The organism is Streptantibioticus parmotrematis, from assembly GCF_019890615.1.
Taxonomy (GTDB): Bacteria; Actinomycetota; Actinomycetes; order Streptomycetales; family Streptomycetaceae; genus Streptantibioticus_D; species Streptantibioticus_D parmotrematis.
Window position 1 is genome coordinate 1 of sequence record NZ_JAINVZ010000009.1, and the last position, 57,671, is coordinate 57,671.

Annotated in this window: 52 protein-coding genes; 13 read left to right on the forward strand and 39 right to left on the reverse strand. The window is 73.0% G+C overall.

The window, feature by feature from the left end:
* Both K7472_RS14865 and K7472_RS14870 read left to right on the forward strand, forming a co-directional pair.
* The coding region (locus tag K7472_RS14865) for a hypothetical protein (RefSeq protein WP_222978062.1) at positions 1-680 on the forward strand (680 nt) is incomplete at its 5' end.
* A 50-nt stretch (positions 681-730) separates the two neighbouring features.
* Complete coding sequence (locus K7472_RS14870) at positions 731-1,366, forward strand: TIGR03085 family metal-binding protein (RefSeq protein WP_222978064.1); 636 nt, start codon at positions 731-733, stop codon at positions 1,364-1,366.
* Between the two features lie 71 nt (positions 1,367-1,437).
* Here K7472_RS14870 and hisF read toward each other — a convergent pair whose 3' ends face one another.
* The 8 genes from hisF to hisD all read right to left on the reverse strand — a co-directional run bounded on the left by hisF (position 1,438) and on the right by hisD (position 7,256).
* Complete coding sequence (gene hisF / locus K7472_RS14875) at positions 1,438-2,202, reverse strand: imidazole glycerol phosphate synthase subunit HisF (RefSeq protein ID WP_222978066.1); 765 nt, start codon at positions 2,200-2,202, stop codon at positions 1,438-1,440.
* On the reverse strand, positions 2,199-2,603 hold the full coding sequence (locus K7472_RS14880; protein ID WP_222978068.1) for a RidA family protein: 405 nt from the start codon (positions 2,601-2,603) through the stop codon (positions 2,199-2,201). Before K7472_RS14880 ends, hisF begins: the two co-directional genes overlap by 4 nt.
* Positions 2,600-3,325 carry a bifunctional 1-(5-phosphoribosyl)-5-((5-phosphoribosylamino)methylideneamino)imidazole-4-carboxamide isomerase/phosphoribosylanthranilate isomerase PriA gene (gene priA / locus K7472_RS14885; RefSeq protein ID WP_222978074.1) on the reverse strand — a complete coding sequence of 242 codons (726 nt, stop codon included), beginning with the start codon at positions 3,323-3,325 and terminating at the stop codon, positions 2,600-2,602. Before priA ends, K7472_RS14880 begins: the two co-directional genes overlap by 4 nt.
* A gap of 89 nt (positions 3,326-3,414) precedes the next feature.
* A complete protein-coding gene (hisH, locus tag K7472_RS14890) occupies positions 3,415-4,050 on the reverse strand; it encodes an imidazole glycerol phosphate synthase subunit HisH (protein ID WP_222978077.1) in 636 nt (211 codons plus the stop codon).
* 28 nt (positions 4,051-4,078) lie between these two features.
* A complete protein-coding gene (locus tag K7472_RS14895) occupies positions 4,079-4,231 on the reverse strand; it encodes a CG2302 family histidine operon protein (protein ID WP_222978079.1) in 153 nt (50 codons plus the stop codon).
* Entirely contained in the window at positions 4,232-4,822 is a 591-nt protein-coding gene (gene hisB, locus K7472_RS14900) for an imidazoleglycerol-phosphate dehydratase HisB (protein ID WP_222978498.1), read from the reverse strand.
* A 5-nt stretch (positions 4,823-4,827) separates the two neighbouring features.
* Positions 4,828-5,928, reverse strand: coding sequence for a histidinol-phosphate transaminase (locus K7472_RS14905; protein WP_222978081.1), 1,101 nt, complete (start codon positions 5,926-5,928; stop codon positions 4,828-4,830).
* Positions 5,925-7,256, reverse strand: coding sequence for a histidinol dehydrogenase (gene hisD / locus K7472_RS14910; protein ID WP_222978084.1), 1,332 nt, complete (start codon positions 7,254-7,256; stop codon positions 5,925-5,927). The genes K7472_RS14905 and hisD overlap by 4 nt, the downstream gene beginning before the upstream one ends.
* A 269-nt stretch (positions 7,257-7,525) precedes the next feature.
* Here hisD and K7472_RS14915 point away from each other — a divergent pair, with 269 nt between their 5' ends.
* The 3 genes from K7472_RS14915 to ybaK all read left to right on the forward strand — a co-directional run bounded on the left by K7472_RS14915 (position 7,526) and on the right by ybaK (position 10,465).
* The gene (locus K7472_RS14915) at positions 7,526-9,103 is read left to right on the forward strand and encodes an oxidoreductase (RefSeq protein ID WP_222978086.1); all 1,578 of its coding nucleotides are present in this window, start codon (positions 7,526-7,528) and stop codon (positions 9,101-9,103) included.
* A 115-nt stretch (positions 9,104-9,218) separates the two neighbouring features.
* Entirely contained in the window at positions 9,219-9,938 is a 720-nt protein-coding gene (locus K7472_RS14920; RefSeq protein WP_222978088.1) for an LON peptidase substrate-binding domain-containing protein, read from the forward strand.
* 17 nt (positions 9,939-9,955) lie between these two features.
* A complete protein-coding gene (gene ybaK, locus K7472_RS14925) occupies positions 9,956-10,465 on the forward strand; it encodes a Cys-tRNA(Pro) deacylase (RefSeq protein ID WP_222978090.1) in 510 nt (169 codons plus the stop codon).
* 212 nt (positions 10,466-10,677) lie between these two features.
* Here the strand turns inward: ybaK and K7472_RS14930 are convergent, their stop codons facing one another.
* From K7472_RS14930 to K7472_RS14945, 4 genes are all read right to left on the reverse strand, one after another.
* On the reverse strand, positions 10,678-11,376 hold the full coding sequence (locus K7472_RS14930; protein ID WP_308013923.1) for a DUF2567 domain-containing protein: 699 nt from the start codon (positions 11,374-11,376) through the stop codon (positions 10,678-10,680).
* A 145-nt stretch (positions 11,377-11,521) separates the two neighbouring features.
* Positions 11,522-12,385 carry an ABC transporter permease gene (locus K7472_RS14935; RefSeq protein WP_222978092.1) on the reverse strand — a complete coding sequence of 288 codons (864 nt, stop codon included), beginning with the start codon at positions 12,383-12,385 and terminating at the stop codon, positions 11,522-11,524.
* Complete coding sequence (locus K7472_RS14940; protein WP_372457966.1) at positions 12,382-13,407, reverse strand: ABC transporter ATP-binding protein; 1,026 nt, start codon at positions 13,405-13,407, stop codon at positions 12,382-12,384. The genes K7472_RS14935 and K7472_RS14940 overlap by 4 nt, the downstream gene beginning before the upstream one ends.
* Positions 13,408-13,489: 82 nt before the next feature.
* Positions 13,490-14,758: an NYN domain-containing protein gene (locus tag K7472_RS14945; protein WP_222978094.1), complete on the reverse strand. Its 1,269-nt coding sequence runs from the start codon at positions 14,756-14,758 to the stop codon at positions 13,490-13,492.
* 270 nt (positions 14,759-15,028) lie between these two features.
* Here K7472_RS14945 and K7472_RS14950 point away from each other — a divergent pair, with 270 nt between their 5' ends.
* The gene (locus tag K7472_RS14950) at positions 15,029-15,223 is read left to right on the forward strand and encodes a hypothetical protein (protein WP_222978096.1); all 195 of its coding nucleotides are present in this window, start codon (positions 15,029-15,031) and stop codon (positions 15,221-15,223) included.
* A 104-nt stretch (positions 15,224-15,327) separates the two neighbouring features.
* On the opposite strand, the gene dnaE is transcribed toward K7472_RS14950, so the two are convergent.
* Positions 15,328-18,882, reverse strand: coding sequence for a DNA polymerase III subunit alpha (gene dnaE, locus K7472_RS14955; protein WP_222978098.1), 3,555 nt, complete (start codon positions 18,880-18,882; stop codon positions 15,328-15,330).
* A gap of 196 nt (positions 18,883-19,078) precedes the next feature.
* Between dnaE and K7472_RS14960 the strand changes: the two genes are divergently transcribed.
* Together K7472_RS14960 and K7472_RS14965 are read left to right on the forward strand one after the other, a co-directional pair.
* Complete coding sequence (locus K7472_RS14960; RefSeq protein WP_372457967.1) at positions 19,079-19,762, forward strand: hypothetical protein; 684 nt, start codon at positions 19,079-19,081, stop codon at positions 19,760-19,762.
* A 79-nt stretch (positions 19,763-19,841) separates the two neighbouring features.
* Entirely contained in the window at positions 19,842-20,648 is an 807-nt protein-coding gene (locus K7472_RS14965) for a thioredoxin domain-containing protein (RefSeq protein ID WP_222978100.1), read from the forward strand.
* A gap of 109 nt (positions 20,649-20,757) precedes the next feature.
* Here the strand turns inward: K7472_RS14965 and K7472_RS14970 are convergent, their stop codons facing one another.
* From K7472_RS14970 to K7472_RS14995, 6 genes are all read right to left on the reverse strand, one after another.
* Positions 20,758-21,336, reverse strand: a complete 579-nt coding sequence (locus tag K7472_RS14970; RefSeq protein ID WP_222978102.1) for a dienelactone hydrolase family protein — start codon at positions 21,334-21,336, stop codon at positions 20,758-20,760.
* Positions 21,337-21,508: 172 nt separating this feature from the next.
* Positions 21,509-23,104 carry a Na+/H+ antiporter gene (locus K7472_RS14975; protein ID WP_222978103.1) on the reverse strand — a complete coding sequence of 532 codons (1,596 nt, stop codon included), beginning with the start codon at positions 23,102-23,104 and terminating at the stop codon, positions 21,509-21,511.
* Between the two features lie 72 nt (positions 23,105-23,176).
* Positions 23,177-23,620 carry a GNAT family N-acetyltransferase gene (locus K7472_RS14980; protein ID WP_222978501.1) on the reverse strand — a complete coding sequence of 148 codons (444 nt, stop codon included), beginning with the start codon at positions 23,618-23,620 and terminating at the stop codon, positions 23,177-23,179.
* Positions 23,621-23,670: 50 nt separating this feature from the next.
* Positions 23,671-24,612, reverse strand: coding sequence for an RluA family pseudouridine synthase (locus tag K7472_RS14985; protein WP_222978104.1), 942 nt, complete (start codon positions 24,610-24,612; stop codon positions 23,671-23,673).
* 90 nt (positions 24,613-24,702) lie between these two features.
* Positions 24,703-25,359 (reverse strand): signal peptidase II, encoded by a 657-nt coding sequence (lspA, locus tag K7472_RS14990; protein ID WP_222978105.1) that lies wholly within the window; start codon positions 25,357-25,359, stop codon positions 24,703-24,705.
* A 77-nt stretch (positions 25,360-25,436) separates the two neighbouring features.
* Positions 25,437-26,498, reverse strand: coding sequence for a TraR/DksA family transcriptional regulator (locus tag K7472_RS14995; RefSeq protein ID WP_222978106.1), 1,062 nt, complete (start codon positions 26,496-26,498; stop codon positions 25,437-25,439).
* A gap of 607 nt (positions 26,499-27,105) precedes the next feature.
* On the opposite strand from K7472_RS14995, the gene ileS reads away from it, so the two are divergent.
* On the forward strand, positions 27,106-30,234 hold the full coding sequence (ileS, locus tag K7472_RS15000) for an isoleucine--tRNA ligase (RefSeq protein WP_222978107.1): 3,129 nt from the start codon (positions 27,106-27,108) through the stop codon (positions 30,232-30,234).
* A gap of 341 nt (positions 30,235-30,575) precedes the next feature.
* Here ileS and K7472_RS15005 read toward each other — a convergent pair whose 3' ends face one another.
* The 17 genes from K7472_RS15005 to mraZ all read right to left on the reverse strand — a co-directional run bounded on the left by K7472_RS15005 (position 30,576) and on the right by mraZ (position 49,123).
* Positions 30,576-31,700 carry a DivIVA domain-containing protein gene (locus K7472_RS15005; RefSeq protein WP_222978109.1) on the reverse strand — a complete coding sequence of 375 codons (1,125 nt, stop codon included), beginning with the start codon at positions 31,698-31,700 and terminating at the stop codon, positions 30,576-30,578.
* 46 nt (positions 31,701-31,746) lie between these two features.
* Complete coding sequence (locus tag K7472_RS15010) at positions 31,747-32,031, reverse strand: YggT family protein (protein ID WP_109450745.1); 285 nt, start codon at positions 32,029-32,031, stop codon at positions 31,747-31,749.
* A gap of 62 nt (positions 32,032-32,093) precedes the next feature.
* The gene (locus K7472_RS15015; protein ID WP_222978118.1) at positions 32,094-32,657 is read right to left on the reverse strand and encodes a cell division protein SepF; all 564 of its coding nucleotides are present in this window, start codon (positions 32,655-32,657) and stop codon (positions 32,094-32,096) included.
* A gap of 125 nt (positions 32,658-32,782) precedes the next feature.
* Positions 32,783-33,502: a YggS family pyridoxal phosphate-dependent enzyme gene (locus tag K7472_RS15020; RefSeq protein ID WP_222978502.1), complete on the reverse strand. Its 720-nt coding sequence runs from the start codon at positions 33,500-33,502 to the stop codon at positions 32,783-32,785.
* A gap of 11 nt (positions 33,503-33,513) precedes the next feature.
* Positions 33,514-34,287, reverse strand: coding sequence for a peptidoglycan editing factor PgeF (pgeF, locus tag K7472_RS15025; protein ID WP_222978119.1), 774 nt, complete (start codon positions 34,285-34,287; stop codon positions 33,514-33,516).
* Positions 34,284-35,546, reverse strand: coding sequence for a cell division protein FtsZ (ftsZ, locus tag K7472_RS15030; protein WP_222978120.1), 1,263 nt, complete (start codon positions 35,544-35,546; stop codon positions 34,284-34,286). The genes pgeF and ftsZ overlap by 4 nt, the downstream gene beginning before the upstream one ends.
* Positions 35,547-35,823: 277 nt before the next feature.
* Positions 35,824-36,606 carry a cell division protein FtsQ/DivIB gene (locus tag K7472_RS15035; protein WP_222978122.1) on the reverse strand — a complete coding sequence of 261 codons (783 nt, stop codon included), beginning with the start codon at positions 36,604-36,606 and terminating at the stop codon, positions 35,824-35,826.
* 35 nt (positions 36,607-36,641) lie between these two features.
* Positions 36,642-37,736: an undecaprenyldiphospho-muramoylpentapeptide beta-N-acetylglucosaminyltransferase gene (gene murG, locus K7472_RS15040; protein ID WP_222978124.1), complete on the reverse strand. Its 1,095-nt coding sequence runs from the start codon at positions 37,734-37,736 to the stop codon at positions 36,642-36,644.
* A gap of 6 nt (positions 37,737-37,742) precedes the next feature.
* The gene (gene ftsW, locus K7472_RS15045) at positions 37,743-39,098 is read right to left on the reverse strand and encodes a putative lipid II flippase FtsW (protein WP_222978126.1); all 1,356 of its coding nucleotides are present in this window, start codon (positions 39,096-39,098) and stop codon (positions 37,743-37,745) included.
* Positions 39,099-39,153: 55 nt separating this feature from the next.
* A complete protein-coding gene (gene murD / locus K7472_RS15050) occupies positions 39,154-40,578 on the reverse strand; it encodes a UDP-N-acetylmuramoyl-L-alanine--D-glutamate ligase (RefSeq protein ID WP_222978130.1) in 1,425 nt (474 codons plus the stop codon).
* Between the two features lie 11 nt (positions 40,579-40,589).
* The gene (gene mraY / locus K7472_RS15055) at positions 40,590-41,654 is read right to left on the reverse strand and encodes a phospho-N-acetylmuramoyl-pentapeptide-transferase (RefSeq protein ID WP_109450730.1); all 1,065 of its coding nucleotides are present in this window, start codon (positions 41,652-41,654) and stop codon (positions 40,590-40,592) included.
* 6 nt (positions 41,655-41,660) lie between these two features.
* A complete protein-coding gene (locus tag K7472_RS15060; RefSeq protein WP_222978132.1) occupies positions 41,661-43,094 on the reverse strand; it encodes a UDP-N-acetylmuramoyl-tripeptide--D-alanyl-D-alanine ligase in 1,434 nt (477 codons plus the stop codon).
* Positions 43,091-44,809: a UDP-N-acetylmuramoyl-L-alanyl-D-glutamate--2,6-diaminopimelate ligase gene (locus tag K7472_RS15065; RefSeq protein WP_222978134.1), complete on the reverse strand. Its 1,719-nt coding sequence runs from the start codon at positions 44,807-44,809 to the stop codon at positions 43,091-43,093. The genes K7472_RS15060 and K7472_RS15065 overlap by 4 nt, the downstream gene beginning before the upstream one ends.
* Before the next feature lie 6 nt (positions 44,810-44,815).
* Positions 44,816-46,807, reverse strand: coding sequence for a peptidoglycan D,D-transpeptidase FtsI family protein (locus K7472_RS15070; protein WP_222978136.1), 1,992 nt, complete (start codon positions 46,805-46,807; stop codon positions 44,816-44,818).
* A gap of 4 nt (positions 46,808-46,811) precedes the next feature.
* Positions 46,812-47,390 (reverse strand): cell division protein FtsL, encoded by a 579-nt coding sequence (gene ftsL, locus K7472_RS15075; protein ID WP_308013924.1) that lies wholly within the window; start codon positions 47,388-47,390, stop codon positions 46,812-46,814.
* Positions 47,387-48,361, reverse strand: coding sequence for a 16S rRNA (cytosine(1402)-N(4))-methyltransferase RsmH (gene rsmH, locus K7472_RS15080; RefSeq protein WP_222978147.1), 975 nt, complete (start codon positions 48,359-48,361; stop codon positions 47,387-47,389). Before rsmH ends, ftsL begins: the two co-directional genes overlap by 4 nt.
* Positions 48,362-48,691: 330 nt before the next feature.
* Positions 48,692-49,123 (reverse strand): division/cell wall cluster transcriptional repressor MraZ, encoded by a 432-nt coding sequence (gene mraZ / locus K7472_RS15085; protein WP_222978148.1) that lies wholly within the window; start codon positions 49,121-49,123, stop codon positions 48,692-48,694.
* Between the two features lie 327 nt (positions 49,124-49,450).
* Here mraZ and K7472_RS15090 point away from each other — a divergent pair, with 327 nt between their 5' ends.
* The 4 genes from K7472_RS15090 (at position 49,451) to K7472_RS15105 (ending at position 55,037) form a co-directional block, all read left to right on the forward strand.
* On the forward strand, positions 49,451-50,014 hold the full coding sequence (locus tag K7472_RS15090) for a beta-class carbonic anhydrase (protein ID WP_222978151.1): 564 nt from the start codon (positions 49,451-49,453) through the stop codon (positions 50,012-50,014).
* Positions 50,015-50,183: 169 nt separating this feature from the next.
* The gene (locus K7472_RS15095) at positions 50,184-51,167 is read left to right on the forward strand and encodes an AAA family ATPase (RefSeq protein WP_222978153.1); all 984 of its coding nucleotides are present in this window, start codon (positions 50,184-50,186) and stop codon (positions 51,165-51,167) included.
* Positions 51,168-51,178: 11 nt separating this feature from the next.
* On the forward strand, positions 51,179-52,510 hold the full coding sequence (locus K7472_RS15100) for a DUF58 domain-containing protein (protein WP_222978505.1): 1,332 nt from the start codon (positions 51,179-51,181) through the stop codon (positions 52,508-52,510).
* An 88-nt stretch (positions 52,511-52,598) separates the two neighbouring features.
* The gene (locus K7472_RS15105) at positions 52,599-55,037 is read left to right on the forward strand and encodes a transglutaminase TgpA family protein (RefSeq protein ID WP_222978155.1); all 2,439 of its coding nucleotides are present in this window, start codon (positions 52,599-52,601) and stop codon (positions 55,035-55,037) included.
* Between the two features lie 136 nt (positions 55,038-55,173).
* Here the strand turns inward: K7472_RS15105 and K7472_RS15110 are convergent, their stop codons facing one another.
* The 3 genes from K7472_RS15110 to K7472_RS15120 form a co-directional block, all read right to left on the reverse strand.
* The gene (locus K7472_RS15110; RefSeq protein WP_222978157.1) at positions 55,174-55,581 is read right to left on the reverse strand and encodes an SCO2097 family morphological protein; all 408 of its coding nucleotides are present in this window, start codon (positions 55,579-55,581) and stop codon (positions 55,174-55,176) included.
* A 272-nt stretch (positions 55,582-55,853) separates the two neighbouring features.
* Positions 55,854-56,609 (reverse strand): methyltransferase, encoded by a 756-nt coding sequence (locus K7472_RS15115; protein ID WP_222978159.1) that lies wholly within the window; start codon positions 56,607-56,609, stop codon positions 55,854-55,856.
* Between the two features lie 416 nt (positions 56,610-57,025).
* On the reverse strand, positions 57,026-57,511 hold the full coding sequence (locus tag K7472_RS15120; protein ID WP_222978161.1) for an SAV_6107 family HEPN domain-containing protein: 486 nt from the start codon (positions 57,509-57,511) through the stop codon (positions 57,026-57,028).
* Positions 57,512-57,671 lie beyond the last annotated feature (160 nt).

Genomic DNA, 57,671 nt, shown 5'->3' on the forward strand with positions numbered 1-57,671 from the left:
GCTGGGGGCGCCGCCCCCCCCGGCGGGGGGGTCCGGGCGCCCCGCCGCAGGGCGGCTACGGGCCGGGCGGATACCCGCCGGCCGGCCCTGGCGGCCCCGGTGGCTACGGACCGGGCGGCTACGGCTATGGCGGCTATCCGCCGCCTCCCCCGCCCCCGCCGGGCGGCGGCAAGGGCCCGAAGATCGCGGGGACGGTGGTCGGCGCGGTCGTGGTGCTGGCGATCGTCGGCGGCGCCCTCGCCTGGCTGGGCAGCGGCTCCGGCGACAACCAGGCGAGCGCGGGCGACTCACCCGCCCCGGCGACGAGCCCGTCCGGGAAGGACGTCCCGTACGTGAAGCTCGCGGCGGGCGACTGCTTCGACTCCCCCGGGCTCGACAGCAAGGTCACCGTGATTACCAGGCGCTCGTGCGACACGCCGCACTACGCGCAGGTGGTCTCGGACGAGAAGCTGACCGGGGTCATCTCCAGCCAGGAAGACCTGGAAACCAAGGCGTTCGCAGCGTGCGAGGCGGACCTCGACCGGCGGATGGAGTCCATATCCGGCGGCGGCGACTACTACCCCTACATCTTCTACCCCGCCCTGGTGACCTATCAGATGGGATACGAGGACACAGTGGCCTGCTCGCTGACCAAGAGCCACGGCAAGGACGGCAAGAAGCTCACCGCGCCGCTGCCGTGAGCCACCGCGCGCCGTGGCCGCCCGCGGCGGCGCCGTCGTAGGCTCGTGCCATGTCGACTCATGCGCGGCGTGAACGCCTGCTCCTCGCCGATCTGCTGGAGAGCGTCGGTCCCGGCGCCCCGACGCTCTGCGAGGGGTGGACGGCACGCGACCTCGCCGCCCACGTGGTGGTACGCGAGCGGCGCGGCGACGCCGCCGCCGGACTGGTCATCCCGCAGCTGGCGGCCCGGCTGGAGCGGATCCAGCAGGAGTTCGCGGAGCGCCCCTACGAGGAGCTGATCCGGCTGATCCGCACCGGACCGCCGAAGCTGTCGCCGTTCGCGCTCAAGCAGATCGACGAGGCGGCCAACAGCGTCGAGTTCTTCGTGCACACCGAGGACGTCCGCCGCGCGCAGCCCGACTGGACGGCCCGCGAGATCGACCCGGTCTTCTCCGACCTGCTGTGGAAGCGGCTGGAGAAGGCGGCCCGGGTGCTGGGCCGCAAGGCCCCGGTCGGCCTGGTGCTGCGGCGGCCCGACGGGCAGACCGCGGTCGCCCACCGGGGCACGCCGGTGGTGACGGCGACCGGCGAGCCCGCGGAGCTGACCCTGTTCGCCTTCGGCCGCCAGAGCGCCGCCCGGGTCGAGCTGGACGGCGAGCAGGAGGCCATCGGCAAGCTGGAGACCGCCAAGCAGCTCGGCATCTGAGCGGCCGCGACCGACGCGGCACGCGGCTCGCGCGGCAGAGCCCGGGCGGCACGGCCCGTGGACGGGCGGGGTCAGCGCACCGGGTGGCCCGCCTCCCGCAGGGTGCGCTTGACCTCGCCGATCCGCAGGTCCCCGAAGTGGAAGACGGAGGCCGCGAGCACCGCGTCGGCGCCCGCGTCGATCGCGGGCGGGAAGTGCGTCAGGGCCCCGGCGCCGCCGCTGGCGATGACGGGCACGGTGACGTGCTTGCGCACCGCCGCGATCATCTCGACGTCGTAGCCGTCCTTGGTGCCGTCCGCGTCCATCGAGTTGAGCAGGATCTCCCCGGCGCCCAGCTCGGCGGCGCGGTGCGCCCACTCCACCGCGTCGATCCCGGTGCCGCGCCGCCCGCCGTGCGTGGTGACCTCGTAGCCGGAGGGCGTGCCCGCGTCGGTGCGCCGGGCGTCCACCGACAGCACGAGCACCTGGCTGCCGAATCGTTCGGCGATCTCCCGGATCAGCTCGGGACGGGCGATGGCCGCGGTGTTGACGCCCACCTTGTCGGCGCCCGCCCGCAGCAGCCGGTCGACGTCCTCCGCGGTGCGCACCCCGCCGCCCACGGTGAGCGGGATGAAGACCTGCTCGGCGGTGCGCCGGACCACGTCGTAGGTGGTCTCGCGGTCGGCGGAGGAGGCGGTGATGTCCAGGAAGGTCAGCTCGTCGGCGCCCTCGGCGTCGTAGACCCTGGCCATCTCGACGGGGTCGCCCGCGTCCCGCAGGTTCTTGAAGTTGACGCCCTTGACGACGCGGCCGCCGGCCACGTCGAGGCAGGGGATGACCCGGACGGCCAGGCTCACGGGGTGTCTCCTCGGAAGGCTTCGATCTCCACCTCGACCAGCACCCGGGAGTCGACGAAGCCGGAGACCACGACCATGGTCGCGACCGGCCGCACGGCGTCGAACAGCTCCTTGTGGGCGCGGCCGACGTCCTCCACGTCCCGGGCGTGGGTGAGGTACATGCGGGTCCTGACGACGTGGCCGGCGTCCAGGCCGAACTGCCCCAGCGACTCCAGCGCGTTGCCGAAGGCGATCTTGGTCTGGAGGTACGGGTCGCCCTCGCCCTGGAGCACCCCGTCGGTGAGCGGCATCGTGCCGGCCACCAGGACCCGGTCGCCGACCTCGACGGCGCGGGCGAAGCCGATCCGCTCCTCCCACGGACTGTCGCTCTGCACGCGCCGCACTGCGGGGGTATCGGTCATCGGGACACTGCCTCCAACGCCTCTTCGAGGGTGAACGCCCTGGCGTAGAGGGCTTTGCCCACGATGGCGCCCTCCACACCCTGCGGCACGAGACCGGCGATCGCCCGCAGGTCGTCCAGGGACGAGACGCCGCCGGAGGCGACGACCGGCTTGTCGGTGGCCGCGCACACGTCGCGCAGCAGCTCCAGGTTGGGCCCGGCCAGGGTGCCGTCCTTGGCGATGTCGGTGACCACGTAGCGGGCGCAGCCCTCGGAGTCCAGGCGGGCCAGCGTCTCGTACAGGTCGCCGCCGTCGCGGGTCCAGCCCCGGCCGCGCAGCGTGGTGCCGCGCACGTCGAGGCCGACCGCGATCTTGTCTCCGTGGGTGGCGATGACCTTGGCGACCCACTCGGGGCTCTCCAGGGCGGCGGTGCCGAGGTTCACCCGGGTGCAGCCGGTGGCCAGCGCCGCCGCGAGGCTGTCGTCGTCGCGGATGCCGCCGGACAGCTCGACCTTGATGTCCATCGTGCGGGCGACCTCGGCGATCCGCTCGCGGTTGTCGCCGGTGCCGAAGGCGGCGTCCAGGTCGACCAGGTGCAGCCACTCGGCGCCCGCCCGCTGCCAGGCCAGCGCCGCGCTCAGCGGGTCGCCGTAGGAGGTCTCGGAGCCGGATTCGCCGTGCACGAGCCGTACGGCCTGGCCGTCGCGGACGTCGACGGCGGGGAGGAGTTCGAGGCGGGTCATGTCTGCGGATGTCCTAGGGGTGTCGAGCGAGGTGCCGAACGGGGGTGCCGGACCGGAGTCGAAGGGGGAAGGAGTGGTGGACGACGGGCTCAGAGCGTGCCGACCCAGTTGGCCAGCAGCTTCGCGCCCGCGTCGCCGGACTTCTCGGGATGGAACTGGGTGGCCCACAGCGGCCCGTTCTCCACGGCGGCGACGAACGGCTCGCCGTGCGTGGACCAGGTGACGCGGGGGGCGCGGATCTTGTCGCTGGTGACGTGCAGTTCCCACGCGCGGACCCCGTAGGAGTGCACGAAGTAGTAGTGCTCGTCCGCGTCGGTCCCGGCGAACAGCACGGAGTCGTCCGGCGCCTGGACGGTGTTCCAGCCCATGTGCGGCACGACGGGGGCGCGCAGCGGCTCGACGGTGCCGGGCCACTCGTCGCAGCCTTCCGTCTCCACGCCGTGTTCCACGCCGCGGGCGAAGAGGATCTGCATGCCGACGCAGATGCCCATCACCGGGCGCCCGCCGGACAGCCTGCGGTCGATGATCCAGTCGCCGCGTGCGGCCCGCAGCCCGGTCATGCAGGCGGCGAACGCGCCGACCCCGGGGACCAGCAGCCCGTCCGCGGCCATGGCGGTGTCGTAGTCCGAGGTGATCTCGACGTCCGCGCCGACCCGGGCCAGGGCCCGCTGCGCGGACCGGATGTTGCCGAAGCCGTAGTCGAAGACGACCACGCGCTTGCTCATCTGGGGTCCCTTCGGTGTGCCGGTGGCGCTACAGCCGCATCAGGCCGGCGGCCAGTGACATCGCCGAGCCGATGGCGACCAGCGTGATCATGCTCTTGGACATCTTCTGCTTCCAGAAGGAGTAGACGCCACCGGCCAGGAAGAGTCCCAGCAGGATGAAGAGCGTGGCTCCCTTGCTCATTTACAGCGCACCCTTGGTCGAAGGAATACCGGTCTGCCGCGGGTCGATCTCCGAGGCGTAGCGCAGTGCCCGGGCGAGCGCCTTGAACTGGCACTCGACGATGTGGTGGGCGTTGCGTCCATACGGTACGTGGACGTGCAGGGCGATCTGTGCCTGGGCCACGAAGGACTCCAGGATGTGCCGGGTCATGGTGGTGTCGTACGAGCCGATCATCGGGGCCATGCCCTCGGGCTCGGTGTGCACCAGGTAGGGGCGGCCGGACAGGTCGACGGTCACCTGGGCCAGCGACTCGTCCAGCGGAACGGAGGCGTTGGCGAAGCGGACGATGCCGCGCTTGTCGCCGAGCGCCTGCCGGAAGGCGGCGCCGAGGGCGAGCGCGGTGTCCTCTATGGTGTGGTGGCTGTCGATGTGCAGGTCGCCGTCGGTCTTGACGGTCAGGTCGAACAGACCGTGGCGGCCGAGCTGGTCGAGCATGTGGTCGTAGAAGCCGACGCCCGTCGAGACGTCGACTGTGCCGGTGCCGTCGAGGTTGATCTCGACGACGACGGAGGTCTCCTTGGTGCTGCGTTCCACGCGTCCGACGCGGCTCATCGTGCTCACTGCCCCTTCTTGAGTTCGCGCACCGCTTCCAGGAACGCGTCGTTCTCGGCCGGAGTGCCCGCGGTGACCCGCAGGCGGCCCGGTACGCCGTTGTCCCGTACCAGCACACCGCGCTCCAGCAGGCCCTGCCAGGCGGCGTGCGCGTCCTCGAAGCGGCCGAACTGCACGAAGTTGGCGTCCGAGTCGGTCACCTCGCAGCCCAGCGCGCGCAGCTCGGTCACGATGCGGTCGCGTTCGGCCTTGAGCTGCTCGACGTACCCCAGCAGGGTATCGGTGTGCTCCAGCGCGGCGAGCGCGGTGGCCTGGGTGACCGCCGACAGGTGGTACGGCAGTCGCACCAGTTGCACGGCGTCCACCACGGCCGGGTCGGCGGCCAGGTAGCCCAGGCGCAGGCCGGCGGCGCCGAACGCCTTGGACATGGTGCGGGAGACCACGAGGTGGGGGCGGCCCTCGATCAGCGGCAGCAGCGAGGGGCGGTGCGAGAACTCGCCGTACGCCTCGTCCACCACGACCAGGGACGGCCGGGCGGCCTGCGCGGCCTCGTACAGCGCGAGGACGGTGTCGGCGTCGACGGCGGTGCCGGTGGGGTTGTTGGGCGAGCAGACGAAGACCACCTCGGGCCGCCGCTCGGCGATGGCCTCGGTGGCGGCCGCCACGTCGATGGTGAAGTCCTCGTTGCGTGGGCCGGAGATCCAGCCGGTGCCGGTGCCGCGTGAGATCAGGGCGTGCATCGAGTACGAGGGCTCGAAGCCGATCGCGGTGCGCCCGGGGCCGCCGAAGGCCTGGAGCAGCTGCTGGATGACCTCGTTGGACCCGTTGGCGGCCCACACCTGCGCGGTCGTGACGGGGTGGCCCGCGGTGCGGGTGAGGTACGCGGCGAGGGCGGTGCGCAGCTCGATCGCGTCGCGGTCCGGGTAGCGGTTGAGCTGCCGGGCGGCGTCGGTGACCCGCTCGGCGATCCGCTGGACCAGCGCCTCGGGCAGCGGGTACGGGTTCTCGTTGGTGTTGAGCCGGACCGGCACGTCGAGCTGCGGAGCGCCGTACGGTGACTGGCCGCGCAGTTCGTCCCGGATGGGCAGGTCGTCGATCCGGGTCACGAAGTGGGCACCTTCCACCCGAAGCGTGCCTTCAAAGCGGCCCCGTGCGCGGGCAGGTCCTCGGCCTCGGCGAGCGTGACCACGTGGTGGGCGACCTCGGCGAGCGCGTCGCGGGTGTAGTCCACGACGTGGATGCCGCGCAGGAAGGACTGCACGGACAGGCCGGAGGAGTGGCAGGCGCAGCCGCCGGTGGGCAGCACGTGGTTGGAGCCCGCGCAGTAGTCGCCGAGTGAGACCGGGGCCCAGGCGCCGACGAAGACGGCGCCCGCGTTGCGCACCCGGGCGGCGACGGCGGCGGCGTCCTCGGTCTGGATCTCCAGGTGCTCCGCCGCGTAGGCGTCGACCACGGTCAGGCCCTGGTCGAGGGTGTCGACCAGCACGATCGCGGACTGCCGTCCGGCCAGCGCCTCGGTGATCCGCTCGGTGTGCTTGGTGGCGGCGGTCTGCCGCTTCAGCTCGGTCTCGACCTGCTCGGCCAGCTCGACGGAGGTGGTGACCAGGACGGCGGCGGCCAGCGTGTCGTGCTCGGCCTGGCTGATCAGGTCGGCGGCGACGTGCGCGGGGTCGGCGGTGGCGTCGGCGAGGATCGCGATCTCGGTGGGTCCGGCCTCGGCGTCGATGCCGATGCGGCCCTTGAGCAGGCGCTTGGCCGCCGCCACCCAGATGTTGCCGGGTCCGGTGACCAGCTGGACGGGACGGCATTCGGCGGTGCCGTACGCGAACATCGCGACCGCCTGCGCGCCACCGGCCGCGTACACCTCGTCCACGCCGAGCAGGGCGCAGGCGGCGAGGATCGTGGGGTGCGGCAGGCCGCCGTAGTCGGCCTGCGGCGGGGAGGCGACGGCCAGCGAGGCGACGCCCGCCTCCTGCGCGGGCACGACGTTCATCACGACGGACGACGGGTAGACCGCGCGGCCGCCGGGCACGTACAGCCCGACCCGCTCGACCGGCACCCAGCGCTCGGTGACCGTGCCGCCGGGGACGACGTGGGTCGTGTGGTCGGAGCGGCGCTGCTCGCCGTGGACCAGCCGGGCGCGCCGGATCGACTCCTCCAGGGCGGCGCGTACGGCCGGATCCAGCCCGTCCAGCGCCTCCTTCAGCGCGGTCCCGGGCACCCGGACCCGGTCGATCCGCACGCCGTCGAACCGCTGCGCGTAGTCGATCAGCGCCGCGGTGCCGCGATGCCGCACGTCGTCGCAGATCGGCCGCACCTTCTCCAGGGCGGCCTCGACGTCGAGTTCGGCTCGGGGCAGCAGGTCACGGTCGAACGCGCCGTCGCGAAGGCTGCTCGCGAAGGCGTCGCCGCGCAGGTCGATTCGGGAGATCACGGTCTCAAGTGTAGAGATGCCGCGCCGCGACCGGGGTCGGCCTCCACTGGGTGAGACGCGTGGTGTGCTCCGTACGGCCCGTCCGGAGGTGGCCGGTTTCGGCCATCCGGGGCGGCGCGGACGCGTCGCGCGGTCTAGCGTGCGGTCCCGGCGATCACCCACGATCGTGCGATCACCGTACGGAACGATCGGCTGACGAAGCGATCACCGGACCCACGCGGGCGGCGGGAGCCGGGCCGCGAGGCGACCCGGCGGAGGGGACGCACGCCATGACCCAGGCAGCGCGAGCCGCGGCGCCGGAGGACCTCACGCCCACCGAGACCGCCGTGTGGACGGCGTTCCGGCGCGGCGACACCCACGATCTGCGCGAGGCGGGCGCGGAGGGCGAGGCGGGCGCGGGCTCCGGTCCCGCCGCCGTGGACGACCCGGCCCGGGCGGTGCGCGCCGAGGTGATCGCCCGGCTGCTGCTGGACGGGCCGCCCGCCGAGCCGGGCCGGGTCGCCGCGCTCAAGCTGTCCGGCGCCCTCGTCACCGGGCAGCTGAACCTCTCCGGCGGGCGGGTCCTGCCCTACGTGGAACTGCGCGACTGCCGCTTCGAGGCCCAGGTGCTGCTGCCGGAGTGCCGGTTCACCACCCTGCGGATGATCCGCTGCGCCGTCCCCCGGGTCGAGGCGGCCCGGGTGGCCACCTCGGGCGACCTGTGCCTGGCGCGCTGCGAGGTGCCCGGCGGCATCCGGCTGACCGACGCGAAGGTCGGCACCGACCTGCTGATCAGCGGCCTGGCCGTCGGCCGGGGTCGCAGCGGCCACTGCGTCGCCGCCGACGGGCTGACCGTCGCGCAGGACGTGGAGGCCGAACTGCTGCGCGCGGACGGCGAGTTCAGCCTGCGCAGTGCCCGCATCGGCGGACGGCTGTCGCTGCGCGGCAGCACGTTGCGCAATCCGCACGGCCGTTACGCGCTCAACGCCGCCCGGGTCACCGTCGAGCACACCCTCTACCTCAGTTCCGGCTACCTCAGCGGTCCGGCCGGCGGGGGCACTCCCCCGGCCGGGGTGCGCACCCGGCGGTTCGTGTGCGAGGGCGGGCTGCGGCTGGACGACGGGCGGTTCGGCAACGGGATCATCGCCGACCGGGCGAGTTTCCTGCTGGCCGGGGCCCAGGAGGTGTCGCTGCGCCGCGTCCAGACCCCGGAGCTGCGGCTGACCCTCCAGGAACCGCCGACCGGGCGGGTCTCGCTGGCCGGGGCGCGCGTCGGCACGCTCACCGACACCCCGGACAGCTGGCCGGGCGCGGGCGGCATCGACCTGGCCGGGTGCGTCTACGAGACGCTGTCGGCGCGCGGCCCCTTCCCGCTGGCGGCACGGCTGGCCTGGCTCGCCGACGCCACGCCCGAGTACAGCCCCGGCCCGTACGAGACGCTGGCGCAGTCGCTGCGGGCGGGCGGTGAGGACTCCGAGGCCCGCGAGGTGCTGCTGGCCAAGCAGCGCAGACGCCGCGAGACGCTGCCGCTGGCCGGGACGGTCTGGGGCTGGCTGCAGGACGTCACCGTCGGCTACGGCTACCGGCCCGGGCGGGCGGCGCTGTGGATGGCGGTGCTGTGGGCGCTGGGCACGGTGTACTTCGCCGCGCACCCGATCCCGACACCGGTGGACGAGCAGGCCTGGCCGCACTGGAACCCGCTGCTGTTCACCCTGGACCTGCTGCTGCCGGTGGTGGACCTCGGCCAGAGCAACGCGTGGCGGCTGACCGGCACCGGGCAGTGGGTGGCGGCGGTGCTCACGCTGCTGGGCTGGGTGCTGGCGTCCACCGTGGTGACCGGCGTGTCACGGCTGCTGCGCCGGGGCTGAGCCGTCCACCGCCTCGACCTGGTGGCGTGTCAGTCATGGACACGCCGTACCGCACGGTCGTTTTCTGTCGGGGAACGGTCATGCCGTGCGCGGCCTGCGCATAGGCTTGCCTGCTGTGACCAGCCGCCTTCCGCTCTTCCCGCTCGGCTCGGTGCTCTTCCCGGGCCTCGTGCTGCCGCTGACCATCTTCGAGGAGCGGTACCGCGCCCTCGCCCGGGACCTGCTCGCGCTGCCCGAGGACGCCCCGCGACGCTTCGGCGTGGTCGCGATCCGGGACGGCCAGGAGGTCGCGCCGACCGGCCCGGGCATACCGGACGGCGGCGCCGCGGCGGGTTTCGGGCCCGACCCGGCCCGGGCGTTCTACGAGGTGGGCTGCGTCGCCGACACCGCGTCGCTGCGGGAGAAGGACGACGGCGGCTACGAGCTGATGGCCACCGGCACCACCCGCTTCCGCCTGCTGTCGGTGGACGCCACGGGGCCGTACCTGATGGGCGAGGTCGAGTTCCTGGAGGAGACCGCCGGGCCGGGCGCGGGGCCGCTCGGCGCGGAGGTGGAGCGGGCGTTCCGCACCTACCAGAAGCAGTTGGCCGGGGCCCGCGAACGGACCCTGTCCGCCGCGCAGGAACTCCCCGACGACCCCGCGGTCCTCTCCTACCTGGTCGCCGCCGCCACGGTGGTCGAAGTGCCGGTCAGGCAGCGGCTGCTGGAGGCCGCCGACGCGGCGTCCCGGCTGCGCGAGGAACTGAAACTGCTGCGACTGGAGACCGCGGTGATCGGTAAGCTCCCGTCGCTGCCGGCCACCGAGCTGACCCGGCAGCCGACCAGCCACAACTGACCGCGGAGGCAGGCGCGATGGCGAAGAAGCGCAAGGAGGGCGGCGCCCCCGGTGCCGGGGGCACCCCGGCGACCGTGGCGCTCACCACCGCCGGGATCGGCTTCAGCACGCACGCGTACGAGCACGACCCGGCCTCCGCCTCCTACGGCGAGGAGGCCGCCGAGGCGCTGGGGGTCGGGGCCGAGCGGGTCTTCAAGACGCTGGTGGCCGAGGTGGACGGCGCGCTGACGGTGGCCGTCGTGCCGGTCGCCGGATCGCTGGACCTCAAGGCGCTCGCGTCGGCGGTCGGCGGCAAGCGCGCCGCGATGGCCGACCCGGCCGCGGCCGAACGCACGACCGGCTACGTGCGCGGCGGCATCTCACCGCTGGGCCAGCGCAAGCGGCTGCCCACCGTGGTCGACGCCTCGGCGCTGGAGCACCCGACCGTCTTCGTCTCCGCCGGGCGGCGCGGCCTGGAGGTCGAACTGCCCGGCGCCGACCTCGTGGCCCTGACCGGCGCGGTGGTCGCCCCGGTCAGCCGGGGCTGACGCCGGGCGGGCGACCGCCGCCGGGGGCTGGCGGCCGGAGCCGTCGGGGAGCACTCTGGCAGTAGGCGCCGCGGCGGACGCCTGGCGCCGTTCGAGGAGGCGACGACGCCATGTCGAAACGCACGCGCAAGCGCAAGTGGCGGGTGAAGAAGCACCGCCACCACGCCAACCACGGAAGCCGTCCCGCGTAGGGCGGCGCGCCGGCCCGGCGGTCAGTGCCGGGTCGGCCCCTGCGGGGTGCCAGGCCCCTGCGGGCTGGGGTCCTGTGGGCTGGGGTCCTGCGGTCCGACCGGGGCACCGGGGTCGTGCGGCTGCGGGCCCTGCGGCGCGCCCCACTCCTCCCAGTGCGGCACCGGCTGCGGGTCGTTGGGGGCGAACGCCGAGGTCAGAGCCAGGAAGACGGCCATCGAGGCGGCCGGCCAGGCCAGCAGCGCGCCCTTCGCCCGCAGCTCCAGCGGCGCGTAGAACGTCTTGTTGACGCCGACCGCCCTGGCGTGCGCGAGGCTGATCTTCGGCGGGCCGAACGACACGCCCATCCGCCAGGCCAGCAGCGAGCCCAGCACACCGCCCACGGCCAGGCCGATCACCACGGCGACGCCGCCGGTACGCCGCCACAGGAAGACGCCGAGCGCGGTCAGCGCGCCCATGCCCAGGCCCAGCAGCGTGAACCAGCCGTCCGCGCCCACGGCCTGCTCGCCCTCGGAGTCCTTGAGATAGACGTTGCTGCCGTCGAAGAAGACCGGCACCCGCGGCGCCAGCCACAGCCACAGCAGCCCGAGCACGACCCCGCACACGCCGACCGCGACGGCGGTGAGCACTCCCCGCAGCAGCTCCCGCCGGATCCGGACGGGCCCGGCGTCCTGGGAGGGCGGGTGGTGCGGTTCGTACGACGGCGTCAGCGGTGCGGTCACCCGCACATGGTGCCAGGTCCCCCTGTGCGAGGGGCGGCAGGGGCGGCCGTGGGGGTGTCCCCGGGTGCGCCCGCGCCCGTACGGGAGCCGACGCGCCCACGGGCATGTGCCTCAGCGTCCGTCCGCGCGACGCGGGCGGACCGCCTCAGCGCCGGTACGCGGCCCTGCGGTACGCCCAGGTCGCCGCGGCCAGCGAGACGACGCCGACGGCCCCGCAGACCGCCAGGTCGCCCAGCACCGCCGCCCAGTCCGTGCTCGCGCCGAAGGTGCGGGCGAACGCCTCCACGCCGTAGGTCGACGGCAGCGCGTCGCGCGCCCAGCCCAGCGGCCCGGCCAGGTGGCTCGGCGGCAGCACGCCCAGCAGCAGCGCCGCCGACATGCCCAACTGGCCGAAGAGCGTGGCGAGTTCCTGCCGTGGCGCGAGCAGCCCGAGGGCCGCGCCGAGTCCGGACAGCGCGGCGCCCGCCAGCGGCACGACCGCGAGCAGCACCCACAGGTTGGTCAGCGGCAGCCCGAACAGCACACACCCGAAGACGGCCGTCACCAGCGTCCCCGGCAGCGTGAACGAGGCGTACGCCGCCGCCGCGCCGAGCACCACGGAGGCGGGCGGCACCGGCAGCGTCGCGTAGTGGTCGAGGCCGCCGGAGGCACGCAGCTGGCCGAAGTACTGGGCCAGCAGGTTGAGCGCGACGAAGGCCACCACCAGCACGCTGGAGCCGGACACCACGGCCCGCGCGGACGGCGACCCGGCGTCCACCACCCCGCGCATGAGGATCATGATGCCGACGGACTGGAAGGTGGCCACGAACAGCAGCGGGATGCGCGCCACCCGGGCGCGGGAGAGCTGGGCGCGGTAGACCGCCGCCAGGGACGGCAGCAGCCGGGCGCTCGGCGCGAGCGCCAGGCCGCCGGAGAGTGGGCCCGCCGTCTCCTGCGCGCGCCGGGACGGCTCGGCCTGCGGGGTGACCCCGCGGTCGTCCGCGGTGGTCGCCGCTGACAGTGCGCTCACGCCTTGACCAGTCCTTTCTGGCGTCCGCCGAGGGCCAGGTAGACGTCCTCCAGGCTCGGGGTGGCGAGCGTGAAGTCGTCGAGCGCCGCGAAGGCGGGGCCCGAGGTGACCGAGGCGACGACCGCGCGGGCGCGTTCCTGCGGCAGCCGCAGGGTCCAGCGCCGCCCGGAGGTCTCGGCGGCGGCGCGCAGCTCGGGGATGCCGGGCAGGTCCAGCGGGGCCTCGTCGCGCCAGACCAGGTCGAGCCTGACCTCGTCGGAGACGATGGCCTTCAGTCCGGACGGCGTGTCGCAGGCGATGATCCGGCCGCGCTCCAGCACCGCGACCCGGTCGAGCACGGTCTCGGCCTCGATGACGTTGTGGGTGACCAGCAGCACGGTGGTGCCGTGTTCGGCGCGGCGGCGGTCGACGGCCGCCCAGACCGCGCGGCGGGCCACCGGGTCCATGCCGGTCGTCGGCTCGTCCAGCACCAGCATCGGCCGCTCCCCCACCAGCGCGGCGGCGAAGCAGGCCAGCCTGCGCTGCCCGCCGGAGAGCTTCTTCAGCGGGCGGCCGGCGATCTCGGTGAGGCCGAGTTCGTCGAGCACGGCGTCGCGTTCGGCGCGCGCGGCGCGGGCGGGCAGCCCGCGCAGGCGTCCGGTGGTCTCGGCGGCCAGCGCGACGGTCAGCTCGTCGAGCGCGGTCGACTCCTGACCGAGGTAGCCGATCAGCCGGGCGGCGCGCTCGGGGTGGGCGACCAGGTCGTGCCCGTACAGCTCGACGCGTCCGGCGTCCGGGCGCAGCAGGCCGGTCAGCTGCCGCACCAGGGTGGACTTGCCGGCGCCGTTGGGCCCGAGCAGGCCGAAGATCTCGCCCTGCCGCACGTCGAGGTCGATGTGGTCGTTGGCACGGACCTCGGGCGTGGCCGAGCCGCGGCCCCGCTTGCCGGGGTAGGTCTTGACCAGCCCGCGCACGGTCCACACCGCCGCGCGGGCGGGGTCGGCGGCCGTCTCGCCCTCCGCCTGTCGCGTGCCCGTACTCACCACGAGACTTGAGGGTACGCGCCGTTGGCCGGAACCCGTGCCTCGGCCCCGGCTTCCCGGGCCGGGCGGGCCTCCGGTGGACTCAGCCGGGCGAGCCCGGCGCGGACGACGGACCGGGGGCGCTCGGAGCGTGCTCGGCCACCGACCGGGCGTCCACCTCACGCCAGAAGCCCGCCCGGATGGCGTAACGGTCGTGTTCGTCGATCTGGTCGTCCTTGTGGGCGAGCAGGCCGAAGCGGGCCGCGTACCGCAGCAGCTCGCCGTCGATGCGGTGCGGGACGCGCGGGTACTCGGCGGACAGCGTGCGCAGCGCCGAGGTGTCGCTGAGCCGCTCGATCCAGCGGCGGGCGAAGACCTGGCCGACCTCGAAGGGGTCACCGCTGACCGTGGTGATGTCCTCCTCGCGGTCGGCCCAGCGCTGCTCCGCGGTGGTCAGCTGGGCCAGCGTGGGCAGCCCGGGGTCGGGGGCCTCGGCGGCCGGGCGCTCGACCCAGCCGCGCTCGGAGGACCAGCGCAGGGTGGCGGCGGGCGGTGGCGCGGGCGGACCCGGGTGCGTCGGATGACCGCCCGCCGGGCCCCGGCCGCCTGCGAGTCCGGCGAGGTCCTTCGGGGTGGGGACGCCCGAGCGGGCCGGGGCGTCCTCGTCGGCCCGTTCGGGCGCGTGGCCGTTCTTGGCGGGTGCCGCCTCGTCGGCGGGGACGGGCTTGGGCGTGGCCGTGGGCAGCGCGGACTCCGGCAGCGGGGCGGAGAGGATCGCGGCGATCTCCGGGCGCGGCGGCTGCGGCGCGCAGGGGCCGACCGCGTCACGGGGCTGGACCGCCCGGGTGATCCACTCGCGGTCCAGCACCCTGCGTTCGTCGGCCTCGGCGACCAGGTCCTCGGACTGGTTGTAGTCGCCGTCGGCGGCCTGAATGGCCCACAGGTGGACGGCGACGCCGTGTTCCTTGGCGGACATCATGCCGGGCAGCAGGTCGCCGTCGCCGGTCACCAGGACGACGTCGGAGCAGGCGCGGTTGCGGGCGAGCTCGGACAGCTCGGCGTGCATCGCGGCGTCCACACCCTTCTGCGCCCAGCGGCCGTCCGTCCGGGTGAGGGCGCCGAGCCGGACGGTGACCCGGGGCATCACGCGCAGGCGGCGGTGTTCCGGCTGCGGCACCCGGTCGGGCGCGCCGTCGAACCAGTAGATCCGCAGCAGCGGGCGGCCGGTCTCGCGTTCGGCGCGCTCGCGCAGGCCCCGGACGACGGCGGCGTGGTCCACGGTGATCCGGGACCGGGAGGGCTCTCCGGCCAGCAGGCTCGCGGCGGCGCCGAGCAGATAGCCGGCGTCCACGAGGACGACGCAGCGGTCCACGTTCCACCCTCTTTTCTACGTCCGGTCGCCCCCCGGCGGGTTGCCCTGAGTCTGCCCGACCGCGCGGGGGATATGAGCCCGAACTCGATCATCGGCGTGGCGGATTCGCAAGAGGCCCGGCAGCGACCGCCGTGAACCCACGCTTCGTTACGCCCTGTGAACGACCGAAATGCGTGTTTGGTTCCGCCGTGCCAGTCTGATCATCGCGTCCGGACAACGTCCCGGACACCTCACGGCCCATCGTCCGAGATCCCCCCTGGAGGAACGATCATGGGCAAGAACAAGAACCAGAACCCGAACCGCTCCCGCGAGAACAACGCCCCCGCGCGCGGCACCGCACCCGACGCGTCCACGCCGCACGAGTCGGCCACGGCCACCATGGACCCGGAGCGCAAGTCGCCGATGAGCAGCGGCATGAACCAGGAGATGTCCCACAAGCGGAAGAAGAAGTTCGGCCACAACTGACCGGACCCGCACGGCAGTCGCAGGGGGCGCGCCCACGTTCGGGCGCGCCCCTCGCGTGTGTCGGGGCCCGCGCGGCGGCCCCGGGACCGGCCCGGCCCGCGGCGTCAGCCCGCCTGGCTCGCCGTGCCCAGACAGGCCGGTCCCAGCAGGGCCTTGAGGTCGCCGAAGAGCGCCGGGTCGGGGGCCACCCGGTGGCGGTCCAGGCGCAGGACGGTGGTCTTGCGGGCGCCCTGGAGCCGGACACGGACCTCCGTGCTGCCGCGGTGGCTGTCGAGGACCTCGCCGAGGCGGGCGACCAGCGGCGGGGTGACCTTGACGGTGGGGATGGAGATGGTGACCGGCGCGTTGGTGCCCGCGTCGGTGAGGTCGGGGACCATCAGCTCCATGGCGACCAGCCGGGGCACGTCCTCGCGCTTGTCGAGACGTCCCTTGACCAGCACGACCGCGTCCTCGATCAGCTGGGTGGAGACCAGTTGGTAGGTGGCGGGGAAGAACATGCAGTCGATCGAGCCGCCCAGGTCCTCCACCGTGGCGATGGCCCACGCGTTGCCCTGCTTGGTCATCTTCCGTTGCAGGCCGGAGATGATGCCGCCGATGGTGACGATCGCGCCGTCCGGGTAGTCACCGCCGTTGAGCGAGGCGATGGCCGCGTCGGTCTTGTCGGACAGCACGTGCTCGATGCCGAAGAGCGGGTGGTCGGAGACGTACAGGCCGAGCATCTCCCGTTCCTGCGCGAGCAGGTAGGACTTGTCCCACTCGACGTCGGAGAACGTGATGTCGAGGCCGAAGCCCGGTTCGTCCTTGGCGTCGTCGTCTCCCATGCCGCCGAACAGGTCGAACTGGCCCTCCGCCTCCTTGCGCTTGACCTGCACCACGTTGTCGATCATCGACTCGTAGTGCTCGGTCAGGCCGCGCCGGGTGTGGCCCATCTCGGCGAACGCGCCCGCCTTGATGAGCGATTCGACGGTGCGCTTGTTGCAGACGACCGCCTCGACCTTGTCGAGGAAGTCGGGGAACGTGCTGTACTTCCCCTTCGACTTACGGCAGCGGATGATCGAGTCCACCACGTTCTGGCCGACGTTGCGCACGGCGGTCAGGCCGAAGAGGATCACGTCGTCGCCCTGGGCCGTGAAGTTGGCGTCCGACTCGTTGACGTTCGGCGGCAGCACCTTGATGCCCATGCGGCGGCACTCGTTGAGGTAGACCGCCGACTTGTCCTTGTCGTCGCGCACCGAGGTGAGCAGCGCCGCCATGTACTCGGCCGGGTAGTTGGCCTTGAGGTAGGCGGTCCAGTACGAGACGAGGCCGTACGCGGAGGAGTGCGCCTTGTTGAACGCGTAGCCGGCGAACGGGACCAGCACGTCCCACACCGCCTGGATCGCCTCGTCCGAGTAGCCCTTGTCGCGGGCGCCCTTCTGGAACGGGACGAACTCCTTGTCCAGGACCTCCTGCTTCTTCTTGCCCATCGCGCGGCGCAGCAGGTCGGCCTGGCCGAGCGAGTACCCGGCGAGCACCTGGGCGGCCTTCTGCACCTGCTCCTGGTAGACGATCAGGCCGTAGGTGATGCCGAGGACGTCCTTGAGCGGCTCCTCCAGCTCCGGGTGGATCGGGGTGATCTCCTGCTGGCCGTTCTTGCGCAGCGCGTAGTTGATGTGCGAGTTCATGCCCATCGGACCCGGCCGGTACAGGGCCGAGACCGCGGAGATGTCCTCGAAGTTGTCGGGCTTCATCATGCGCAGCAGCGAGCGCATCGGGCCGCCGTCGAACTGGAAGACGCCCAGCGTGTCGCCGCGGCCCAGCAGTTCGAAGGTCTTGGGGTCGTCCAGCGGCAGCGACAGCAGTTCCAGGTCGATGCCCTTGTTGGCCTTCACCAGCTTGACGGCGTCGTCCATGATCGTCAGGTTGCGCAGGCCCAGGAAATCCATCTTCAGCAGGCCGAGCGACTCGCAACTGGGGTAGTCCCACTGCGTGATGGTGACGCCGTCGGAGGCCCTGACCCAGACCGGGACGTGGTCGGTGATGGTCTCGCTGGACATGATCACGCCCGCCGCGTGCACACCCATCTGCCGCACCAGGCCCTCGACGCCGCGCGCGGTGTCGATGACCTTCTTCACGTCCGCCTCGTTCTCGTACATCCCGCGGACCTCGCCGGCCTCGCCGTAACGCGGGTGCTGCGGGTCGAGGATGCCGGACAGCGGGATGCCCTTGCCGAGGACGTCGGCGGGCATGGCCTTGGTGATGCGGTCGCCCATCGCGTACGGGTAGCCCAGCACGCGGGCGGAGTCCTTGATGGCGTTCTTCGCCTTGATGGTGCCGTACGTGCCGATCATGGCGACCTTGTCGGCGCCGTACTTCTCGGTCACGTAGCGGATCACCTCGGAGCGCCGGCGTTCGTCGAAGTCGATGTCGACGTCGGGCATGGAGACGCGCTCGGGGTTGAGGAACCGCTCGAAGATCAGGCCGTGGTCGATCGGGTCGAGGTCGGTGATGCCCATCGCGTACGCGACGATCGAGCCGGCCGCGGAGCCACGGCCGGGGCCCACCGCGATGCCGTTGTTCTTGGCCCACATGATGAAGTCGGCGACCACGAGGAAGTAGCCGGGGAACCCCATCTGGATGATGATGTCCATCTCGTAGTCCGCCTGCCGCTGGCGGTCCTCCGGGATGCCGCCCGGGTAGCGGCGGGCCATGCCGCGCTTGACCTCCTCGCGGAACCACGTGACCTCGGTGTACCCCTCGGGCACGTCGAAGCGCGGCATCAGGTTCTTCGACTCGAACCAGCCGTCGGTGTCGATCTGCTCGGCGACCAGCCGGGTGTTGGCGCACCCCTCCTGCCAGGCGTCGGAGGAGTCGACCGCGTACATCTCGTCGGCGGACTTCAGGTAGTAGCCGGTGCCGTCGAACTTGAAGCGGTCGGGGTCGGTGAGGTTCTTGCCGGTCTGGATGCACAGCAGCGCGTCGTGCGCGTCGGCCTCGTGGGCGTAGGTGTAGTGCGAGTCGTTGGTGACCAGCGGCTTGATGCCGAGCTTCTTGCCGATCTCCAGCAGGCCCTCGCGGACCCGGCGCTCGATCTCGATGCCGTGGTCCATCAGCTCCAGGAAGTAGCGGTCCTTGCCGAAGATGTCCTGGTACTCGGAGGCCGCCTTGATCGCCTCGTCGAAGTGGCCGAGCCGCAGCCGGGTCTGCACCTCGCCGGACGGGCAGCCGGTGGAGGCGATCAGGCCCTGCGACCACTGGGCGATGGTCTCCTTGTCCATCCGGGGCCACTTCTGCAGCCAGCCCTCCTTGTAGGCGTCCGAGGAGAGCCGGAAGAGGTTGTGCAGGCCGGTCCTGTCGGCCGCCCAGATGGTCTTGTGGGTGTAACCGCCGGAGCCGGAGATGTCGTCGCGCTTCTGGTGCGGCTGGCCCCACAGGACCTTGCGCTTGTTGCGCCGGGACTCGGGGGCGACGTACGCCTCGATGCCGATGATCGGCGTGACGTCCGCGGCCTTGGCCTGGTGGTAGAAGTCGTAGGCGCCGTGGAGGTTGCCGTGGTCGGTCATGGCGATGTGCGTCATGCCCATCTCCTGACACGCCTTGAACATGTCCTTCAGCCGCGCCGCCCCGTCCAGCAGGGAGTACTGGGTGTGGACGTGCAGGTGCGTGAAGGGCTTGGTCACGGTGCGCGAACCTCCGGGACGACAGTCGTCTGCTGAGGCTGGAAAGTCTATGCCCGGGGTCCGACAGCGCATGCCCCGCCGGGCGGAGAACGCGGGCTCTCCCACCGGGTCCGCACGGCACGCCCGCGGCCGTGGTTTCCGGTCGTTGCCGGACCTTTAGGCGACGCCTACAGCGGCTCGTGGCACACTCTGCCGCATGAGGGGCCGCATGGAGGCGAGAGCACAGTTCAGGACGGCGCGTGCCGCGCTGTTCGCCGCGCTGTGCACCACGCTGTCCTCCACGTCCCACGTGCTGCTCTCCCGGCTGCCGCTGCCGTGGACCACGGTGGGCCTGGTCTTCGCCGCCGTCTTCGCGATCGCGTACGCGCTGGCCGGGCGGGAACGCGGCTTCTGGCCGATCGTGGCGCTGCTGGTGCCGCTGGAACTGGCCGCCGACACGCTGTTCACCACCGGCCAGCGCACCTGCTACGGCCCGGCGGGCGGTCCGGTCACCGGTCCCCTGCGCTCGTTCGGCGCCGACCTGCTCTGCGACGGCGGCAGGATCGGCACGCCGCTGGCCGGCGGCACCCCGCTCACCGGTGGCACGGCGCTCGCCGATCCCGCGATGCCGTGGCTGCTGCTCGCGGCGCACATCGCGGTGGGGCTGCTGGCGTCGTGGTGGCTGCGGCGCGGGGAGGCCGCGTTGCAGCAACTGCTGCGCGCCACCGCCTCGTTCGCGTTCCGGCCGCTGGCCGCCGCGGTCGCGGTGCTGTGCGCCGCCCTGCCGCCCGCGATCCGCCCCCGTACCGCGCGTCGGCACGGCCGGGCGTGCGCGCCGGTCCTGCCACTGCTGCTGCACTCCGTCGTCCGGCGTGGTCCGCCGTTCGCCCTCGCGGCCTGACACCCGCCGCCGGGCCGCCCCACCGGGGCAACCGGATCACCGACCTTGACGACATCCTTGACGGAGAGAGCAGTCCACCATGAGCAAGAAGAACAACTGGGAGAACAAGTCCTCGGCCCGTGAGCGGCTGAAGGCGGAGCGCGCGCGGGAGGCGAAGCGGGCCAAGGTCCGCCGCCAGGTCTTCGCGGGCGTCGGCGTGGTCGCGGTGCTGGCCATCGCGGCGGGTGTCGCGGTCGCCGTCTCCAGCTCCGGCGGCGGCACGTCCAAGCCGTTCGTCCAGCCCGCCAACACCTCCGGCGCCAACGGCACCACCGTGATCTACGGCAACGCCTCGGCCAAGCACACCCTGCACCTGTACGAGGACCCGCGCTGCCCGATCTGCTCCGAGTTCGAGCAGCAGGACGGCCAGACCTACCTCAAGGGCGCCGACGCCGGCCAGTACAAGATCCAGTACACCTTCGGCACGTTCCTGGACAACAACGACGGCGGCACCGGCTCGATGCACGCCCTCAGCGCGCTGGGCGCGGCGCTGAACGTCAGCCCGCAGGCGTTCATCCAGTTCCACACCGCGCTGTACTCCAAGGCGAACCACCCGGACGAGACGACCGACAAGTTCAGCGACAACAGCTACCTGTTCAAGATCTCGAACGAGGTCCCGGCGCTGAAGAACAACGCCACGTTCCAGAAGAACGTCAAGGACGGCACGTACGACGCCTGGGCGAAGAAGATGTCCGACTCGTTCAACAGCAGCGGCGTGCAGGGCACCCCGAGCGCCAAGCTGGACGGCAAGGACTTCACGGTGGCGGGCAACAGCTTCGCCCCCACCGGGATCATCCCGGTCTCCCAGCTGACGCAGCAGCTCGACAAGGCGTTCGGCACCAAGTGACCGTCCGCCCGGTTCCGGCGGACGACGATCCGCCGGAACCGGTAGGGCCCGCCGGGGCGAACGCCCTGGCGGGCCCTTGGCGCCCTGGCAGGCCTTCGTGGCGCGCGGGCTACAGGTCGGCGAGGAAGGCCAGCGCCGTGGCCCAGGTGCGCTCCGCGGCCTCCCCGTCCCAGTCGGGCAGGTCGGGGTCGGTGTAGAGGTGGCCGGCGCCGCGGTAGCGGTGCACCTCGACGTCGGCCCCGGCCTTGCGCATCCGCAGGTACCAGGCGTTCAGCCAGTCGTCCGGCTCGAACGGGTCGGGCTCGGCCACGTGCAGCTGTACGGCGAGGTCGGTGGCGGCGTCGTCCGCGATGTCGGACGTGCCGTGCAGGAGCAGCAGGCCGCGGGCGTGCTCGTCGCCGAGGGCGAGGTTCTGGGCGATCGAGCCGCCGAGCGAGAAGCCCGCGTAGACCACGCCGCGCGCGGACAGCGGCGCCGCCGCGGTCACGGCCCGCCGCAGCAGTTCCTCCCGGCCGATCTCGTCCTTGAGCGCGGCGGCCTCGATGGCGTCCTGCGCCGTCCTGCCCTCGTACAGGTCGGGCACGACCACCTCGTGCCCGGCCGCCCGCAGCCGGTCCGCCGCCGCGTGCACCGCGGGCCGCAGCCCGTACCAGGAGTGCAGCAGCAGGATCGTCTCCGCCTCAGCCAACGTGTCTCACGCCTTTCCCGCGTCACCGGGGCGGCAGCCGCCCCGCACCAGCGTCCCATCGTGCCAGGCACCCGGCCCGGAACGCGCCGCCAGGCGCCCGCCCCGGAACGCCCCGAACACCCCGGATCGCCCCGGATCGCCCCGGATCGCCCCGGATCGCCCCGGCGGAGGCTCATCGCAGGCTGCGCACGTCGAGGTGGCGCAGCACCCGGTCGACGACCTCGGGGTCGAAGCCCGGCTCGTTGCGCGCGCCCAGCACCTCGTGGCGGGCGGCGGACATCATCTCCGCCTGCACGCGGCGCACGTGGTGCAGCCGCTTGGCCCTGCGGCGGGCCGCCTCGTGCCGCTCGGGGCGGCTCTCCGCCTCCATGTCGGGGCTGATGCGCAGGCCCAGGTCGTAGGCCCGGCGCAGCAGGGCCTCGGACATCTCCTCCGGAAGCTCCTCGGTCTCCTCGATCTCCCGCAGCCGCCGCCTGGCCGCCTTCGCCGCGCGCAGGGCGAGCCGCCGCTCCAGGTCGCGTTCGGCCGCCGAGTCGCCCTGCACGCCGAGCACCCTGACCAGCCACGGCAGGGTGAGTCCCTGGAGCACCAGGGTGGCCAGCACCACGCAGAACGCGACGAACAGGATCCCCTCGCGGCCGGGGAAGTCCCCGCCGCCGTCCACGGTGAGCGGGATGGCGAGCGCCAGCGCGACCGACGCCACGCCGCGCATCCCGGCCCACCACATGACGACGGTCTCGCGCCAGGTGGTCGGGATGTCCTCGTCCAGGTCACGTCTGCGGTGGAGTCTGCGGGCGAGCCACGCGGCGGGCAGCAGCCACGCCAGCCGGACGCCGACGACCACGCCGACCACGGCCGCCGCGCCGCCCAGCAGCCGGCCCGCGGCGCCCGCGGCGGTGCCGAAGACGGTGTGGAGCTCCAGGCCGATCAGGCCGAAGGCGGCGCCGGTCACCAGGGTGTCGACGATGGTCCAGAAGGTGCTGCCGGCCAGGCGCCCGGTCACGTCGTCGGCGTCGCCCATGTACTCCGACAGGTACAGCGCGGTGGTGAGCACCGCCAGCACCCCGGAGCCGTCCAGTTCCTCGGCGAGCGCGTAACTGGCGAACGGCACCAGCAGCGACAGGCCGACCTGCAAGGTGGCGTCGCCGACCAGCCGCATCAGCTTGTTGGCCAGCCATCCGAGCACCAGTCCTATGGCCATGGCGACGACGGCGGACAGCACCAGCGCCAGCACCGCGTGCGGCAGCGAGAACGAACCGGTCACGGCGGCGGCCACGGCCACGTGGTAGAGCACGATGGCCGTCACGTCGTTGAACAGCCCCTCGCCCTCCAGGATCGACACCATGCGGCGCGGCAGCCCCAGCCGGCCCGCGACCGCCGTGGCGGCCACCGGGTCGGGCGGGGCGACCAGCGCGCCGAGCGCCACGGCGGAGGCCATCGGCAGCCCCGGCACCACGGCGTGGGCGACGGCGGCGACGGCGGCCGTGGTGACGAAGACCAGGGCCACCGCCAGCAGCAGGATGGGCTTGACGTTGGCCGCGAACTGCCGCCAGGACGTGCGCTGCACGGACGCGTACAGCAGTGGCGGCAGCACCAGCGGCAGGATCAGGCCGGGCGGGATGTGCACGTTGGGCACGAACGGCAGCAGCGCCAGCACGCCGCCGAACAGCGTCATCAGCACCGGTGACGGCAGGCCCAGCCGGTCCCCCACCGGGACCATCACGATGGCCCCGAGCAGGAGGACGAGCAGAAGGGCGAACTGGTCCACGGCGCACGCTTCCCGGACAGGAGGATCTTGCTTCAGGTGCTACTCAGCGTGCCACGCGGCACTGACAATCAGTCACAGCCCGCGCAGCGCGCGGCGCATGGCGCGGTGCGGGATGCCGCTGCCCTCGTCGAACTCGGGGCCGTGCGCGGTGTAGCCGAGGCGCTCGTAGAAGCCGAGGGCGTGGGTCTGCGCCTCCAGGTAGACGTGGCCGAGGCCGAGCCGCCCCGCCTCCGCCTCGACGGCCCGCACCAGCGCGGCGCCGAGCCCGGTACCGCGCGCCTGACGGCCGACCGCGAGGCGGCCCAGCACGGCGGTGGCGTCGTCGTCCACGACCCCCGCGTACTTGCGGCGCGCCGGGGCTCCGTGCAGGAAGCGCACCGTGCCCAGCGGAGCCCCGTCCGGCCCGGTCGCCAGCAGGTGGACGGCGTGGGCGTCGTAGGCGTCCCACTCCTCGTCCTCGGGGATGCGCTGCTCGACGACGAAGACCTCACGGCGCACGGCGAAGCAGCCCGGCATGTCGCCCTCGCCGGCGACCCGGATGGCGTGCCCGGGCCGGGCCTCGCCGCTCACGCGCTCTCCGCGCGGACGGTCTCCAGCGCGTGGGCCAGGTCGTCCGGGTACCGGCTCGCGAACTCCACCCACCGTCCGTCCGCCGGGTGTTCGAAGCCCAGCCGCACCGCGTGCAGCCACTGCCGGGTCAGCCCCAGCCGCTTGGACAGCGTCGGGTCGGCGCCGTACGTGGTGTCGCCGACGCACGGGTGCCGGTGCGCCGACATGTGCACGCGGATCTGGTGGGTGCGGCCGGTCTCCAGCTTGATGTCCAGCAGCGAGGCGGCCCGGAACGCCTCGATCAGGTCGTAGTGCGTGACGCTGGGCTTGCCCTCGGCGACGACCGCCCACTTGTAGTCGTGGTTCGGGTGGCGGCCGATGGGCGCGTCGATGGTGCCGCTGAGCGGGTCGGGGTGACCCTGCACGAGGGCGTGGTAGCGCTTGTCGACGGTGCGCTCCCGGAACTGCTGCTTGAGCAGGGTGTACGCGCGCTCCGACTTGGCGACGACCATCAGGCCTGAGGTGCCCACGTCCAGCCGGTGCACGATGCCCTGGCGCTCGGCGGCGCCCGAGGTGGAGATGCGGTACCCGGCCGCGGCCAGGCCGCCGATCACCGTGGGGCCGTTCCAGCCGGGGCTGGGGTGCGCGGCCACGCCGACCGGCTTGACGACGACCACGACGTCCTCGTCGTCGTGGACGATCTCCATGCCCTCCACGGGCTCCGCGACGATCCGCACCGGCTCGGCGGGCGCGGGCATCTCGACCTCGAGCCACGCGCCGCCGTGCACCCGGTCGGACTTCCCGGCCTCGGCGCCGTCCACCCGGACCTTGCCGTCCGCGGCCAGCTCGGCCGCCTTGGTGCGGGAGAAGCCGAACATGCGGGCGAGGGCGGCGTCCAGGCGCTCGCCCTCCAGGCCGTCGGGCACGGGAAGGGTACGGATCTCGGGAAGGGTGCTCACCAGGTCGAGTATGCCGGAACCCGTGGCGCGGCTTTCCGCCGGTGCGGGCGGGCCTCCGTTTCGAGCGAGCGGTCCGGCGGACCCCGGGCGTCAGTCGCGGTGGACGGTGCCGTCCGGGTCGAGGCCGCGGGAGGACAGCAGCACGATCAGGATGCCGCCGCAGACGATCGCGGAGTCGGCGAGGTTGAAGACCGCGAAGTCCTTCGGGGCGATGAAGTCGACCACCGCGCCCCGGAAGACGCCCGGGGAGCGGAAGATCCGGTCGGTGAGGTTGCCCAGCGCGCCGCCGAGCAGCAGCCCGAGCGCGATCGCCCACGGCACGCTGTAGAGCCTGCGCGAGAGCCGGGTGATCACCACGATGACGATGAGCGCGATCAGCGTGAAGACGATCGTCATGCCCTGGCCGATGCCGAACGCGGCACCTGAGTTGCGGATCGCCTCCAGCTGGAGGTACTGGCCGAGGACCCGGATCGCGGAGTGGCCCTCCAGGTGCTGCACGACCAGCGTCTTGCTGATCAGGTCCAGCGCGTACGCGAGGGCGGCGACGCAGAACAGCACGAGGACCCGGCGCTTGCCGCGCGGCCCGGCCGCCCCGGAGGCGGGCGCGCCGGAACCGTCCGTGGCGGCCTCGGGCGTCCCGGCGGCCGCCTGCCCGGTCTCCCGGGAGGCGTCCGCGGTCCGCTCGCCCTCGCCGTCCGGCGCCTGATCGAAACCTGGCGTACCGATGGTGCGCTCCGCCTTCGTCACGTGAGTCCCTCAGCCTCGAATCCCGCGTCAGGAGCGTGCCTGACACGGACGAGCGTACGGCACGGGCTTGCGCTCGGTCAGCGGCGTTCGGTGCGCTGCTTGCACTCGACGCACAGCGTGGCGCGCGGGAACGCCTGCATCCTGGCCTTGCCGATCGGGTTGCCGCACGACTCGCACAGGCCGTACGTGCCGTTGCCCAGGCGTTCGAGGGCGTGCTCGGTCTGGGTGAGCATCTCGCGGGCGTTGTTGGCGAGCGCCATCTCGTGCTCGCGGGAGATGGTCTTGGTGCCGACGTCCGCCTGGTCGTCGCCCGCGCCGTCCCCGGAGTCGCGCATCAGGCCGGAGATCGCCTCCTCGGAGGCGTGGATCTCGGCGCGCAGCCGGACCGACTCGGCCAGCAGGTCGGTGCGGGCCTCGTCGACCTCCTCCGGCGTCCAGGGCTCCTCCCCCGGCCGGACGGCGAGCGCCCCGGGTTCCACGATGCCGGCCGCCTCGGCGGCCAGTCGTGCGGCGGGGAGCTGGGACGCGTCGGGCGCCGCCGTCTCGGTCACTGTCTTCTTCGCAACCACCGTCGTGGCTCCCGTCTTCTTCGCGGACGCGGACTTCTTCGCGGACGCCTTCTTGGTCTTGTTCGTGCTGGTCCCGGGCGTGGCGGCGGATTTCTTCGCCGAGGCGGTCTTCTTCGCCGGAACGGTCTTCTTCGCCGCCGTCGCCTTCTTGCCCGCGGCTTTCTTGGCGGTCGCCTTCTTGGCCGCGGTCACCTTCCTTGCCGTGCTCGCCTTGGTGCCGGCGGTCTTCTCGGCCGCCACCTTCTTGGCGGTGGCCTTCGTGGCCGTGGCCTTCGTGGCGGGCGCCTTCTTCGTGGCCGTCTTCGCCGTCGTGCGCGAGTCGGCGGCCTTCTTGGCCGCCGTCTTCTTCGCCGGCGCCTTCTTGGTGGCCGCCTTGGCCGCCGTCGTCCTCTTGCCCGCCTTGCCCGCGGTCTTCTTGCCTGCGGTCTTCGTCGTCGTACGGGAATCGGCTGACTTCTTGGCCGGAGCCTTCTTGGCCGCCGTCTTCTTGGCCGGAGCCGTCTTCTTCGCCTTGGCGGTCGTCCTGGCGGTGGATGACGACCTCTTCTCGGCGGTCCTCTTCACCACCATGGACACGACCCCTTCACGTATGACACATTGTGTGATCTTGCTCGCGAATCGTGCCGGAACGATAGATCGGCTCCTGACCCGCAGCAACGGGGCACGCCGCCCGACTAGCCCGCTCGGCAGGCACGTCTGCATCCGTTGTGCCCATCTCCCCGGCAGGTATGCCGGTACGACCAGGTAACACCCGTTAGCGCCGCACGGCACCGCTCCCGCCGCCCGGGAACCCCGCGCCCACCGCCGGGACCGCCACAAGACCGCCCCGGCGACGAGCGGGCGAATCCGTGGTCCCGCTCCCCGTACACTGGGCGCAGCGAAAGGCGTGGATGGGGACGAGTAGCGCCGCACGCAGCCATGAGCGAGCCGGGGACGGTGCGAGCCCGGAGGCGTGCGCGGTGTGAAGATCACCCCGGAGCCGTCGGAGGAAAGCCCGCGGGACGTGCGGCGGGCGAGTAGAACCGGCGTCGCGGCCCAACGAGAGGGCCGAAGGGAGCGTGCGGCGCGCCCGGCGGCCAAGGAGGGTGGTACCGCGGGAGCACCGCCGCGAGGCGGCCGGCTCTCGTCCCTCCGACGGAAGACGTGATGACGACGTGTCCGCCGGAGGACGAATCCGATGACGCAGTACCGCCAGGTCCCCGCCCAGGTAGACCTGCCCGCGCTGGAGCACGAGGTGCTCGCGTTCTGGCAGGAGAACAAGGTCTTCACCCGCTCGCTGGAGCAGAGCGAGGGCAGGCCGGAGTGGGTCTTCTACGAGGGCCCGCCGACCGCCAACGGCATGCCCGGCGCCCACCACATCGAGGCCCGCGTCTTCAAGGACGTCTTCCCGCGCTTCAAGACCATGCGCGGCCACCACGTGCCCCGCAAGGCGGGCTGGGACTGCCACGGCCTGCCGGTTGAGCTGGCGGTGGAGAAGGAGCTGGGCTTCACCGGCAAGCAGGACATCGAGAAGTACGGCATCGCCGAGTTCAACGCGAAGTGCCGCGAGTCGGTGACCCGGCACACCGACGCGTTCGCCGAGCTGACCCGCCGCATGGGCTACTGGGTGGACCTGGACAACGCGTACCGCACGATGGACCCGCAGTACGTGGAGTCGGTGTGGTGGTCGCTCAAGCAGATCTTCGACAAGGGACTGCTGGTCCAGGACTACCGGGTGGCGCCCTGGTGCCCGCGCGACGAGACCGGCCTGTCCGACCACGAGCTGGCGCAGGGCTACGAGACCGTGGTCGACCCGTCGGTCTACGTGCGGCTGCCGCTGACCTCGGGCCCGCTGGCGGGTGAGGCGTCGCTGCTGGTGTGGACGACCACCCCGTGGACGCTGGTGTCCAACACCGCCGTCGCCGCCCACCCGGACGTGACCTACGTGGTCGCCACCGACGGCACCGAGCGGCTGGTCGTCGCCGAACCCCTGCTGGAGAAGGCGCTCGGCGAGGGCTGGACGGCCACCGGGCAGTCGTTCACCGGCCGCGAGATGGAACGCTGGGCGTACCGCCGTCCGTTCGACCTGGTGGAGATCGACGGCGCGCACTTCGTCGTCAACGCCGAGTACGTCACCACCGAGGACGGCACCGGCCTGGTCCACCAGGCGCCCGCGTTCGGTGAGGACGACCTGAGGACCTGCCGCTCCTACGGCCTGCCGGTGGTCAACCCGGTGCGCCCGGACGGCACGTTCGACGCCGTGCTGCCGCTGGTCGGCGGGCAGTTCTTCAAGAAGGCCGACGAGACGCTGGTCGCCGACCTCGACGCGCGCGGCCTGCTCTTCCGCCACGTGCCGTACGAGCACAGCTACCCGCACTGCTGGCGCTGCCACACCGCGCTGCTCTACTACGCGCAGCCGTCGTGGTACATCCGCACCACGCAGATCAAGGACCGGCTGCTGCGGGAGAACGAGCGCACCAACTGGTTCCCGGAGTCGGTCAAGCACGGCCGCTTCGGCGACTGGCTGAACAACAACATCGACTGGGCGCTGTCCCGCAAGCGCTACTGGGGCACCCCGCTGCCGATCTGGCGCTGCGAGCAGGAGCACCTGACCTGCGTCGGTTCGCTGGCCGAGCTGTCGGAGCTCACCGGCCGCGACCTGTCGGGCCTCGACCCGCACCGCCCGTACATCGACGAGGTCACCTTCGCCTGCCCGCAGTGCGGCGAGACCGCGACGCGGGTCGACGAGGTGATCGACGCCTGGTACGACTCCGGCTCGATGCCGTTCGCGCAGTGGGGCTACCCGTACCGCAACAAGGAGGTGTTCGAGCGCACCTACCCGGCGCAGTTCATCTCCGAGGCCATCGACCAGACCCGCGGCTGGTTCTACACGCTGATGGCCGTCGGCACGCTGGTCTTCGACCGGTCGTCGTACGAGAACGTGGTGTGCCTCGGCCACATCCTCGCCGAGGACGGCCGCAAGATGTCCAAGCACCTGGGCAACATCCTGGAGCCGATCCCGCTGATGGACCAGCACGGCGCGGACGCGGTGCGGTGGTTCATGGCCGCGGGCGGTTCGCCGTGGGCCGCGCGGCGCGTCGGGCACGGCACCATCCAGGAGGTCGTGCGCAAGACGCTGCTGACCTACTGGAACACCGTGGCCTTCCAGGCGCTGTACGCGCGCACCTCCGGCTGGGCGCCGGGCGAGGCGGACCCGGCGCCGGCCGACCGGCCGCTGCTGGACCGGTGGCTGCTCGGCGAGCTGAACGCGCTGGTGCGGGACGTCACCGACGCGCTGGAGTCGTACGACACCCAGCGGGCGGGCAAGTTGCTGTCGTCGTTCGTGGACGACCTGTCCAACTGGTACGTGCGCCGCTCCCGGCGCCGCTTCTGGCAGGGCGACGCGGCGGCGCTGCGCACCCTGCACGAGGTCATCGAGACGGTGACCCGGCTGATGGCGCCGCTGGTGCCGTTCATCACCGAACGCGTCTGGCAGGACCTCGTGGTGCCGACGACGCCGGGCGCACCGGAGTCGGTGCACCTGGCGTCCTGGCCGGAGGCGGACGAGGCGGCGATCGACGCGGGGCTCTCGCAGCGGATGGCGCTGGTACGGCGGCTGGTCGAGCTGGGCCGGGCGACGCGGGCGGAATCGGGTGTCAAGACCCGGCAGCCGCTGTCGCGGGCGCTGGTCGCGGCGGCGGGCTTCGAGACGCTGGAGGAGGACCTGCGCGCGCAGATCACGGAGGAGCTGAACGTCTCCGCGCTCGCGTCGCTGTCCGAGGTCGGCGGTTCGCTGGTGGACACCACGGCCAAGGCCAACTTCCGTGCGCTGGGCCGCCGTTTCGGCAAGGGCACGCAGCCGGTCGCCAAGGCGATCGCGGACACGGACGCGGCGGCGCTGTCGCTGGCGCTGCGCGAGGGAACGGCGTCCGTGGTGGTCGACGGCGAGACGGTGCCGCTGTCCGCGGAGGAGGTCATCATCACCGAGACCCCGCGTGAGGGCTGGTCGGTGGCGTCCGACGCGGGTGCGACGGTCGCGCTCGACCTCCACGTCACGCCGGAGCTGCGACGCGCCGGGCTGGCCCGGGACGCGATCCGGCTCATCCAGGAGGCGCGCAAGAACAGCGGCCTGGACGTGGCGGACCGGATCGCGGTGCGGTGGACTGCGTCCGGCGACGAGTTGGCAGCGGCGCTCACGGAGCAGGGCGGGCTGGTCGCGGAGGAGGTCCTGGCGACGGACTTCGCCTCCGGCGAGGCGGACGCCACGTACGGCGAGCCTTTCGTCGACGAGCCGTTGGGCCTGACCTTCCGCCTCCGCAAGCAGTGACGCTGCCGTCGGCCTGAGCGTGCTGCGGGGGCGGTCGGACCGCCCCCGCAGCACGTGCGGCCTTTTGGTTTCCGAGTGCGGGGGCTGGGACGGGTTCGGCACCGCCGATCACCACCGCTGTGGTCGCTCACCGTCGCGGCGGAGAAAAGATGATGGGTGCGGCGGCGGCAGCCAACATCTTTCCGCCGCGACGGCGAGCAACCCCATCGGCGTGGAGCGGCGGTGCCGAACTCGGCTCAGCCCCCACTCCGAACAACCCTCCGCAGACACAAAAAGGGCCGGGCCCCGGGGAGCAAGTCCCTGGGGCCCGGCCCTACATACCTGGTCGGCTACGGCCTCGGTCAGTTGTCGTCCTCGTCGATGAGGAAACCGCGCATCGGGGTCGGCGCCTGCTGCAAGGGCTGCGGGCCCTGCGGGCGGACCGGTGCCATCGGCTGGGTCATCGCGGGGGACATCTGCTGCTGGCCACCGTACGTCTGGTTGCCGCCGCCCATCTGCTGGCCGCCGTACGTCTGGTTGCCGCCCGTGGAGTGGCCCATCGCGCCGGCCGCCGCCATGCCGCTGCCCATCGAGCCGCCCATCGTGCCGCCGCCCATGGAGGACGAGGACGGGAGCGACGCGGCCGCCGGGGTGCGCGGCGGGGCGAGCGAGTCGTCCGCCTGGTTCTCCAGCTGACGCAGCTGGCTCTCCAGGTAGGACTTCAGACGGGTGCGGTACTCGCGCTCGAAGCCGCGCAGGTCCTCGACCTTGCGCTCCAGCGTGGCGCGCGCGGACTCCAGGGAGCCCATCGCCACGCGGTGCTTCTCCTGCGCGTCCCGCTCCAGCGCGTCGGCCTTGGCGCGGGCGTCCCGCTCCAGGCCCTCGGCGCGGCTGCGGGCCTCGCCGACGATCTTGTTGGCCTCGGAACGGGCCTCCGCGATCGCCTGGTCCGCGGTCTGCTGCGCGAGCGACAGGACGCGGGCGGCACTGTCACCGCCGGGACCCTGCTGCTGCATGGGGTGGCCACCGGGCTGCTGCATCGGGTGACCCTGCCCCATCGGGCCCGGGCCCATCGGACCCTGTCCCATCGGCCCGGGGCCCATGGGACCCTGCGGGCCGTGCTGGCCGCTCGGCCCGGCCGGCAGCTGGGGTGCGCCGGGCAGCTGGGGCGGTCCGCCCATCTGCTGCTGGTGCTGCTGGTGCTGCTGGCCCGGCGGCACCGGCTGCGGTCCGGATATGGCGGCGGGCACGGGGGCGCCGGGCCGCTCCTGCTGCTCCGGCTTGCGCATGCCCTGCTGCTGGTTCTGCGCGGCGGCACGGGTGGCCGCGGCGAGTTTGGCCCGCAGGTCCTCGTTCTCCCGCAGGAGCCTGGTCAGCTCTCCTTCGACCTCATCGAGGAAGGCGTCGACCTCATCCTCGTCATAGCCTTCTCGGAGGCGGACGGTCGTGAACTGCTTGTTACGAACGTCCTCGGGGGTCAGCGGCATCTCTTCACCTCAACGTGATCGTCGGCAATCGGCAAGACCGTATCGTTCACAGCCTGGCCACGACGGAGATCAGGATGTAGACGATGATCATCAGTACGAAGAAGGACAGGTCGAGCGCCACGCCCCCGAGACGCAGCGGCGGGATGAACCGCCGCAGAAGCTTGAGTGGCGGATCGGTGACAGTGTAGGTGGCTTCGAGTACGACCACCATGGCCTTGCCAGGACGCCACGATCGGGCGAACTGGAAGACGTAGTCCATCACCAGCCGGAAGATCAGCACGATCAGGAAGCACATCAACGCGATGTAGAGCACCTGTAGTGCGATGTTCACCGCGCTTCCCTCTCCCCTGGTCTCCGCCGGCCCTGTCGGTCCGGTTCCTCGCGCTCGTCGTCTCAGCTCTGGTTGAAGAATCCACCCTCGGCGATCCGGGCTTTGTCCTCCGCCGTGACATCGACGTTAGCAGGAGACAGCAGGAACACCTTCTGGGTCACCCGCTCGATGCTGCCGTGCAGACCGAAGACCAGGCCGGCGGCGAAGTCGACCAGACGCTTGGCGTCGGTGTCGTCCATCTCCGTCAAGTTCATGATCACCGGGGTGCTCTCCCGGAAGTGTTCCCCGATCGTACGGGCTTCGTTGTACGTGCGAGGGTGGAGCGTCGTGATCCGGTACGGCTCCCGCTCCGACACGACCTTGGGCATGATCACCGGTGCGTTCTTCTCCAGAGTGCGGCGTTCAGGTGTGATGGATGCCACTGGGGCGATCCGTGGTTCCCGGGGTGCCGGCGCGTGCACGACGCGGGGCGGTTCCTCCTGCGGCGGCTGGTGTTGCTGCCGAACGGCCCGCTCCGGTTCCGGTTCGGGCTCGAACTCGTCGTCGGGGTCGAACCCCGGGCCGTCGTACCCATCGTCCTCCACGAGGCCGAGGTAGACCGCCATCTTGCGCATCGCGCCGGCCATGCTCTACGTCCTCCGCTCTGTGGTGGATCGGCACCGTCACCAGGTGAGGGGGATCCACTGGGCCAGCTCCGCGAACTGACGGAGCATGACCATATTTTCTGCTGTGGTCCGACTTCTTGGTGACGTTACCGGAGCCCGGGACGGACTCCGAGTACCGCAGTACCGACGCGTACATGTGTCGCACCGGCCGCCACGGCGTGCTCGAGGTCCGAACTCATCCCCGCCGACACCATCGTCGCAGCCGGATGCGTCTCGCGCAGGGCGGACGCGATTTCCCTCATCCGATCGAATGCAGCCCGCGGTTCTCCCGCATACCGGCCGGTCAGCGGGGCCACGGTCATCACCCCCTCGATCCGCAGGCCGTCGGCGGCGGCGACCGCGTCGGCCAGCTCCGCGACATCCTCCGGCGCGGCGCCTCCCCGGCTGCCCACGGACCCTGACGGGGCGTCGAGCGCGACCTGCACCAGGCAGCCGACCTCCCGGCCGGTCCGCACGGCCGCGTCGGACAGAGCGGACACAAGCCGCGAACGGTCGACGGAGTGGACGAAGTCGGCGTAACGCACCACGGAACGCGCCTTGTTGGTCTGCAACTGACCCACGAAGTGCCAGGTCAGTCCCGCCTCCGTGCAGTCGGCGGCCTTCTGCGCTGCCTCCTGGTCGCGGTTCTCGGCGACCTGGGTGACGCCTAGTTCCGCGAGAAACCTCACATCGCTCGCCGGGTAGGTCTTGGTGACCACGATGAGGGTCACCTCGTCCCGGGGGCGTCCGGCGGCGGCGCAGGCGGCGGCGATGCGGTCCTCGACGCGTGCCAGGTTCGCGGCCAGTTGGGCCTTTCTGTCCGTGATGTCACCGTCGTTCATGGTCGCTCACCGTCGTTCGGGGTGGCCGGCTCGGGCCGCCCGTCGTCCAGCCAGACGTAGGAGGCGAGCCGGCCGGTGGCGCGGTCCCTCCGGTACGAGAAGTGGTCGGCCGATTCGAGGGTGCAGATATGGGATTTCTCACGCATCCCCACCCCGAGCCGGGCGAGTTGGGCGTGGACCCCGGCGCAGACGTCCACCGCGGGCGTCCCCCAGGAGGTCTCGGCCCGCGCGGCCGGCTCGGCGTCCGCGACCTCGTCGCGCATCGTGGCCGGGACCTCGTAGCAGGAGCCGCAGACGGAGGGCCCGGTGAACGCGGTGATCCGCTCCGGGCTCGCCCCCAGCCGGACCATCTCCGCGACCGCGGCCGGCACGACGCCCGCGACCATTCCGGGGCGGCCGGCGTGTGCGGCGGCGACCACCCCGGCGTGCGGGTCGGCGAGCAGGACCGGTACGCAGTCCGCGGTGAGGACGGCGAGGGCCAGACCGCGGCGGGCGGTGACGATGGCGTCGACCGCGGGGACCGGGTCGTCCCCCCAGGGGGCGTCGATCGCGGCGACGTCGTTGCCGTGCACCTGGTTCATCCAGACGACGGCGGCCGGGTCGAGTCCCAGCGCCCGGGCGGCGAGCCCCCGGTTGGCCAGCACGGCCGTCGGGTCGTCGCCCACCGCGCCGCCGAGGTTCAGCTGCTCGTACGGAGCGGCGCTCACCCCGCCCCACCGGTCGGTGAAAGCGAAGTGGGCGCCGCCCGTGTACGTGTGGAGGCCTATCACTTCAGGAAGTCGGGGACGTCCAGCTCTTCGGCCTGGGTGTCGGTGTAGGGCCGGGCCGGGGGGACCTGGGGCGTGACCGGGGTGCCGCCGCTCGGCGTCTCGGTCGCGCCGGACGCGGGCTCCGGCTGCTCCTCGCGCGTCTCGCCGGACTCGCGGGGGGCGACGCTGCCCAGGCCGCTGAAGGCCGGACGCGGCGACTCGGTGGACTGGCTGCCGACCCGCGGCGCGCCCGACGCGCTGGTGGAGGACCCCGCGTTCTCGTCCCGGGAGCCGTAGGAACCGAGGACCTTGTCGCGGTTCTTGGTGGGCGGCTGGCCGCCGTCGAACCCGGCCGCGATGACGGTGACCCGGACCTCGTCGCCGAGCGCGTCGTCGATGACGGCACCGAAGATGATGTTGGCCTCGGGGTGGGCGGCCTCGCTGACCAGCTGGGCGGACTCGTTGATCTCGAACAGGCCGAGGTCGGAGCCGCCGGAGATGGACAGCAGCACGCCGCGGGCGCCGTCGATGGACGCCTCCAGCAGCGGAGAGGAGATCGCCATCTCGGCGGCGGCCACCGCGCGGTCGTCGCCGCGTGCCGAACCGATGCCCATCAGCGCCGAACCGGCCTCGGACATCACGGACTTGACGTCGGCGAAGTCCAGGTTGATCAGGCCCGGGGTGGTGATCAGGTCGGTGATGCCCTGGACACCGGAGAGCAGCACCTGGTCTGCGGACTTGAAGGCGTCCAGCACGCTGACCTGGCGGTCGGAGATGGACAGCAGCCGGTCGTTGGGGATGACGATGAGGGTGTCGACCTCGTCGCGCAGACCCGCGATGCCGTCCTCGGCCTGGTTGGCGCGGCGGCGGCCCTCGAAGGTGAACGGGCGGGTGACCACGCCGATCGTCAACGCGCCCAGCGAGCGGGCGATGTTGGCGACGACGGGTGCGCCACCGGTGCCGGTGCCGCCGCCCTCGCCCGCGGTGACGAAGACCATGTCGGCCCCCTTGAGGACCTCCTCGATCTCCTCGCGGTGGTCCTCGGCGGCCTTGCGGCCGACGTCGGGGTTGGCGCCGGCGCCCAGACCGCGCGTCAACTCCCGGCCGACGTCGAGCTTGACGTCGGCGTCGCTCATCAGCAGGGCCTGCGCATCGGTGTTGATCGCGATGAACTCGACGCCCTTGAGACCGACCTCGATCATCCGGTTGATGGCGTTGACACCACCGCCGCCGATGCCGACGACCTTGATGACTGCGAGGTAGTTCTGCGGTGCTGCCACGTCGAAGGCCTCTCGCCTCGATTTACGTGCCGGCGCTTCCGCGGGGACCGCGGGGCGACGGCGGATGCCGATGGGACGGTCCGGACTCCGACCCGAACCCTAACCCTGAGGTTTAGGGTTACCAGTATGTCTGTTCCTTGTGTCCACCTGTAGCAGGACACTAAGTCGACAAGCGGTACCGGTTCAACGAACACGCCGAACCTCCCGCTTTTCTTTTGACCCTATGTGATCACGCCTGATGCGGGCGAACCAGGGGGGCGACCCGCGGTCCGGCCCGTCAACTCCCTGATGACGCCGGGTCGGTGGGGGCGCTGACGTCGTAGTGGGTGGCGCCGGGAGCCGCCTTCAGCAGCGCGGTCAGCGCGACCGCCTTCCGGGAGCCGTCGTTCGGACCGCCCCACAGGACGCCGCGCCCGCCGGTCAGTTCGAGCGAGATCCCGTCGAACGACTTCACCGCGATCGTCCTCGTCTGCTTCCGCACCGATTCGGGCAGATCCGCCGCGACTTGCACGGCCGCGTGCAGCAGGACGGCCGTGTTGAAATAGCCGTTCCCCGCGGAGGGGCCACCGGTGAGTTCGACCAGGGGGACCCCGGCGGGCGCGGTGGTGTCGGTGGCGTACCGGACGCCGTCGCCGTCCACCTCGACGTACCTGCCGCCCTGTTTCAGCAGGGCCTTGGGGGTCCGCTCGGTGACCTTCAGCGCGATGGCGTCGGGCCAGGAGCGGCTGACGGCGACCGAGGCGATCCTCGGCAGGGCGGCGCGCAGCCGGGAGGCGACCGCGTCGGTGTCCACCGAGACCAGTGCCTCGCCGTCACCGATCCCGGCCGCGTCCCGCACCTCGGCCGCGGTCAGCACCCGGGTACCGGTGACCCGCACCTGGCGCACCCTCAGCCACGGCGAGCCGTACAGCAGATACGTGCCGCCGCCCACCAGCAGGGTGAACGCGAGCAGCACCACCAGCACGCCGCGCCGTGACAGGCCCCGGCGCCGGGGGGCGGACGGCGGGCGGGCCTGCGACGCCCCGCGTTCCCTCGCCTGAGCGGTCGTCGGTCCCGCCACGCTGCCGCCTCCTCAAACCGACCGGGTGGTCCGGTCTATCGTGCCCGGCCGGACGCCACCGCGTCGTACACCATGCCGACCAGCAGGTCGTCGGCGTCCCGGCGGCCGAACTCGGCGGCGGCGCGGGACATCTCGTAGAGCCGGTGCGGGTCGGTGAGGACCGGCAGCACGGTGCCGAGCACCCACTCGCCGGTCAGCTCGGCGTCGTCGACCAGCAGGCCGCCGCCCGCCTTGACCACCGGCTGGGCGTTGAGCCGCTGTTCGCCGTTGCCGATCGGCAGCGGCACGTAAGCGGCGGGCAGGCCGACCGCGGACAGCTCGGCGACGGTCATCGCGCCGGCCCGGCACAGCATCATGTCGGCGGCGGCGTAGGCCAGGTCCATCCGGTCCAGGTAGGGCACCGGGACGTACGGCGGCATGCCGGGCATGTTGCCGGGCTGCGGCAGCTCGTTCTTCGGGCCGACCGCGTGCAGGATCTGGACACCGGACTGCTGGAGCCGGGGGGCGACCGCCTGGATGGTCTCGTTCAGCCTGCGGGCGCCCTGCGAGCCGCCGGAGACCAGCAGCGTCGGCAGGTTCTGGTCGAGGCCGAACGCGGCGCGGGCCTCGGCGCGGACGGCGGCGCGGTCCAGGGTGGCGATGGAGCGGCGCAGCGGGATGCCGATGTAGCGGGCGTCGCGCAGCTTGCTGTCGGGGGTGGAGACCGCGACGGCGTGCGCGTACCGGGAGCCGATCTTGTTGGCCAGGCCCGGGCGGGCGTTGGCCTCGTGCACCACGATCGGCACGCCGAGGCGCTTGGCGGCCAGGTAGCCGGGCAGCGCCACGTAGCCGCCGAAGCCGACCACGCAGGACGCCTTGGTGCGCTCCAGGATCTGCTCGGCGGCCTTGATGGTGCCGCGCAGTCGGCCCGGGACCGTGATGAGTTCGGGGGTGGGCCTGCGGGGCAGCGGGACGGCGGGGATCAGGGCCAGTTCGTAGCCGCGTTCCGGGACGAGCCTGGTCTCCAGGCCCCGTTCCGTACCGAGCGCCGTGATCCCCACGGTCGGGTCCTGCCGTCGCAGGGCGTCCGCGAGGGCGAGCGCGGGCTCGATGTGGCCGGCGGTCCCCCCGCCGGCGAGAACGACATGCACCGAAATTCACCGCTTCCCGGACGATCGCCGTCTGGCGAGACGTCGCATGCTACGTGTCATTGCCCTTGTCACAGGCCCGGCCCCCCGCGCGGCCAGTGCCGCCCTCGCCGCCGGCTCGCTCCTCGCGAAGGAGATCAGCAGGCCCACGGCGAACATGGCCGGCAGCAGGGCCGAGCCCCCGTAGGAGAACAGCGGGAGCGGGACCCCGGCGATCGGCAGCAGGCCGAGCACCGACCCGATGTTGACCACGGCCTGCGCCGTGATCCAGGTGGTCACGCCTCCCGCGGCGAACCTGACGAAGGGATCCTCCGTGCGTCCGGCCACGCGGATACCCGCATAGCCTAGAGCCGCGAACAGACCCAGTACCGACAGCGTCCCCGCCAGGCCGAGTTCCTCCCCGGTCACGGCGAAGATGAAGTCGGTGTGCGGCTCGGGCAGTTGGCCCCATTTTTCCACACTCGCGCCCAGCCCGGAACCGAACAGGCCTCCGGAGGCGAGCGCGTACAGTCCGTGCACGGCCTGCCAGCACTGGTCGTTCGTACCCGGTTCCGTGGCGAGAATGCAGTCGAAGCGCGACAGGCGGTGCGCGCTGGTCTCGATCAGCAGCAGCCCCAGCCCGCCCGCGACCCCCAGCACGCCGACGAACAGCCGGGTGGGGGCGCCGGCCAGCCACAGCAGGCCGAAGAGCATCGCGGCGAGCACCATCGCGGTGCCCATGTCGCCGCCGAGCAGCACCAGGCCCAGGATGAGCATGGCGACCGGGACCAGCGGGACCAGCAGGTGCTTCCACTGGGTCAGCAGCTTTTTGTCGTACTTACGCGCCAGCAGGTCGGCGCCCCACAACGCCAGCGCCAGCTTGGCGAACTCGCTGGGCTGGATCTGGAACGAGCCGCCGATGGCCAGCCAGTTCTGGTTGCCGTTGACCCGCATGCCGATGCCCGGCACCTGCACCAGGGCGGTCAGGAAGAGCGCCCCGGCCAGCAGCGGGTAGGCGAGCCTGCGGAAGCCGCCGACCGGCATCCGGGCGGCGACCAGCAGCAGCACGGCGCCGATGACGGCGGCGAACAGCTGCTTGCGGAAGAAGTACGTGCCGGGCTCGCCCATCTGCAGGGCCTCGACCTGGGAGGCCGAGAAGACCATCACCAGGCCGAGCACCAGGATCAGCGAGCCCGCTCCGACGATCAGGTAGTACGCGGTGAGCGGGCGGTCCCAGGCGCGCCTGATCCTGCGCAGCGCGGCGCCGGGGCCGCGGCCCGCGCGGGAGCCGCCCGCGCCGCGCGGCGCGGGCGCGGGGCGGGCGGTGGGCCGGGCCGCGCCCGACCGGCGCGGGTCGCGTACCCCTGACCGCTGCTGCGGCGTCATGTCCCCTCCGTGTGCCGGGTGCCGGGCCGGGGCCGCGGCGTCACGGATCCGGTGGCTATCGCTGGTACGGCGCGTCCGGCGCGAGGGCCGAGACCGCCTCGGCGAAGGCGTCGCCGCGCTTGCCGTAGTTGACGAACATGTCCATCGAGGCGCAGGCCGGGGCCAGCAGCACGGTGTCGCCCGGCCGGGCCAGATCCCGCGCGGCCTCGACCGCGGCCGCCATCGCCCCAGTGTCGGTCCGTTCCAGGTCGACCACCGGGACCTCGGGTGCGTGTCGGGCCAGCGCTTGTGCGATCAGCGCCTGGTCGGCGCCGATCAGCACCGCGCCGCGCAGCCGGGGCGCGGCGTCCCGCACCAGCTCGTCGAAGGTCGCGCCCTTGGCGAGCCCGCCCGCGATCCACACCACGTGCTCGTAAGTGGCCAACGAGGCGGCGGCGGCATGGGTGTTGGTGGCCTTGGAGTCGTTGACGTAGGTCACCTCGTCCACGGTCGCCACCGTCGCGATGCGGTGGGCGTCCGGGCGGAAGGCGCGCAGGCCCTCGCGCACCGCGCGCGGCTCGACACCGTAGGCCCGGGCGAGGGCGGCGGCGGCGAGCGCGTTGGCGACGTTGTGCGGGGCCGGGGGCTGGATGTCGGAGACCTCGGCCAGTTCCTGGGCGTTCTTGTGGCGGTCGGCGACGAAGGCGCGGTCCACGAGGATGCCGTCGACCACGCCGAACTCCGAGGGCCCGGGCGCGCCGAGGGTGAAGCCGATGGCCCGGCAGCCCTCCTCGACGTCGGCCTCGCGGACCAGCGCCTCGGTGGCGGGGTCGGTGACGTTGTAGACGCAGGCGACGCGGTTGCCCTCGTAGATCCGGCCCTTGGCGGCGGCGTACGCCTCCATGGAGCCGTGCCAGTCGAGGTGGTCGGGGGCGAGGTTGAGCACGGCCGCGGAGTGGGCGCGCACCGAGGGCGCCCAGTGCAGCTGGTAGCTGGACAGCTCCACGGCGAGCACGTCGTACTCCTCGTCGCCGAGGACGACGTCGAGCAGGGAGACGCCGATGTTGCCGACGGCGGCGGTGCGCAGGCCCGCCGCCTTCAGGATCGAGGCGAGCATCTGGACGGTGGTGGTCTTGCCGTTGGTCCCGGTGACCGCCAGCCACTCGGCGCTGTCCGGGCGCCGCAGCCGCCAGGCGAGTTCCACGTCGCCCCAGACCTCGACGCCCGCGCGGTCGGCCGCGGCGAACAGCGGGCTGGACGGCTTCCAGCCCGGGGTGGTGACGACCAGGTCGGTGCCCTCGGGCAGTTCGACCGGGCCGAGCCGCACCTCGACGCCGAGCGCCTCCAGTTCGGCGGCCTCGGCGCGCTCGCGCGGCCCGTCGCCGCCGTTGACCACGGTGACGCGGGCGCCGAGGCCGTGCAGCGCCCGGGCGGCGGGCAGGCCGGAGACGCCGAGCCCGGCGACGGTGACGTGCGCGCCGTCGATCCGTGAGACGTCCATGCTCGCCTTCCTCACTTCGCGGCCACGAAGCCCGCGTAGAACAGGCCCAGGCCGACCGCCATGCACATGCCCTGGATGATCCAGAAGCGGACCACCACCAGGACCTCGCTCCACCCCTTGAGTTCGAAGTGGTGCTGGAGTGGCGCCATCCGGAAGACCCGCTTGCCGGTGAGCCGGAACGAGCCGACCTGGATGACCACGGACAGGGTGATGAGCACGAACAGGCCGCCGAGGATGGCCATCAGCAGTTCGGTGCGCGAGCAGATCGCCAGGCCCGCGAGCGCGCCGCCGAGCGCCAGCGACCCGGTGTCCCCCATGAAGATCTTCGCCGGTGAGGTGTTCCACCACAGGAAGCCGAAGCAGGCGCCCATCAGTGCGGCGGCCACCACCGCGAGGTCGAGCGGGTCACGTACGTCGTAGCAACCCGGGCCCGCCGTCAGGGCGTTGGCGCAGGACTGGCCGTACTGCCAGACGCCGATGACGGTGTAGGCGGCGAAGACCATCACCGAGGCGCCGGTGGCCAGGCCGTCGAGGCCGTCGGTGAGGTTCACGCCGTTGGACATCGCCAGGATCATGAACAGCGCCCAGATCACGAAGATCACCGGGCCGATCGACCAGCCGAAGTCCTGGGTGAAGGACAGCTTGGTGGAGGCCGGGGTGGAGTGGCGCTGGTTGGGGAAGTTCAGCGCCAGCACCGCGAAGGCGATGCCGACGATCAGCTGGCCCGCCATCTTCGCCTTGGCCCGCAGGCCCAGGCTGCGCTGCTTGACGATCTTGATGTAGTCGTCGAGGAAGCCGACCAGGCCCATGCCGACGAAGAGGAAGAGCACCAGCAAGCCGGAGATGGTGGGCCGTTCGCCGACGATCAGCTTGGTCGCCGCATACGCGATCACCGTGGCGATGATGAAGGCGATACCGCCCATGGTCGGGGTGCCGCGCTTGCTGTGGTGGCCGCGCGGGCCGTCGTCACGGATGAACTGGCCGTAGCCCTTGCGGGCCAGCAGCTTGATCAGCGCCGGGGTGCCGATCAGGGAGAGGAACAGGCCGATGACGCCCGAGATGAGGATCTGCTTCATCGCCCGTCAGACCTCGCCCCGCGCCCCGGCGCCACCCTCGGCGTCGGCCAGTGCCTGCGCGACGCGTTCGAGCCCCACCGACCGCGATGCCTTCACCAGCACGACGTCCCCCGGGCGCAGTTGACTGCGCAGCAGGTCGATCGCCGTCTCCGCGTCGGACACGTGCACCGACTCCTCACCCCACGAACCCTCGTTCTTGGCGCCCATGTCCAGCCAGGCGGCGGCCTCGCCGCCCACGGCCACGAGCTTGCTGACGTTGAGCCGGACGGCGAGCCGTCCGATCGCGTCGTGTTCGGCGAGCGAGTCCTCGCCGAGCTCGGCCATCTCGCCCAGCACCGCGAAGGTGCGGCCCCCCTCGGCCCCCGAGCCCCGGCCCATGGCGACGAGCGCGCGCAGGGCGGCCCTCATGGAGTCGGGATTCGCGTTGTAGGCGTCGTTGACGACCGTCACGCCGTCCGGCCGTTCGGTGACCTCCATGCGCCAGCGGGACAGCGACCCGGCCTCGGAGAGCGCGGAGGCGATCTCCTCGACGGGCATGCCCAGTTCACCGGCGACGGCGGCCGCGGCCAGCGCGTTCGACACGTGGTGCTCACCGTACAGGCGCAGGGTCACCGGGGCGCACCCGGTGGGTGTGCGGAGCGTGAAGACTCCACGGCCCTTCGGGTCGAGCCGGACGTCCTCCGCGCGCACGCTCGCCTCCCGCGACTCACCGAAGAAGACGCAGCGGGCCTTGGTGCGGTTCGCCATGGCGCGCACGTAGGGGTCGTCGGCGTTGAGCACGGCGATGCCGCCCTCGGCCTCGCCGGGCAGCGACTCGACCATCTCGCCCTTGGCCTGGGCGATCTGCTCGCGGCCGCCGAACTCGCCGATGTGCGCGGTGCCGACGTTGAGGACGACGCCGATGCGCGGCGGGGTCAGCTCGGTCAGGTACCTGATGTGGCCGATGCCCCGGGCGCCCATCTCCAGCACGAGGTTGCGGGTGCCGGCCTCGGCGCGCAGCGCGGTGAGCGGCAGCCCGATCTCGTTGTTGAGGCTGCCCTCCGGGTAGACCGTGGGCCCCAGGCGCGTCAGCAGCTGCGCGATGAGGTCCTTGGTGCTGGTCTTGCCGGAGGAGCCGGTCAGGGCGACGACGTCCACGCCGAGGCGGCGGATGACCTCCCGGGCGAGCGCGCCCAGCGCCCCCCGGACGTCGTCCACCACGATCGCGGGCACCCCGACGGGCCGGGCGGCCAGCACGGCGACCGCCCCGGCGGCCACCGCCTGCCCGGCGAAGTCGTGGCCGTCCACGCGCTCCCCGTCGAAGGCGACGAAGAGGCTGCCGGGGACGACCAGGCGCGAGTCGGTCAGCACCGGCCCGCTGACGGGGAGCGACGGGTCGGGTATGTCGTGCGTGCTCCCGCCGACCGCCTGCGCGACCTCGGCGAGGGTGAGTGCGATCACTGCTGGTCGGTGTCCTTCGTTCGGGCGGGGGGACGGACGGCGACGCGGGGTTCCGCGCGTTCGATGGCGGCGCGCAGCACCTCGCGGTCGTCGAAGGGGCGCACGACCCCGGCGAGGTCCTGGCCCTGCTCGTGGCCCTTGCCCGCCACCAGCACGATGTCGCCGGGCTGTGCGACGGAGACGGCGGCGGCGATGGCGGCGGCCCGGTCGGGCTCCACCGTGACGCGTCCACGTTCGTGGGCGGGCACCTCGGCGGCCCCGGCCAGCATGGCGGCCAGGATCGCCAGCGGGTCCTCCGAGCGGGGGTTGTCGGAGGTCAGGACGGCGGTGTCGGCGAGACGGGCGCAGGCGGCGCCCATCGGGCCGCGCTTTTGCTGGTCGCGGTCGCCGCCGCAGCCGAGCACGATGTGGATGCGGCCCTCGGTGACCTTGCGCAGCGCCCGCAGCACGGACTCGACCGCGTCGGTCTTGTGCGCGTAGTCGACGACGGCGAGGTAGTCCTGCCCGGCGTCGACGCGCTCCAGGCGGCCCGGGACGCCGGGGACGGCGGCGACGCCGTCGGCGGCGGTACGCGGGTCGATCCCGGCGGCGACCAGAGCGGTGATCGCGGCGAGGGAGTTGGCCACGTTGAACGGGCCGGGCAGCGGGGACCTGGCGGACACGCGTTCGCCGGACGGGCCGACGACGGTGAAGGTGCTGCCCAGCGGGCCGACCTCGACGTCCTCGGCGCGCCAGTCGGCGTCCGGGTGGCCCTCGGCGGAGAAGCTGACGACGGGGACCGACGCCTCCTTCAGCAGCCGCTGGCCCCACACGTCGTCGATGTTGACCACACCGAGGCGGCTGCGGCGCGGGGTGAACAGCTGCGCCTTCGCCTGGTAGTAGTCCTCCATGTCCCGGTGGAACTCCATGTGCTCCGGGCTGAGGTTGAGGAAGACGCCGACGTCGAAGACGGCGCCGTCGACCCGGCCGAGCACCAGGGCGTGGCTGGAGACCTCCATCGCGACCGCCCGCACCTCGCGCTCGCGCATCACCGCGAACAGCGCTTGGAGGTCGGTGGCCTCGGGCGTGGTGCGCTCGCTCTTGAGGCGTTCGTCACCGATGCGGGACTCGACGGTCCCGATCAGTCCGGTGGCCGGGCCGTGGGCGGCGCGCAGGCCGCCTTCGACGAGGTACGCGGTGGTGGTCTTGCCGGAGGTTCCGGTGATGCCGATCTGGAGGAGGTCGGCACCGGGCTCGTCGTAGACGGCGGCGGCCAGCGCGCCCATCCGGGAGCGCGGGTCGTCCACCACCAGGACCGGCAGTCCGGCCGCGGCGGCGCGGTCGCGGCCGGCCGGGTCGGTGAGCACGGCGACGGCGCCGCGTTCGGCCGCCTGGGTGGCGAAGTCGGCGCCGTGGAAGCGGGCGCCGGGCAGCGCCGCGTAGACGTCGCCGGGGCGCACCGCGCGGGAGTCGTGGGTGATGCCGGTGACCGGCGCGCCGTCCGCGGGGGGCTTCAGGCCGAGCCGTTCGGCCAGTTCCGCGAGCGGTTTGGGGCGGACCCTGCCGGGCCGGGGCGGACCCGGCACCTTCTCGGGCTCTCGCTGCGAACGGGGGGACTGATCAGCTTGTGGCACGGCGGTGAGGTTACCGGGCATGGAGGGGTCCGGGCGAAAAGGGGCCGGGCCCGCGGACTCGCCGCCGGTTCCCGGTCCGGGTGGATTTGTGATGGTTGTCACGACGGCTCACTGCTTCCCCGGCTGGAACTCGACGGGGATCCTCGGCGCCGGCTTGCCGGACGGCGGCACCTGGAGCGATTTGAGCGCGAACTCCATGACCTGCTTGAAGACCGGGCCGCAGATGCTGCCGCCGAAGTAGCTGCCGACGGTGGGGTTCTGGATCACGCAGGAGACGGTGACGCGGGGGTCGTCGGCGGGCGCGAAGCCCATGAAGGACGAGGTGTAGCCGTGGTAGCGGCCGGTGGCCGGATCCACCCGGTTGGCCGTGCCGGTCTTGCCCGCCACCTGGTACCCGGGGATCTGCGCCATGGTGCCGGTGCCGTTCTCGCTGCCGACGACGGTCTCCAGCATCTCGGTCACCTGTTTGGCGGTGTTGGCGCTCACCACCCGGGTGCGCGGCGGCGCGGGGGCGGGCGTGTACTGCCCGTCGGGTCCCGTGGTGCCCTCGACCAGGCTGGGCTGCACCCGTACGCCGCCGTTGGCGATGGTGGAGTAGATCGAGGTGGCCTGCAGGGCGTTGACGGACAGGCCCTGGCCGAACGGGATCGTGTACTGCTGCGAGGTGCTCCACTTGCCCGGCGGCGCCAGGATGCCGGGCGTCTCGCCGGGGAAGTCCAGCCCGGTCGGCTGCCCGATGCCGAACTTGTGCAGGTAGGAGTAGAGGATCTGGTCCGACTGCTGCTGCGTCTTGCCCAGCTGGCCGGTCGCCTCGATGGTGCCGATGTTGCTGGACTGCGCGAGGACGCCGCTGAGGGTGAGGTACTCGGTGGGGTGCGGTTCGTCGTCGTGGAAGACCCGGTCGCCGCGTTGCAGGGTGCCGGGGACCACCACGTGGGTGAGCGGGGTCGCCACGCCCTCGTTGATGATCGCGGACATCGACATCAGCTTGCTGACGCTGCCCGGTTCGTACGCGTCCTGCAGGGCGGGGTTGCCCAGCGAGGCGGGGCTGGCGTCGCCGAGGTCGTTGGGGTCAAAGCCGGGCGCGTCGGCCATCGCGAGGACCTGGCCGCTGCGGGAGTCCTGGACGATGACGTAGCCGCGGTCCGCCTTGGACTTCTTCACCTGGGCGGCGATGGCGCTCTGGGCGGCCCACTGGATGTTCCGGTCGAGGGTGAGCCGTATGTCGGTACCGGGCACCGGGGCCTGTTCCTGGATGCCCGCGGTGGGGATGACCTGGCCGCCGGAGGTGGCGACCGTCATCTTGCCGGGTTTCCCGGTGAGTTCGCTGTTGTACTGGGCCTCCAGGCCGCCCGCGCCCTGCTGCTGCCCGTTGACGAAGCCGAGCACCCCGGCGGCGAGGTCGCCGTTGGGGTAGACGCGTTTGCTGGTGGGTTCCGACAGCACGCCCGCCAGCAGTCCCGGGTCGCCCTGCTTGGCGGCCTGCGCGGCGAGCTTCGCCTGAAGGGCCTTGACCTGGTTCCACACCTGCGGGGTGACGCCGTGGGCGAGCACCACGTAGCGCGACTTGGGGGTGGCCAGCAGCCCGGCGATGGTCTGCTCGTCGCCGCCGATGACCGGGGCGAGCGCGGCGGCGGCCTGCTGCGGGGCGTCGGAGATCTTCGCCTGGTCGGGGGTGAACAGGTAGGGGTCGGCGGTGATGTCGTACGCGTCGACGCTGGCCGCCAGCTCCGCCCCGTCGCGGTCGGTGATGTCGCCGCGGGTGGCCGCGAGCTGCACCGGCTGGTAGCGGTTGAGGTCGGCCTTGGCGTCGTAGCCCGCGGAGTCCACCACCTGGACCTGGAAGAGCCGCACGCCGAAGGTCGCGAGCACCAGCGCCAGCAGCACGCTGACCAGCCGCAGCCGGGGCTTGGGCCGCCCGAGCCGCAGCCGGGCCGGGCCGCCGGGCCTGCGGGGCGGGCCGGGCGGACGCCGCGGCGGTCCCGCGGGCCTGCGCGGGCGTCCCACCGACGCCTGCCGGGGCGTCGGCCGCGCGGGCCGGGCCGGGCGCGCCGGTCGGGGCAGGTGCCCGCCGGGCCGGGGGCGTTTCTGCTCGGTCACGCGATCACCTTGCCGAGGCCGGGGAGTCGGTGCGGCCCGCGGACGAGGCCGATGAGGCGGATGCGGCGGACGAGGCGGGCGGCAGGGCGGGCACCGGTGCCGAGGCCGCCGCCCGCGACGACGGGCCGATGGACTGCGCGGGCGCGCCCGGCCCCGACGGTGCCTGCGAGGTGGACGGCGGCGCGGCGGGCGCGGTGGCGGGCGGCGGGGCCGGCGGGGCACTGGCCTCGCCCGGCACGCCGCGCACGGCGCCGCCGGGCATCAGGAAGGCCGGGTTGCCGCCGGGCACCATGCCGAGCTTGCGGGCCTGTGCGGCCAGCGAGCCGGGCGCCGACTCCTGGTCGACCTGCTGCTGGAGCGCCTGTTCCTCGTCGGTGAGCTGCTTGGTCTGCTTCTTGTAGTTCGACAGCTGGAACGCGCCCTGGTTGACGGAGGCGTTGAGCAGCAGCAGCGAGATCAGGCCGGTGGCCAGCAGGGCGACGACCAGCAGCACGAACGGGGTGCGGGCCGCGCGCCCGCCGCGTCCGCCGCCCAGGACCCGGGCGCGCGCCGGGCGGGGCGGGCGCGGGGGCGCGCCGCTCACCGGCGGCCCCCGTCGTCCGCGACGTCCTCGCGGACGCGTTCGGCTCCGCGCAGCCGGGCCGGGGCGGCCCGGCGGTTGGCGGCGATCTCCTCCTCGGTGGGCAGTTCGGCGCCGCGCGTCAGCAGTTTCAGCCGGGGCTGGTAGCGCTCCGGGACGATGGGCAGGCCGGGCGGCGCGGTGTGTCCGGCGCCGGCCGTGAGGACCTGCTTGACGAGGCGGTCCTCCAGCGAGTGGTACGACAGCACGGCGATCCGGCCGCCGACCGCGAGCGCGGACACGGCCGCCGGGATCGCCCGTTCCAGTACCGCGAGTTCGCCGTTGACCTCGATGCGCAGCGCCTGGAAGGTGCGCTTGGCGGGGTTGCCGCCGGTGCGTTTGGCGGCCTGCGGCAGCGCGTCGCGGATCAGCTCGACCAGCCGGGCGCTGTTGGTGAACGGCTCCTTCTCCCGTTCCCTGACGATCGCCTCGACGATCTTGCGGGCGAACTTCTCCTCGCCGTAGGCGCGCAGCACCCGGACCAGTTCGCCGGGCGGGTAGGTGTTGAGGACCTCCGCGGCGCTGATGCCGGTGTTCTGGTCCATGCGCATGTCCAGCGGCGCGTCCTGCGCGTAGGCGAAGCCGCGGTCGGCCTGGTCGAGTTGCATGGAGGAGACGCCCAGGTCGAACAGGACGCCCTGGACCCGGGGCACGCCCAGCCGGTCGAGGACGTCGGGCAGTTCGTCGTAGACCGCGTGCACCAGGGTGGCCCGCTCGCCGAACGGGGCGAGCCGCTCACCGGCGAGCCGGAGGGCGGCCGGGTCGCGGTCGAGGGCGATCAGGCGGGCGGCCGGGAAGGTGGACAGCAGTGCCTCGCTGTGGCCGCCGAGGCCGAGGGTGGTGTCCACGACGATCGCGCCGGGCTCGGCGAGCGCCGGGGCGAGCAGGTCCAGGCACCGCTGGAGCATGACCGGGACGTGGAGCGGCTCGGTCATCGTCGGCACCCCCTCGCGGCGGCGCCGCGGCGCGCCCTGCGTACGGCGGCGCCGGAACGCGGCCCGAGCCCTCGGGACGGGGACGACGCGTGACTGGTGGTGCTCATCTGGCCCTCTGATCGAACTGTGCCCTTCACGGTGCCCTTTGTACGGGGTGGAGGGCCTGGACGTACCGCCGGGTCCCCGCCCGCTCGGAGGGAAGGAGCCGGCTGGCACCGGGGAAGTAGCACCAGCGAGCCGGGAGCGGGAGGAGGCCTGGCGTCACGTACAAGGGAGCGCGGGGCGTGTGGGCGCCGCGTCGTCTCGATGCGGTGGCGTGCCGGGACGCCGTCACACTATGCCGGGGAGCACCTCCTGCGACAGGGCCGAGAAGCTCTCCTCCTGGCCCGCCAGATAGTGGTCCCAGGCGGCGGCGGCCCAGATCTCGACCCGGTTGTTGGCACCGATGACCGTACAGTCCCTGGTCAGTCCCGCGTAGTCGCGCAGCGGCTGGGGGACGGTGATGCGGCCCTGCTTGTCCGGCACCTCGTCGGTGGCCCCGGCGAACAGCACCCGCATGTAGTCGCGGGCGGCCTTGGAGGTCACCGGCGCCTGCCGCAGCTGCTCGGTCACCGAGCGGAACTCGGTCAGCGGCCACACGCACAGGCACCGCTCCTGGCCCTTGGTGACGACCAGGCCGTCCGCGAGCTGGTCGCGGAACCTGGCCGGGAGGACGAGCCTGCTCTTGTCGTCCAGTCGCGGCGCGTACGTCCCGAGGAACACCCGCACCTCCCGCACGCTCGCAGCCGTCAGCCTCCCACTTCGCGCCACTTTACTCCACACCCCACCACGGTCAACCGCGGACGAGACCCGTACGGGTCTTGTTCACCGGGGCGAAATCGCAGGCAGGAGTGGCGAGGAGGGATTATGCGGCCGGGTCCGCGCGCGCCGCGCGCCGGACCGTGCGCCACCGGCCGTGGTTCACCCGGACGTCTCAGCGCCGCTCACACCTGTGGGCTAGCTCACGGCTCGCTCGATTGACGCCTGGGTTTCCGTTTTCGTCCCCCACCAGGACGAGACGCCGCGCCGCGCGCCGTCTACGGTCGTGTCATGTCGATATCTGCATCCGCGTCCTCCACGTCCTCCGCGTCACCCGCCGCCTCGTCCGCCTCCGCCGAAGGGTCGGTGATCGACAGCCTCGTCGAGGCCAACCGCCGCTACGCCGAGGGCTTCACCGACCCGGGCATGGACGCCCGTCCGGTGCGCAAGGTGGCCGTGGTCGCCTGCATGGACGCCCGCATCGACCTGCACAAGGCGCTCGGTCTGCGGCTCGGCGACTGCCACACCATCCGCAACGCGGGCGGTGTCGTCACCGACGACACCATCCGTTCGCTGGCGATCAGTCAGCGCGCCCTGGGCACCCGCTCGGTCGTGCTGATCCACCACACCAACTGCGGCCTGGAGTCGCTGACCGAGGGCTTCCGCACCGACCTGGAGCACGAGGTGGGCCAGCGTCCCACCTGGGCGGTGGAGTCCTTCACCGACGTGGACCAGGACGTGCGCCAGTCCATGGCCCGGGTGCGCACCTCCCCGTTCCTGGCGCTCACCGACGAGGTGCGCGGCTTCGTCTTCGACGTCCACACCGGCCTGCTGCGGGAAATCACGGCCGAGTAACGGACCTTCCGGTGACGCGGCGGGCCGCGAAAGGGAAGAATGCGGGACGTGGCACCGGCTTCCCCGGTGCACGCCATCGGGGAGGACCGGCCGCCACGGCGGCCGCCGCCCCACGGACTACAGCCCCCGGCGCCGTCGGCCGGGGGCTCGCGGGGCCTAGGAGGGCCGGGTGACGACCTATGAATCACGAGCTGGGCTCAGCGATCTGACCGCCACCGCCGCGCGGGTGCGCGGTTCGGTGGAGAGCGTGATCGAGGGCAAGCCCGAGGTCGTACGGCTCGCGCTGACCGTGCTGCTCGCCGAGGGGCACCTGCTGATCGAGGACGTGCCCGGGGTCGGCAAGACGATGCTCGCCAAGGCGCTGGCGAAGTCCATCGACTGCTCGGTGCGCCGCATCCAGTTCACCCCCGACCTGCTGCCCTCCGACATCACCGGGGTGAGCGTCTTCGACCAGCAGCGGCGGGACTTCGAGTTCAAGCCGGGTGCGATCTTCGCCCAGATCGTGGTCGGCGACGAGATCAACCGGGCGTCCCCGAAGACCCAGTCGGCGCTGCTGGAGTCGATGGAGGAGCGGCAGGTCACCGTCGACGGCAGCACCTACGAACTGCCCAGGCCCTTCATGGTCATCGCCACCCAGAACCCGGTGGAGATGGAGGGCACCTACCCGCTGCCCGAGGCGCAGCGCGACCGCTTCATGGCCCGGGTCTCCATCGGCTACCCCAGCCAGGACGCCGAGCTGCGGATGCTGGACGTGCACGGCGGGCCCGACCCGCTGGACGACCTGGAGCCGGTGGCGCACGCCCACGACATCGACAAGCTGGTCGAGGCGGTGCGCACGGTGCACGTCGCGCCGCCCGTGCGGCGGTACGCGGTCGAGCTGGTCGGTGCCACCCGCCGCCACCCCGACCTGCGGCTCGGCGCCTCACCGCGCGCCACGCTGCACCTGGTGCGGGCGGCGCGGGCGGCGGCGGCGCTGGACGGGCGGGACTTCGTGCTCCCGGACGACGTGCAGACGCTGGCGCCGGCCGTGCTGGCGCACCGTCTGCTGCCCACCGCGCAGGCGCAGTTGAACCGCCGCACCCCGGAGCAGATGGTCGCCGAGATCGTGCAGCGCACGCCGGTGCCCGATCCGCACGGCCCGAGGACCCCGTGAGCGCTGCCCCGATGAGCGGCGTCCGCCGGAGCGACCCGTACGACGACGAGGGCCCGGGGCCGGTCCGCGAGGGCGGGTTGTGGCGGGCGCTGGGCGGGCTGACGACGCGCGGGCGGTCGTTCCTGGCCGCCGGGATCGCCGCCGGGGCCTGCGCGTACGTGCTGGGGCAGCCGGACCTGCTGCGGGTCGGGCTGCTGCTGGCGGTGCTGCCGCTGGCCTGCGTGCTGGTCGTCCACCGCACCCGCTACCGGGTGTCGTCCACCCGCAGGCTGAGCCCGTCGCGGGTGCCCGCGATGTCGCAGGCCCGGGTGCACCTGCGGGTGGAGAACGTCTCGCGGCTCCCGACCGGGCTGCTGATGCTCCAGGACCGGGTGCCGTACGTGCTGGGGCCCAGGCCCCGGTTCGTGCTGGACCGGGTGGAGCCGGGCGGCCACCGCGAGGTGTCCTACCGGGTCCGCTCCGACCTGCGCGGGCACTATCCGCTGGGCCCGTTGCAGCTGCGGCTGACGGATCCGTTCGGGATGTGCGAGCTGACGCGCGCGTTCGAGGCGTCCGACACGCTCACCGTGGTGCCCCGGGTCGATCCGCTGCCGATGGTGCGGCTCGTCGGGGAGAGCGCGGGCTACGGCGACAGCCGCACCCGGGCGCTGGCGCTGGCCGGTGAGGACGACGTGATCCCGCGCGGCTACCGCCACGGCGACGACCTGCGGCGGGTGCACTGGCGCTCGACCGCGCGCTACGGGGAGTTGATGGTGCGCCGCGAGGAGCAGCCGCACCGGGCGCGCTGCACGGTGGTGCTGGACACCCGGCAGTCCGCCTACCACGGCGCGGGCCCCGACTCCGCGTTCGAGTGGGCGGTCTCGGGCGCGGCCTCCGTCGCCTCGCACATGCTGGAACGCGGTTACGCCTGCCGTCTGCTGACCGACACCGGCAGCTGTGTGCCGGGACCGGACGGCCCCGGCGGCTCGGGCGGCTTCGGCGACGACTCCTCGGAGGCCGCCGGGTTGCTGCTGGAGGCGCTCGCCGTGGTGGACCACTCCGCCAACGAGGGCCTGTCGGCCGCCTACGACGTGCTGCGCGGCGGGCAGGAGGGGCTGACGGTGGCGTTCCTGGGCGAACTGGACGACGAGCAGGCCCGGCTGGCCGGACGGATGCGGCAGCGCACCGGCGGCGCGATCGCGTTCGTCCTGGACGGGCGGGACGAGGGCGCGGGCGCCGAAGGGCCGTTGCGGACCCTGCGCGAGGCGGGCTGGACCGCGATCCAGGTGCTGCCCGGTGACCACCTCGCGGACCTGTGGCGGCAGGCGGACCGCTACCACCAGCACGAGGGGGCGGGACGGTGAATACGTCGACAGAGGCAGGGGCCGGGGCCGGGCGTGTGGCGCGCGGCGGCGTGCGGTGCGAGGGCGGCGTGCGACGCGGGGGCGTGCGGTGAGCGGCCGGGGGCGGCTGACGGTGTGCGCCGCGCTGGCGTCGTTGCTGACGGCGCTCTCGCTGCTGCCGCTGGCGTCGCCGAGCGGCTGGTACGTGCAGGCGCTGCTGGTGGTCGTCGTGCAGTCGGCCGTGGGCGCGGCGGCCCGGCGGATCCCGCTGGCCCGGCCGCTGACGGTCGCGGCGCAGGCGCTGGTGACGCTGCTGCTGTTCACCTTCGCGTTCGCGCGCGGGCAGGCGCTGCTGGGGATCGTGCCGGGGCCGGACGCGGTGGCGCGGCTGGGGCAGCTGGTCTCCGACGGCGCGCAGGACGTCGGCCAGTACGCGATCCCGGCGCCGGTGACGCCCGGCATCCGGCTGATGCTGGTCGGCGGGGTGGTGCTGGTCGCGCTGATCGTGGACGCGCTCGCGGTGACCTATCGCAGCGCCGCCCCGGCCGGGCTGCCGCTGCTGGCGCTGTACTCGGTGGCGTCGGGCCTGGAGCAGGGCGGGGCACGCTGGTTGTGGTTCCTGCTGGCGGCGGCCGGGTACCTGGCGCTGCTGCTGGCGGAGGGACGGGACCGGCTGTCGCGCTGGGGGCGGGTGTTCGGCGGTCCGCGCCGCGCTTCGGGCGCTCCGGCGGCCGACGCCTGGGAACCCGCGCTCGCCCCGGCCCGCACCGGCCGCCGGATCGGCGCGATGGCGCTGGGCATCGCGCTGATCGCCCCGGTGGCGCTGCCCGCGATGGGCGGGGGGCTGCTGGGGGCGGGCGGCACGGGCGGCCTGGGCCACGGCGACACCATCTCGGCGGTCAACCCGCTGGTGTCGTTGCAGGACAGCCTCAACCAGCCCAGTGACGCGGAGGTGCTGCGCTACCGCACCACCGACCCCGACGCGGGCGACATGTACCTGCGGATCCTGACCCTCGACCAGTTCGACGGCACGACGTGGAAGGCGTCGGAGCGGCGGGTCGGCGACGTGCCCGACACCCTGCCGACGCCGCAGGGCCTCAGCTCCTCGGTGCGCACCACGCCGGTGTCCACCTCGATCGCCGCGGCCCCGGGCTACGCGCAGAACTACCTGCCGCTCCCCTACCCGGCGACCAGGGTGCGGGTCAACGGCGAGTGGCGCTACGAGCCGGAGGGCCGCACGCTCGTCGGCGACCAGGGGCAGACCACCTCGGGCGTGCAGTACCAGGTGGCGAGCCTGGAGGTGGAGCCGACCGCGCAGCAGCTCGCGGACGCGCCCCCACCCCCGGCGTCCCTCGAACGGGAGTACACCCAGGTGCCGTCCGACCTGCCGCCCGTGGTGAAGCAGACCGCGCAGCAGGTCACCCGGGGCGCCACCAACGCCTACGAGCGGGCCGTCAAGCTCCAGGACTGGTTCACGATCACCGGCGGCTTCACCTACGACACCCGGGTCGCCGAGGGCAGCGGGCCCGACGCGATAGCGCGCTTCCTGCGCGACAAGAAGGGTTTCTGCGTGCACTTCGCCTTCGCGATGGCCGCGATGGCGCGCACGCTGGGCATCCCGGCCCGGGTCGACGTCGGCTTCGTGCCGGGCACGCTCCAGTCCGACAGCACCTGGTCGGTCGGCCTGAAGGACGCCCATGCCTGGCCCGAGCTGTACTTCCAGGGGGTCGGCTGGACCCGCTTCGAGCCCACCCCGAGCCGCGGCTCGGCGCCCGACTACACCCGGGGGCCCACGCCTTCGGGCTCCGGCGGCGACGTGCCGGCCCCGCACCTCGGCGACACCTCCGCGCCGACCGTGACCGCGTCCGCCCCGGCGGGCTGCGGCCACACCCAACGGCGGCTGGGCGGCTGCGGCAACGGTTCGCAGCTGCCGCTGGGCCCGCCGTCCGGCGGCGACGGGCCGGGCGGCGGCACGATCGCCGTGCTGGTCCTGGTGGGCCTGGCCCTGCTGCTCGGGCTGCTGCCGATGGCGTGGCGGTCGCGGGTGCGCGGGCAACGGCTGGGCGGGACGAGAGCGGCGGGCGCCGCTCTCGTCGCCGACGACCCGACGGACGACGCGGCGGCGCCGCGCACGCTGGCGGCCTGGCGCGAGCTGGTGGACACCGCCTGGGACTACGGCGTGCCGCCCGACGAGTCGGAGACCCCGCGCCGGGCCGCCGCCCGCCTGATCACGACCGCGCGGCTGGCCGGGACCGGGGCCGCGGGGGCGGTGGAGCGGGTGGCCGGCGCGGTCGAACAGGTGCTGTACGCGCCCCGCCCGCAGCCCACCTCGGGCCTCGCGGACGACGTGCGCCTGGTGCGCCGCGCGCTGCACGACGCCGCCGACCGCCCGGTCAGGCTGCGGGCCCGCTTCGCGCCGCGCTCGGCGGTGCGGGTGCTGTGGCGCCTGACGGAACGCTGGAACGCCGTGACGGCACGGTGGCGCGAGGCCCGGCCACGGGTGGCGGACGCGCTGCGCCGCAGGACGACGGGCGACCGGACGGCCTGAGAGGGCGGCGGGGCCGCGCCCCGGCGGCGCGCACGACTGAGGGGGGCGGTTCCCGATGGGAACCGCCCCCCTCACGTGGTACGGGGACGAGGTCGCGGAGGAGTTCGTACGTCCGTACGGTCGCGCGGCGCGGGGCTCAGTGGCCCTGCTCGTCGCGACGGCGCTGCCAGCGCTCCTCGATGCGGTCCATGACCCGGCCCTTGCGGCGCGGGTGCCGCCCGAACTGTCCCGGGTGCGTCCCCGTCCCCGGGCTCGGGCGGGGGTCCAGCGGGCGCAGGGCACGCCGCCGCGTGGCGATCGCGAGCGCGGCGCATCCGAGCATCACCAGGAAGCCCACGACGCTGATCCAGATCTGCTGTGCCACCATCCCGGCCATCAGCAGGGCGACGCCCACCAGAAAACCGGCCACCGCCTGGTAGACGCGCCGCCGGGTGAACGTGCGCAGCCCGCTTCCCTCAAGCGCCGACGCGAACTTGGGATCTTCGGCGTACAGCGCTCGCTCCATCTGCTCGAGCATGCGCTGCTCGTGCTCCGAGAGCGGCACGGAGTCCTCCTACTCGTCGGTCGCAGGGGGTGCGACCGGTACGACCCTTTCAGGATAGGCAGGGATTCGCCCCCGTGAAACCCGCCCCTCTACGCCAATCAGCCGCCGATCCACGTGTCGCGTACCTGCGGAGTCGCGTGCGGCGGACGAGGAATGTTCTTCCCCGACCGTCGTTTCATCATGCTGCGATTGCTTTACCCAGATCATACGGTCCAGGACGGCCCGGCGGGGGGCCGTGAGCGACTCCGTCCGGCGCGGGCGGGCCGGACGGATCAGCCCCGGCGGGCGAGGACGTGCAGCTGGGTGGCGATCGAGTGGAACGCGGGAAGCCCGGCGGCGGCCAGCTCCAGCTTCAGCAACGCCTCCAGCGCCCCGGGCTCGGTGTCCACCAGCACGCCCGGCACCAGGTCGGCGAAGACCCGCACGCCGTGCACCGAGGCCACCTCCAGGCCTGCGGCGGAGACCAGCGTGGTCAGGTCCTCGGCGGTGAACCGACGCGGCAGCGGGTCGCCCTCGCCCCAGCGTCCCTCGGGGTCGGCCAGCCCGCGCTGCGCCTCGGTGAAGTGCCCGGCGATGGCGCGGGCGAGCACGGCGCCGTTGCGCCCGGCGGCGAGCAGGCTGAGGGTGCCGGCCGCCCGCAGGGCGCCGACCACGTTGCGCACGCCCTCGGCGGGGTCGTCCACGTACTCCAGGACCCCGTGGCAGAGCACCACGTCGTACGAGCCGGTCGGCACGACGTCCAGCAGTCCGTGCGCGTCGCCCTGCACCCCGCGGACGCGGTCGGTCACCCCGGCCTCGGCGGCCCGCCGCTCCAGGGCGAACAGCGCGTCGGGGCTGGGGTCGACGACCGTCACCCGGTGGCCGAGACGGGCCACCGGCACGGCGAAGTTGCCGGTGCCGCCGCCGGTGTCCAGAACGTCCAGCGTGCCGTCGGGAGCGGCCTTGGCCTGCCGGTCCAGGGCGTCCTTGAGCACCTCCCAGACCACGGCGGTACGCAGGGACGCTCGGGGGCGCAGCGGGTCTGACACGGCGGAACGGCTCCTCGCGAGGGGGCTGGGGTCGACCGGGGGTCGGTGCGTCCACCTTATTGCCTCCGGCCTCCCCCGACGGCGCACCGCCCACCCCTGCCGCACGGCCGTCACCAGCCCGGTCGCGCGCTGTCGCCAGCCCGCTCGCGCGCGGTCACCAGCTCGCTTGCGCGCCGCCAGGAGTCCGCTTTGCGCGCCGTCACCGGTCCCGGTCGCGTGCCATCACCGAGCCGGTCGCGTGCCGTCACCAGCCGGATCGCGTGCTGTCAGCGGTCCCGTTCGCGTGCCGCCACCGGCCCCGCCCGCATGCCGTCACCGGTTCCGGTCGCGTCGCGATCCTTTCCCGGTCGCCCGTCCCCGGTCCCCTTCGCCCGCCTCCCTCGGGCGTCTTCAGGGGTCTTCAGGGCATGGCGGGGCTAGGCCAGCGGTGTCTGGAGGCCCAGGAGCCGCTCGACGATGCGGACGAACATGCCGGTCGCGCGTATCAGGTCGTCCGCCTCACGGGCGTCGACCGCGCCGGGTATGCCCGCCTCGGCCCTGGCCCTGCGCTCGGCGCCGGAGGCGAACAGCGCGCTCCACTCGGCCAGTTCGGGAGCGACCTCGGGCAGCACCTCCCACGCGCTGCGTATCCGCTGCCGCTTGCGCGGGGTGTGATCGGGGCGCCCCTTGACGGCGAGCACGGCGGCGGTGGTGCGCAGCGCTGCCAGATGGGCGGTGGCGTAGCGCTCGTTGGGCGTGGTCAGCGTCTCCGCCTCGTCGAGGCCGGCCCGGGCCTGGGCCAGCAGGTCGAGCGCGGCGGGCGGGGCGGCCATCCTGCGCAGGACGGGGTGGACATCGCTCGGCGGGCCGGACGCCGGGGGCGTCGCGGCGTGACGGTGGCGCGCTGCTGCGGTGGCGGCCATGACGACCTCCTGTCTGCGGGCGCCCGTCACCGGGCCCCGCTGCTGGTCTTCCGCTTCCAACGACGGTTCGCTTGCTTGCTGTCATAGTGGGGCACACCACTGACAATCCGCCCTGACCTGCGCATACCCCAGAAACGGGCGGGCATTTCAGCTCCGCGGA

Coding starts and splice junctions, on each gene's coding strand:
- K7472_RS14950 (WP_222978096.1), top strand. CDS start 15,029: ATGGGCAAGAACAAGAACCAGAACCCGAACCGCTCCCGCGAGAACAAC.
- K7472_RS15015 (WP_222978118.1), bottom strand. CDS start 32,657: ATGGCCGGCGCGATGCGCAAGATGGCGGTCTACCTCGGCCTCGTGGAG.
- K7472_RS14995 (WP_222978106.1), bottom strand. CDS start 26,498: ATGGTGGTGAAGAGGACCGCCGAGAAGAGGTCGTCATCCACCGCCAGG.
- rsmH (WP_222978147.1), bottom strand. CDS start 48,361: ATGACCGAGCCGCTCCACGTCCCGGTCATGCTCCAGCGGTGCCTGGAC.
- K7472_RS15090 (WP_222978151.1), top strand. CDS start 49,451: ATGTCGATATCTGCATCCGCGTCCTCCACGTCCTCCGCGTCACCCGCC.
- ybaK (WP_222978090.1), top strand. CDS start 9,956: ATGGCGAAGAAGCGCAAGGAGGGCGGCGCCCCCGGTGCCGGGGGCACC.
- K7472_RS14880 (WP_222978068.1), bottom strand. CDS start 2,603: ATGACCGATACCCCCGCAGTGCGGCGCGTGCAGAGCGACAGTCCGTGG.
- K7472_RS14895 (WP_222978079.1), bottom strand. CDS start 4,231: ATGAGCAAGGGAGCCACGCTCTTCATCCTGCTGGGACTCTTCCTGGCC.
- K7472_RS15120 (WP_222978161.1), bottom strand. CDS start 57,511: ATGGCCGCCACCGCAGCAGCGCGCCACCGTCACGCCGCGACGCCCCCG.
- K7472_RS14980 (WP_222978501.1), bottom strand. CDS start 23,620: ATGCCGGGCTGCTTCGCCGTGCGCCGTGAGGTCTTCGTCGTCGAGCAG.
- murD (WP_222978130.1), bottom strand. CDS start 40,578: ATGGACGTCTCACGGATCGACGGCGCGCACGTCACCGTCGCCGGGCTC.
- ftsW (WP_222978126.1), bottom strand. CDS start 39,098: ATGACGCCGCAGCAGCGGTCAGGGGTACGCGACCCGCGCCGGTCGGGC.
- K7472_RS14960 (WP_372457967.1), top strand. CDS start 19,079: ATGAGGGGCCGCATGGAGGCGAGAGCACAGTTCAGGACGGCGCGTGCC.
- K7472_RS14965 (WP_222978100.1), top strand. CDS start 19,842: ATGAGCAAGAAGAACAACTGGGAGAACAAGTCCTCGGCCCGTGAGCGG.
- K7472_RS14870 (WP_222978064.1), top strand. CDS start 731: ATGTCGACTCATGCGCGGCGTGAACGCCTGCTCCTCGCCGATCTGCTG.
- priA (WP_222978074.1), bottom strand. CDS start 3,325: ATGACCCGCCTCGAACTCCTCCCCGCCGTCGACGTCCGCGACGGCCAG.
- ileS (WP_222978107.1), top strand. CDS start 27,106: ATGACGCAGTACCGCCAGGTCCCCGCCCAGGTAGACCTGCCCGCGCTG.
- K7472_RS15005 (WP_222978109.1), bottom strand. CDS start 31,700: ATGCCGCTGACCCCCGAGGACGTTCGTAACAAGCAGTTCACGACCGTC.
- K7472_RS15100 (WP_222978505.1), top strand. CDS start 51,179: ATGAGCGGCGTCCGCCGGAGCGACCCGTACGACGACGAGGGCCCGGGG.
- hisB (WP_222978498.1), bottom strand. CDS start 4,822: ATGAGCCGCGTCGGACGCGTGGAACGCAGCACCAAGGAGACCTCCGTC.
- K7472_RS14915 (WP_222978086.1), top strand. CDS start 7,526: ATGACCCAGGCAGCGCGAGCCGCGGCGCCGGAGGACCTCACGCCCACC.
- mraY (WP_109450730.1), bottom strand. CDS start 41,654: ATGAAGCAGATCCTCATCTCGGGCGTCATCGGCCTGTTCCTCTCCCTG.
- hisH (WP_222978077.1), bottom strand. CDS start 4,050: ATGAGCAAGCGCGTGGTCGTCTTCGACTACGGCTTCGGCAACATCCGG.